Origin of the sequence: Cupriavidus basilensis (assembly GCF_029335485.1) — a bacterium.
GTDB classification, from domain to species: Bacteria; Pseudomonadota; Gammaproteobacteria; order Burkholderiales; family Burkholderiaceae; genus Cupriavidus; species Cupriavidus basilensis_E.
In genome coordinates this window covers 1-54,053 of record NZ_JARJLM010000315.1, presented here as the reverse complement: position 1 = coordinate 54,053, position 54,053 = coordinate 1, and the positions used below count along the sequence as shown (strand labels likewise).

At 64.3% G+C, this 54,053-nt stretch carries 43 protein-coding genes; 24 read left to right on the top strand and 19 right to left on the bottom strand.

Annotation, left to right across the window (positions count from 1 at the left end):
- From P3W85_RS18545 to P3W85_RS18535, 3 genes are all read left to right on the top strand, one after another.
- Window positions 1–4,190 (top strand): filamentous haemagglutinin family protein (locus tag P3W85_RS18545; protein WP_276265869.1); only part of this gene is annotated, 4,190 nt, incomplete at its 5' end.
- A 92-nt stretch (window positions 4,191–4,282) separates the two neighbouring features.
- Complete coding sequence (locus P3W85_RS18540) at window positions 4,283–4,933, top strand: RNA polymerase sigma factor (protein WP_276265868.1); 651 nt, start codon at window positions 4,283–4,285, stop codon at window positions 4,931–4,933.
- 85 nt (window positions 4,934–5,018) lie between these two features.
- Window positions 5,019–5,570, top strand: a complete 552-nt coding sequence (locus P3W85_RS18535; RefSeq protein WP_276265867.1) for a hypothetical protein — start codon at window positions 5,019–5,021, stop codon at window positions 5,568–5,570.
- A gap of 219 nt (window positions 5,571–5,789) precedes the next feature.
- On the opposite strand, the gene P3W85_RS18530 is transcribed toward P3W85_RS18535, so the two are convergent.
- The 4 genes from P3W85_RS18530 to P3W85_RS18515 form a co-directional block, all read right to left on the bottom strand.
- Window positions 5,790–6,779: a tripartite tricarboxylate transporter substrate binding protein gene (locus P3W85_RS18530; RefSeq protein WP_430869566.1), complete on the bottom strand. Its 990-nt coding sequence runs from the start codon at window positions 6,777–6,779 to the stop codon at window positions 5,790–5,792.
- A gap of 66 nt (window positions 6,780–6,845) precedes the next feature.
- Window positions 6,846–7,976 carry an acyl-CoA dehydrogenase family protein gene (locus P3W85_RS18525; RefSeq protein WP_276265866.1) on the bottom strand — a complete coding sequence of 377 codons (1,131 nt, stop codon included), beginning with the start codon at window positions 7,974–7,976 and terminating at the stop codon, window positions 6,846–6,848.
- A 10-nt stretch (window positions 7,977–7,986) separates the two neighbouring features.
- On the bottom strand, window positions 7,987–9,183 hold the full coding sequence (locus P3W85_RS18520) for an acyl-CoA dehydrogenase family protein (RefSeq protein ID WP_276265865.1): 1,197 nt from the start codon (window positions 9,181–9,183) through the stop codon (window positions 7,987–7,989).
- A gap of 125 nt (window positions 9,184–9,308) precedes the next feature.
- Window positions 9,309–10,037, bottom strand: a complete 729-nt coding sequence (locus tag P3W85_RS18515; RefSeq protein ID WP_276265864.1) for an SDR family oxidoreductase — start codon at window positions 10,035–10,037, stop codon at window positions 9,309–9,311.
- A gap of 196 nt (window positions 10,038–10,233) precedes the next feature.
- Here P3W85_RS18515 and P3W85_RS18510 point away from each other — a divergent pair, with 196 nt between their 5' ends.
- The 8 genes from P3W85_RS18510 (at window position 10,234) to P3W85_RS18475 (ending at window position 21,162) form a co-directional block, all read left to right on the top strand.
- Window positions 10,234–11,799, top strand: coding sequence for a class I adenylate-forming enzyme family protein (locus P3W85_RS18510; RefSeq protein ID WP_276265863.1), 1,566 nt, complete (start codon window positions 10,234–10,236; stop codon window positions 11,797–11,799).
- A 168-nt stretch (window positions 11,800–11,967) separates the two neighbouring features.
- Window positions 11,968–12,855 carry an IclR family transcriptional regulator gene (locus P3W85_RS18505; RefSeq protein WP_346430272.1) on the top strand — a complete coding sequence of 296 codons (888 nt, stop codon included), beginning with the start codon at window positions 11,968–11,970 and terminating at the stop codon, window positions 12,853–12,855.
- Window positions 12,856–13,552: 697 nt separating this feature from the next.
- Entirely contained in the window at window positions 13,553–15,115 is a 1,563-nt protein-coding gene (locus P3W85_RS18500) for a class I adenylate-forming enzyme family protein (RefSeq protein ID WP_276265871.1), read from the top strand.
- A gap of 22 nt (window positions 15,116–15,137) precedes the next feature.
- Window positions 15,138–17,135 carry an AMP-binding protein gene (locus P3W85_RS18495; protein WP_276265862.1) on the top strand — a complete coding sequence of 666 codons (1,998 nt, stop codon included), beginning with the start codon at window positions 15,138–15,140 and terminating at the stop codon, window positions 17,133–17,135.
- A gap of 83 nt (window positions 17,136–17,218) precedes the next feature.
- On the top strand, window positions 17,219–17,860 hold the full coding sequence (locus P3W85_RS18490) for a 2-hydroxychromene-2-carboxylate isomerase (protein WP_276265861.1): 642 nt from the start codon (window positions 17,219–17,221) through the stop codon (window positions 17,858–17,860).
- 191 nt (window positions 17,861–18,051) lie between these two features.
- On the top strand, window positions 18,052–19,032 hold the full coding sequence (locus P3W85_RS18485) for an NAD(P)H-dependent flavin oxidoreductase (protein WP_276265860.1): 981 nt from the start codon (window positions 18,052–18,054) through the stop codon (window positions 19,030–19,032).
- A 573-nt stretch (window positions 19,033–19,605) separates the two neighbouring features.
- Window positions 19,606–20,286 (top strand): SMI1/KNR4 family protein, encoded by a 681-nt coding sequence (locus P3W85_RS18480; RefSeq protein ID WP_276265859.1) that lies wholly within the window; start codon window positions 19,606–19,608, stop codon window positions 20,284–20,286.
- 171 nt (window positions 20,287–20,457) lie between these two features.
- Window positions 20,458–21,162, top strand: a complete 705-nt coding sequence (locus tag P3W85_RS18475) for an alpha/beta fold hydrolase (protein ID WP_276265858.1) — start codon at window positions 20,458–20,460, stop codon at window positions 21,160–21,162.
- Window positions 21,163–21,324: 162 nt separating this feature from the next.
- Here P3W85_RS18475 and P3W85_RS18470 read toward each other — a convergent pair whose 3' ends face one another.
- Both P3W85_RS18470 and P3W85_RS18465 read right to left on the bottom strand, forming a co-directional pair.
- Window positions 21,325–22,380 carry a porin gene (locus P3W85_RS18470; protein ID WP_276265857.1) on the bottom strand — a complete coding sequence of 352 codons (1,056 nt, stop codon included), beginning with the start codon at window positions 22,378–22,380 and terminating at the stop codon, window positions 21,325–21,327.
- 651 nt (window positions 22,381–23,031) lie between these two features.
- Window positions 23,032–25,821, bottom strand: a complete 2,790-nt coding sequence (locus tag P3W85_RS18465) for an ATP-binding protein (protein ID WP_276265856.1) — start codon at window positions 25,819–25,821, stop codon at window positions 23,032–23,034.
- A gap of 498 nt (window positions 25,822–26,319) precedes the next feature.
- Here P3W85_RS18465 and P3W85_RS18460 point away from each other — a divergent pair, with 498 nt between their 5' ends.
- Together P3W85_RS18460 and P3W85_RS18455 are read left to right on the top strand one after the other, a co-directional pair.
- Entirely contained in the window at window positions 26,320–27,270 is a 951-nt protein-coding gene (locus tag P3W85_RS18460; RefSeq protein WP_276265855.1) for an AraC family transcriptional regulator, read from the top strand.
- Window positions 27,271–27,273: 3 nt separating this feature from the next.
- Entirely contained in the window at window positions 27,274–27,633 is a 360-nt protein-coding gene (locus tag P3W85_RS18455; protein WP_276265854.1) for a VOC family protein, read from the top strand.
- A gap of 338 nt (window positions 27,634–27,971) precedes the next feature.
- On the opposite strand, the gene P3W85_RS18450 is transcribed toward P3W85_RS18455, so the two are convergent.
- The 9 genes from P3W85_RS18450 to P3W85_RS18410 all read right to left on the bottom strand — a co-directional run bounded on the left by P3W85_RS18450 (window position 27,972) and on the right by P3W85_RS18410 (window position 36,693).
- Window positions 27,972–29,513 carry a mannitol dehydrogenase family protein gene (locus P3W85_RS18450; RefSeq protein ID WP_276265853.1) on the bottom strand — a complete coding sequence of 514 codons (1,542 nt, stop codon included), beginning with the start codon at window positions 29,511–29,513 and terminating at the stop codon, window positions 27,972–27,974.
- Window positions 29,501–30,712, bottom strand: a complete 1,212-nt coding sequence (manD, locus tag P3W85_RS18445; protein WP_276265852.1) for a D-mannonate dehydratase ManD — start codon at window positions 30,710–30,712, stop codon at window positions 29,501–29,503. The genes P3W85_RS18450 and manD overlap by 13 nt, the downstream gene beginning before the upstream one ends.
- Before the next feature lie 78 nt (window positions 30,713–30,790).
- The gene (locus tag P3W85_RS18440) at window positions 30,791–31,567 is read right to left on the bottom strand and encodes an amino acid ABC transporter ATP-binding protein (protein WP_430869567.1); all 777 of its coding nucleotides are present in this window, start codon (window positions 31,565–31,567) and stop codon (window positions 30,791–30,793) included.
- Window positions 31,568–31,602: 35 nt separating this feature from the next.
- Window positions 31,603–32,262 (bottom strand): amino acid ABC transporter permease, encoded by a 660-nt coding sequence (locus P3W85_RS18435; RefSeq protein WP_276265850.1) that lies wholly within the window; start codon window positions 32,260–32,262, stop codon window positions 31,603–31,605.
- Entirely contained in the window at window positions 32,259–32,924 is a 666-nt protein-coding gene (locus P3W85_RS18430) for an amino acid ABC transporter permease (RefSeq protein WP_017227600.1), read from the bottom strand. The genes P3W85_RS18435 and P3W85_RS18430 overlap by 4 nt, the downstream gene beginning before the upstream one ends.
- A 31-nt stretch (window positions 32,925–32,955) precedes the next feature.
- A complete protein-coding gene (locus P3W85_RS18425) occupies window positions 32,956–33,993 on the bottom strand; it encodes an L-idonate 5-dehydrogenase (protein WP_276265849.1) in 1,038 nt (345 codons plus the stop codon).
- 10 nt (window positions 33,994–34,003) lie between these two features.
- Complete coding sequence (locus tag P3W85_RS18420) at window positions 34,004–34,864, bottom strand: transporter substrate-binding domain-containing protein (protein WP_430869565.1); 861 nt, start codon at window positions 34,862–34,864, stop codon at window positions 34,004–34,006.
- A gap of 157 nt (window positions 34,865–35,021) precedes the next feature.
- The gene (locus tag P3W85_RS18415) at window positions 35,022–35,876 is read right to left on the bottom strand and encodes a substrate-binding periplasmic protein (protein ID WP_017227598.1); all 855 of its coding nucleotides are present in this window, start codon (window positions 35,874–35,876) and stop codon (window positions 35,022–35,024) included.
- An 88-nt stretch (window positions 35,877–35,964) separates the two neighbouring features.
- Window positions 35,965–36,693 carry a FadR/GntR family transcriptional regulator gene (locus P3W85_RS18410; RefSeq protein ID WP_035812628.1) on the bottom strand — a complete coding sequence of 243 codons (729 nt, stop codon included), beginning with the start codon at window positions 36,691–36,693 and terminating at the stop codon, window positions 35,965–35,967.
- A gap of 95 nt (window positions 36,694–36,788) precedes the next feature.
- Here P3W85_RS18410 and P3W85_RS18405 point away from each other — a divergent pair, with 95 nt between their 5' ends.
- Entirely contained in the window at window positions 36,789–37,226 is a 438-nt protein-coding gene (locus P3W85_RS18405; RefSeq protein ID WP_276265848.1) for a hypothetical protein, read from the top strand.
- A 31-nt stretch (window positions 37,227–37,257) separates the two neighbouring features.
- Here P3W85_RS18405 and P3W85_RS18400 read toward each other — a convergent pair whose 3' ends face one another.
- Window positions 37,258–37,755, bottom strand: a complete 498-nt coding sequence (locus P3W85_RS18400) for a hypothetical protein (protein ID WP_276265847.1) — start codon at window positions 37,753–37,755, stop codon at window positions 37,258–37,260.
- A 593-nt stretch (window positions 37,756–38,348) separates the two neighbouring features.
- On the opposite strand from P3W85_RS18400, the gene P3W85_RS18395 reads away from it, so the two are divergent.
- The 7 genes from P3W85_RS18395 to P3W85_RS18365 all read left to right on the top strand — a co-directional run bounded on the left by P3W85_RS18395 (window position 38,349) and on the right by P3W85_RS18365 (window position 44,406).
- Window positions 38,349–39,188 (top strand): tetratricopeptide repeat protein, encoded by an 840-nt coding sequence (locus P3W85_RS18395; RefSeq protein WP_017227595.1) that lies wholly within the window; start codon window positions 38,349–38,351, stop codon window positions 39,186–39,188.
- 48 nt (window positions 39,189–39,236) lie between these two features.
- Window positions 39,237–39,458: a hypothetical protein gene (locus tag P3W85_RS18390; RefSeq protein WP_276265846.1), complete on the top strand. Its 222-nt coding sequence runs from the start codon at window positions 39,237–39,239 to the stop codon at window positions 39,456–39,458.
- Window positions 39,459–39,571: 113 nt separating this feature from the next.
- The gene (locus P3W85_RS18385) at window positions 39,572–40,225 is read left to right on the top strand and encodes a hypothetical protein (protein WP_276265845.1); all 654 of its coding nucleotides are present in this window, start codon (window positions 39,572–39,574) and stop codon (window positions 40,223–40,225) included.
- A 143-nt stretch (window positions 40,226–40,368) separates the two neighbouring features.
- Window positions 40,369–41,106: a hypothetical protein gene (locus P3W85_RS18380; RefSeq protein ID WP_276265844.1), complete on the top strand. Its 738-nt coding sequence runs from the start codon at window positions 40,369–40,371 to the stop codon at window positions 41,104–41,106.
- 4 nt (window positions 41,107–41,110) lie between these two features.
- A complete protein-coding gene (locus tag P3W85_RS18375) occupies window positions 41,111–42,025 on the top strand; it encodes an acyl-CoA desaturase (RefSeq protein ID WP_276265843.1) in 915 nt (304 codons plus the stop codon).
- Window positions 42,026–42,267: 242 nt separating this feature from the next.
- The gene (locus P3W85_RS18370; protein ID WP_276265842.1) at window positions 42,268–42,819 is read left to right on the top strand and encodes a hypothetical protein; all 552 of its coding nucleotides are present in this window, start codon (window positions 42,268–42,270) and stop codon (window positions 42,817–42,819) included.
- A 486-nt stretch (window positions 42,820–43,305) separates the two neighbouring features.
- Window positions 43,306–44,406 carry an NAD(P)-dependent alcohol dehydrogenase gene (locus P3W85_RS18365; protein WP_276265841.1) on the top strand — a complete coding sequence of 367 codons (1,101 nt, stop codon included), beginning with the start codon at window positions 43,306–43,308 and terminating at the stop codon, window positions 44,404–44,406.
- Between the two features lie 353 nt (window positions 44,407–44,759).
- On the opposite strand, the gene P3W85_RS18360 is transcribed toward P3W85_RS18365, so the two are convergent.
- Entirely contained in the window at window positions 44,760–45,596 is an 837-nt protein-coding gene (locus P3W85_RS18360; RefSeq protein WP_017227586.1) for an AraC family transcriptional regulator, read from the bottom strand.
- A gap of 268 nt (window positions 45,597–45,864) precedes the next feature.
- Between P3W85_RS18360 and P3W85_RS18355 the strand changes: the two genes are divergently transcribed.
- Window positions 45,865–46,482, top strand: coding sequence for a YiiX family permuted papain-like enzyme (locus P3W85_RS18355; RefSeq protein WP_276265840.1), 618 nt, complete (start codon window positions 45,865–45,867; stop codon window positions 46,480–46,482).
- A gap of 282 nt (window positions 46,483–46,764) precedes the next feature.
- Here P3W85_RS18355 and P3W85_RS18350 read toward each other — a convergent pair whose 3' ends face one another.
- Entirely contained in the window at window positions 46,765–48,462 is a 1,698-nt protein-coding gene (locus P3W85_RS18350; RefSeq protein WP_276265839.1) for a DKNYY domain-containing protein, read from the bottom strand.
- 532 nt (window positions 48,463–48,994) lie between these two features.
- The gene (locus P3W85_RS18345; protein WP_276265838.1) at window positions 48,995–49,303 is read right to left on the bottom strand and encodes a hypothetical protein; all 309 of its coding nucleotides are present in this window, start codon (window positions 49,301–49,303) and stop codon (window positions 48,995–48,997) included.
- Here P3W85_RS18345 and P3W85_RS18340 point away from each other — a divergent pair.
- Window positions 49,292–52,177, top strand: coding sequence for a hypothetical protein (locus P3W85_RS18340; RefSeq protein ID WP_276265837.1), 2,886 nt, complete (start codon window positions 49,292–49,294; stop codon window positions 52,175–52,177). The genes P3W85_RS18345 and P3W85_RS18340 overlap by 12 nt on opposite strands.
- A 10-nt stretch (window positions 52,178–52,187) precedes the next feature.
- Complete coding sequence (locus P3W85_RS18335; protein WP_276265836.1) at window positions 52,188–53,903, top strand: SWIM zinc finger family protein; 1,716 nt, start codon at window positions 52,188–52,190, stop codon at window positions 53,901–53,903.
- The last annotated feature ends 150 nt before the right edge of the window (window positions 53,904–54,053 follow it).

The window sequence follows — 54,053 nt, the reverse complement described above, 5'->3', positions numbered from 1 at the left end:
CCCAGCGCCTCGGCGAGAACGCGGCCACGCTGAGCGGCGATTTCGCTGCGCTCAACACGATACTGACGACGGAGGGGTTCAGCGACAGCCGCGCCTTCGCGCTCAAGCAGGGCAACCTGGTCATCGGCGACGAACTCAAGGCGCACCATGTCGCGGTGTCCGTCGACGGTGGCAGCCTGACCGTCAGTGGCACGGTGGACGCCAGCGGCGGCAGTGCCGGCAGCATCCGCCTGGCCGCGCGCGCCGGCCTGACGGTCAACGGCAGGCTCGATGCCCACGGCGCGGTGCTGCGCACGGATAGCGACGGCGTCGCCATTGCCGCGGCCAACACGCCCGAAGTGGAACTGAGCGTTACCGAAGGTCGGCTCACGCTGGCGCCGGGCGCGGTCATCAATCTGCGCTCGGCCGACGCCACCGCGCGCGGCACGCTGACGCTGAACGCCCCGCGCCTGGGGACGACCGTCGCCAGCGCCACCGGCGCGGGCGCGCCGGCCAATGCCACCGGCGGCGACATCGCCATCGACGCTGGCGGAGCGCTGGACATTCGCGGCGCGAAGCGCATTGTACTGAACGGCTTCGCCGATTACGCCAATGCGCCTTACCAGGGCGGCAGCGCCGACACGCAGGTCGTCACCCAGGCTTTCCTCGACCTGATCGACCAGGACAGCCAGGCCTTCGTCAATGGAGCGCTCGCCAATGCCGGCCTGCAGACCCGGCTGGCCGGGTTGACGGCGCATGGCGGCGCCTTTCACCTGCGCCCCGGGGTTGCCATCGTCAGCGCCACGCCGGACGGCAACCTGACCGTCTCGGGCGACCTGGATCTGGCGGGTTACCGCTACGGCCCGCGCGCCGACCGCGATACCGCGTCGAGCAGTTACGGCGCGGGCGAGCCGATGGCGTTCGATCTGCGCGCCGGCGGCAACCTCACCGTCAATGGCAGCATTTCGGATGGTCACGGGCCAGGTCTGCCTGCCGTGCCTGTGTCCTATACCGGTGTCATATCCGAGGGAACGGATCCAGCAACTATCCCATCGCTCTATTTTGATACATGGGCCAACACTTACAATAACAGTTCGCCCATCTATCTGATGACGGATTGGACGGTTCCCGACACTTCCTTTTACCAAGCCTGGGGATGGTTGTTTGGCCTTACGCCTGGCGACACATTCCCCGCCGGCACAATGTTCGCGCGGGATGGATTCCTCTTTGAACCTGGGAATACATTGCCGGGCTTCGCTACGGGTAAGCAGGGAGGTACGCAAGCTGTTCCCGCGACGGCACCGACTATTCCGCAACTGGCACCCGGTTCGCTGTCCGCGTCGATCCGCCTGGCCGCCGGTGCCGACCTCGCCGCAGCCAATGCCAGGGCATTGCAGGCCCGCAGCGCCCTGGGCGGCGCGGGCAACATCCTGCTGAGCGACTACCACAGCTACGGCGTCGCGGATTGGTCGGGTGTGAAGCAGGTGCCCATCGCCAGCAGCATCCGCACCGGCACGGGCGACCTGGACCTGCTGGCCGGCGGCAACCTGTCGCAAGGCTCGATATACAACATTTCCACTCGCGGATGGGGCGATGCCGCGCCGGCCAGCCTGTTCGTCGATGTCCAGGGCACGCTCACCGGCTGGAGCTATGGCGGTAGCAGCAATTCGCCCGACAATTGGGTGAACCGCGGTACGCCCTCCTATGACGACGGCTTCACCGGCTTCGGCGCGCTGGGCGGCGGCAATGTCACCTTGCGCGTCGGCGGCGACGCGGGCAACCTGGCGCCGCGCAAGGACCTCTACCCGCTGTACCAGAACACGGCCCTGGTGGTGGGCGCCGCAGGCGGCGGCGACGTGCGCCTGAGTATCGGCGGGCGCCTGAACCCCAACACGGTCAGCGGGCCGGGGTATCCGGACGACGCCGACAACGGCGTGTTCACCAACTTGCGCGGAGACCTGCGCATCGATGCCGGCGCCATCGGTTCGGTGCCGCTGCGCTACGGCACGAAGGAACTCAACGACCCGCGCGCGCCCGATCCCACGCGGGCAGCCGGTTTCGGCGGCCCGGGCCAGCCGTTCGGCGGTGTCATCGTGGTCCCGGGCGATGGCGGCATCAGCCTGCGCACGCGCGCGGACCTCGTGCTCGGCGGCGTCGGCAAGGCCAAGGCGAGCGGCGCCTGGCGGTCCGATACCGCATTGGCGCTGTTCTCGGCCGGCGGCAACCTGGTGCCCTACAACGCGCTGGACACCACCTCGATGAAGACTGTGCCGGAAGACCGCGTCGTCAGCGGCTACGGCCTGCCCGCGCGCTTCTCGGCCACCGCAGCCAACGGCAGCATCTACTATTCCGGGACGCAGAACGAGAGCGTCGCGCTGTGGCTCGCGCCCTCGCCGCAGGGGCATCTGGAACTGCTCGCGCGGGATTCGATCTATGCGGCGGCGGGATACAACGCTGGGATCAGCTATATGCCGGCGCGCTTCATCGTCTCCGGCGCCGACGCCGACCCGGCCCTGTTCCCCGATCCGGCCCGGCTGCACGAGGGCGATGCCAATCCCATCCGTATCCATGCTGTCGACGGCGATCTGGTGAATGTGGCGCTGGGCCAGATCCTTGCCTACCAGCCTGTTTACCAGGGACCGATCACCAATGTGTATTTCGCGGCGAAGGCCGCCAACATCCGCGCCGGTCGCGACATCGTCAACTTCGGGCGGCTCGGGAGAAGCAGCAACTCGACGACGGTTGAGCCCAGCCTGATCCTCAACACCAACGATACGGACGTGTCGATCATTCAGGCCGGCCGCGACATGTATTTCACCAACGTCCAGATCGCTGGCCCTGGCACGCTGGAAGTGAGCGCAGGCCGCAACCTGTACCAGGGCGACAAGGGCAATATCACCAGCATCGGTCCGCTCGCGTCGGGCGACGAGCGGCCGGGCGCGTCGATCGTGACCTTGGCCGGCGTCGGCGCTAACGGCCCCGATTATGAGGCGCTCAAGCACTACCTGGACCCGTCCAACCTGCTGCCAGCGGGCACCCCGTTGGACGGCTCGGGCAAGGTCGCCCAGACCTACCAGGCCGAGTTGGCGGGCTGGCTGAAGGATCGCTACGGCTTTGTCGGCACGCCAGCCGAGGCGCTGGCGTACTTCAACGCGCTGGCGCCCGAGCAGCAAAACATCTTCCTGCGCCGGGTCTACTTCGCTGAACTCAAGGCGGGCGGGCGCGAATACAACGACCCGGCCAGCCGCCGCTACGGCAGCTACCTGCGCGGGCGCAACGCCATCGCCGCGCTGTTCCCGGAGAAGGATGGCCAGGGCAACGAGATCGTCCGCTCCGGCGACATCACGATGCTCGGCGGCTCCGGCGTGCGCACGCTGTTCGGCGGTGGCATCCAGATGCTGACGCCCGGCGGCAAGCAGGTGATCGGTGTTGAAGGGCAGGTGCCTCCGGCTTCGTCGGGTCTCGTGACGCAAGGCTCGGGCGACATCCAGTTGTACAGCCAAGGCAGCATCCTGCTGGGCCTGTCGCGCATCATGACCACCTTCGGCGGCGGCATCCTGGGCTGGTCGGCCGCAGGCGACATCAACGCCGGGCGAGGCGCCAAGACCACGGTGGTGTACACGCCGCCCAAGCGCGTGTACGACGCGTGGGGCAACGTCAAGCTGTCGTCGCAGGTGCCGGCCACCGGCGCGGGCATCGCCACGCTGAATCCGATTCCCGAAGTCGCGCCCGGCGACATCGACCTGATCGCGCCGCTGGGCACGATCGACGCTGGCGAGGCGGGCATCCGGGTGTCGGGCAACGTCAACCTGGCTGCCTTGCAGGTGGTGAACGCGGCCAACGTGCAGGTGCAGGGCAAGTCGACGGGTCTGCCGGTGGTTGCGGGCGTGAACGTCGGGGCGCTGACCAATGCCAGCGCGGCGGCGTCGCAGGCCGCGACGGCCGCGCAGGAGGCGATCTCGCGCGATCGGGCGGCGCAACGACAGAGCCTGCCTTCGATCTTCTCGGTGCGGGTGCTGGGCTTCGGCAACGAGCCGGTGGACGGCGGTGAAACGACACCATCGCCGTCTTCGCCAGGGCTTCACTCCAAAGGACGCCCCTATGACGCCGAGAGCCTGGTGCAGCTTGTCGGCGTAGGCAAGGAGCTCGACGCCAAGTACGTGGCGCGCATGAGCGCCGAACAACGGCGCCAACTGCTGCAGGCACAGTAGGTCGCCATGCCAGACGGCGTCTATTTCCTTCTCTCCGCAAGCGCGGGGAAAGGATGGGGGCCGCTTTGCCCTCAATCCAAGAGGAATCCGAAATGAACATGAGTGCCTATGGTCATCTCGAAGCCGTTGACGTGGCCGATACCCTGTCCGATGACAGCGTTCATCCCGTGCGGCTGCGAGAGTGCCTCGTCACCAACTACGAGAGTCTGCATCGCCTGTTGCGGCGCCACCTGGGCTGCCCCGAACAGGCCAGCGATAGCCTGCACGACGCCTGGCTGCGGCTAGGCGACACGGCCGTGTCAACGGCGATCCAGAACCCGGAAGCCTATATCTACCGGGTGGCCTGCAACCTCGCCACGGACCAACTGCGGCACCTTCGCCCGTGGCAGCACGCGAGCGACGCCGCACTCGACTACTTCGCCGACGACTCGCCCAGCCCGGATCGCATTGCCGAAGCGCGCTCCGACCTGGCGGCGGTGGATCGCGCCCTGGCGGGCCTACCCTGGCGCCACCATGCCGTGCTGATGAATCTGCGCCTGGAGGAGTTGACTCGCCAGGAAGTCGCGAGTCGCCACGGCATCTCGCTGCGGCACGTGGACACGCTGCTGCGCCAGGCGCTGGACTACTGCGCCGAGCAGACCAGGCAGCCGGTGATCGGCGGCGTGAGTACGCCCCGGCGCCGCTTGCGGCAGAAGTGGCGGACCAAGGCGACGGCGGCCTCTGCCACCAGGCATGCGGCTTGAGATAGGTGCATCACCATGCGTATGGAGCTGACTTGCACCGTAAGCATGATTTGAACCACAACCAGTTGCGAGATGGCGTCGCGAGGTGCTGCGTGAACTCAGCAGTTTCGAATTGCAGACGTTCTTCACATACAGCCACGCCGAACACGAATTGACCGGACGACGGCGCGGCCCAACGACGAAGCTGGGCCTGGCGCTGCACATCGGCTTAGCGGCGCAACTGGGCGCTGCCTGGATCGCTCATTCTTTCCGGGGGCAGACGACGGCTGCCGAGGGGATCGCCGCAGTGCTGCGCGACAGCGCCCGACGGCTCTCGGAAGACAACTACGAAGCGGGGTGTCCCGTCGCTATCGTCACGCTCGAGCGTGGATCACATTCACCGGATCTCACCAACGCCTGCGCAGCGGCGTTCGCGAGCTGGCGGCGGCAGCTTGCGCAGGCATTGGAGGAACGCGGGTTTGCGCCCGAACGCGCCAGCGGGATTGCTTTGACCGCGCTGGTCGTGCTGGAAGGTTGCCTCGTGGTCGGGCGTGCAACTGGGTCGACGGAAGCGTTCGAGCTTGGTCTGGCCACGCTGCTTGGACAACTCGGTGAAGAGGGGGAGGCTCGCCCCTTGTCCTCTGGACAGACCTCCTGAGTCGGCCCCAGCTGTCGACGTCGGTGGTCGACTATCGGATTTTCTGTCGTGCCTGCCGATCTCGGCTGTGCCAGCAGAGGCAATGAAGGCGTAGCCGGTGCGCACCTGACTTTGCCCAGCCTGGCCTCCTGGTAGGCCGTCCTCGCTGTGTCGACTGGCGCCCGATTTCTTGCCGTTGAGGAAACCCACCCGCCGCTCAAGGGAGGGCGGCGGTGGCGCTCAGCCGCTGTTCTTCTTGTACTGGATCAGGTCGAGGATCACCTTCTCGCGCGACATCGCGGCCGTTGCGTAGCGGCGATACTGATCCGGGCTCATGTACATTGGCTCCATATCGTATGGCTTCAGCACCTCTTTGAAGTTAGGCTCTTCCATCGCCTGCTTGAAGGCGGAATGCAGCTTCGAAAGGATTGCCGCCGGCGTACCTTTGGGCGCTGCAAGTCCCCAAGGGGAAGACTGGGCGAGATTGATGCCCGACTCCTTCAGCGTCGGCACATTGGGGAAACGCGGCATGCGATGTTCTCCCCAGACGGCCAGAAGCCGAAGCTTGCCACTCTCGACATATGGCTGCCATCCCGATGTTTCGGCCGCGGACTGGACATGCCCGCCCAGAAGTGCCTGAAGCGACTCGCTCGTGCCCTTATATGGCACATGATTCAATCGCACGTTGGCGACGCGCGAAATCTGCTCCATCGTCAGATGGTTGGTCGTCAGGGCGCCTGGCGTGCTGTACGTTAGCTCGCCAGGATGGGCTTTTGCGTAGGCAATATACTCGCCCATCGTTTTGATCGGGGATGATGCCGGTACCACGATGCCGAATACGTAGCCAGTCAGACCGATGATGTAGGCGAGTTCCGCGGGATTCCAGTTGATATCGGTGGTGTATGGCAGGCGAAATACGCCCTGGGGGATGACCGCGATCGTATAGCCGTCCGGCTTGGCCGACTGCAGCATCTGCGCAGGCAGAACGCCTGCCGCACCCGGCTTGTTCTCGATGACGATGGGCTGCCCCAGCGTCTTTGAGGCATTGGCCGCCAGCACTCGCATGGGGCCGTCGGTGGATCCGCCTGGCGGAAAGCCCAGTAGAATGCGGATCGGCCGGTCGGGATACTTTGCATCGCCCGCCTGGGCAAGCGCTGCGCCACAGACGCTACCGAGGGCTCCGCTCGCGAGCCCCATCGCGCCAACATGCAAGAATTGACGTCTCTTCACTGCAGTCTCCTTTTGTATTCTGATGTTTTGAACCAGTTGAACCAGTTGAACCTGTCGGTTCAGAGCTCAGCTTCGCGCCGCTAGCGATATGCCATAGGCCAGGCGCCGCAAATGTACCGCTGTGTTGCCCAGCGTTTGCTCGATGGCGGTAAGCCGCTTGAAATAGTGCGAGATCTTCATCTCTTCGGACATGCCCATCCCGCCATGGATCTGCACCGCCTGCTGGCCGACGAAGCGGGCGCTCATGCCGATCATCGCTTTTGTGGCGGCGCATTCCGACGTGCGCTGCGCGTCATTGGAAAGAAAAGCCAACGCTCGCCACAGCGAAGACTTCGCCTGTTCGGTATGTACAAGCATGTCCACCATCTTGTGCTGAAGGGCTTGAAAGCTACCGATGGCAACGCCGAACTGCCGTCTCGTGCGGGCATACTCGGCTGTGTCTCGCACGACTGATTCCATGATTCCGACCGCTTCTGCGCAGAGCGCAATGCGTGCCAGATCAAGTGCATACGCGACGTGAGCGAGCGTCAGGCTGCCATCGCCCAGCACGTCGGTCGCCGGTATGTGGACGTCGTCCAGGCCGTACTCCGATACCGCTGACCCGTCAATCGCTGGGTAGGAAATATGGGTTATGCCGACGGCGTCAACGGGGACAAGGAACAGCTTGTAGTTTTCCTCCGCGGTCGAACCCCGCTCTTTTCGGGCCAGAACAATCAGCACGTCGGCGAATCCCGCCAGGACACCTTTCTTCCTTCCCTGGAGGACGTAACCATCCTCATCCGAACGATAGGTCATTTCGATTCGCGACAGGTCGGAGGCGGTCTGCGCTTCTTCGAACGCCAGAGCAATGCGTTTGCTTCCGACTGCCAGTTGGGGAATCCACTGCGCCTTTTGTTCAGGGCTGCCAGCCCGTTCGAGCACAGCTCCCGCAAGCACAACCGTGGCGAGATAGGGCTCAGTGACGAGCGCTTTGCCAAATTCCTGCATGACAAGCGCCAAGTCCACGACACTACCGCCGCCGCCGCCGTACCGCGCGTCAAAAGGCAGGCCGAGCAAGCCTAGTTCTGCCAAACCTTGCCAGCGTTGGCCCTGCTCGGGACTACGCTGCGGGTGATCTTCAAACCGGTACTCGCGCTCAAGATAGCGAGCAACGGCGTCGACAAGAAGCCGCTGGTCTTCGGATAGATTGAAATCCATGTGGGCCGTCCTACAGATTGAGTTCCGCCTTCGCGAGGATGTTCTTCTGCACTTCCTCGGAGCCGCCGTAAATGGTGAGCTTGCGCAGATTGAGATAGTTGGCGACTTGTGGCGGTGCATCGTCGGGAAGCAGGCCGCCACTGGTCCATCCGATCTGTCGCGCTTCGGCCGGGTAAGCCAGTGCATCGACACCCAGGGCATCCAGGTGCAACTCCGACACTTGCTGGGCAAGCTGGCAACTACGGATCTTGAAAAGGGAGGCCTTCGTTCCGACGTCCCCACCTCTGTCCGCTTCAGACAGCGCGCGCAGCAACGTGTACTCGAGCGCGTCTACCTCGATACCAATCCGCGCCACCTTTTCACAGAATGAAATATCCTCGCTCAGAGGACCGCTTGGCCCAGGGCGTGAGGCGGCAGAATCGATCAGCAACTTTAGATTGCGCCTGATATAACCGATCATCCCTGTGCTGAAGCGCTCATGGCGCAGCAGATATTTGGCGCAGTCCCAGCCCTGATGCAGGCCGCCGACAAGATTCGATGCCGGCACGCGGACCGAATCAAGAAACACCTCGTTCACCTCATGCTTGCCGTCCAGCGTGATGATCGGACGTACAGTGATGCCTGGCGATTTCATGTCCATCAACAGGAACGAAATGCCGCGCTGTTTCCTGGCCTGCGGATCGGTTCTCACCAGGCAGAACATCATGTCGGCGTGCTGCGCGTAGGTAGTCCAGATCTTTTGACCGTTGACCACGAACTCATCACCATCACGCGTGGCGCTGGTAGACAGGCTGGCAAGGTCAGAACCGGCGCCGGGCTCGGAGTAGCCTTGGCACCACCAGTCGTCGCCGCTGAGGATGCGCGGCAGATAGCGGGCCTTCTGTTCGTCGGTGCCGAACGCAAGCAATACGGGCGCTACCATGCGAACGCCGAAGGCAATCGGCTCTGGTGCCCCGGCCAAGGCGGCCTCTTCCGTAAAAATGTAGCTCTGGACGGGAGTCCATCCGGTGCCTCCGTGCTCCACCGGCCAGTTCGGTGCACTCCATCCTTGCTCGGCAAGGCGCTTCGTCCAGCGAACGATTTCACTTTTCCCGAGCGGTCGGTTTTGGAGGGCTTTCCGTCGAATGTCTTCGGGAAGCGTTGCACGAATGAAGGCGCGTACTTCCTCGCGGAACGCCTGTTCCGCGGCACTGTAGGTCAGTTGCATGCTTGATTCCGAATGGCGGCCGCATGCCCTCGCAGCCGGGGAGAATCGGGCAAGCGGGGACAATGCAGGTAAGACGGAGCGGCGGCACAGTCGCCTCGCCGCGATGTCAGTTCACTGCGGTGCGATCACCATGCCTCGAGCCAGGGGCGCAGATCGAGCTCATGCGTCCACGCATCCTTGGGCTGTTGATGCAGCATCCAGTAGGCGTCGGCGATGTGGTCGGGGTTGAGAATGCCGTCTTGCTCTTTCAGCGCGTAACGCTCTGGGAAGGTCTCGCGAATGAACTCCGTGTCGATGGCGCCGTCGATGATGAGCTGAGCGACGTGAATGCCCTTGGGGCCGAGTTCCCTGGCCATCGATTGCGCGAGTGCGCGCAGCCCGTGCTTGGCACCCGCGAACGCTGCATAGCCTGCGCGACCGCGAATGCTCGCCGTCGCCCCGGTAAAGAAGATCGATCCGCGCTCCCGGGGCAACATCACCCTGGCAGCCTCTCGGCCCATCAGGAAACCGCCGAAGCAGGCCATCTCCCAGACCTTGTAATAGACGCGCGCGGTCGTTTCCAGGATATCGAAACGGACATTCGCACCGATGTTGAACACGGCAACTTCGATCGGTGCGATTTTCGATTCGATCTCCTGGAAGAGCGCAGTCACGTCTTCCTCTTTCCGTGCGTCGGAGGCGAATGCATGCGCCTCGCCACCCTCGGCTTCGATCTGCGCCACCAATGGCGCAAGTTTGTCCGCGTTACGTCGTGTCATGCAGGCGATATAGCCCTCGCGCGCAAATCGGCGCGCAATCGCGCTGCCGGTGGCGTCCCCAGCTCCGATGACGAGCACGGCCTTCTTCTTGGTCATAGTAGTCTCCTTCCCATGTTTTTTTGCGGAACATAAAACTGCACTGCGATCCAGTATGGGTTGCGTTTCGATGCAAGTCAACGCCAACTCCCGGTTTTCTGGTCAAATAGGCATCGCGATGCTGGAATTTTAGACTGCTAAACAGTATTATGGACTGCATTGCAGTCTAAATAATCTGTGGCAGGAGACGCTAGACATGAATGAGAAGCATGAGACGCTCAACTTTGCGTTCCGACGGATCCACGAAGTGATCGACCCGTGGGTCGAAGGCAATCCAACTGCGATAGCCCTGCGGGACAAGCGCTATCGGCTGACGTATGGGGAACTCGCCACGGCGACGCGGGATGCGGCAAACCAACTCCGCCAGCTTGGCGTGCGTCCCGGTGATCGAGTCATGCTGGTCGCGGAAAACTGTGCCGCGCTGGCCGTCCTGGTGCTGGCGGCGAGCGTATGCGATGCCTGGGCAGTCGTGGTCAATGCGCGCCTGTCACCCCGAGAAATTGACAATTTCATCGACCATTCTGGAGCGAGGCGCGTACTCTATGCCGCAGATGTCTCCCAGGATGCGCAAGCCCATGCGCAACGCGCGGGCGCCGTGGCATCTGCCTGGCCATATGTGGGTGAGTTAGCGGTGGGGCCGTTGAACGACGCTGCCGTGCCGGAGCCCGTCAGCCACAGTTCAAGAGATCAAGTGGCCGCGATGATCTACACGTCGGGTACTTCGGGTAGCCCGAAGGGAGTCATGCTGACGCACGCCAATCTGCTGCATATGGCCACGCTGTCCCGCCAGTTGCGCCAACTGAGCCCACTTGACACGGTCTACGGCATCCTGCCAATGGCACATGTGGTTGGCCTGTCTTCGCAACTGCTTGGTTCGCTCGCTTGCGGCTGCGTTCTGAGGCTCGAGGAGCGGTTCTCGCCGGAGGCACTGGTCTCAGCATTGCGCGAGGGCGGTCTGACCCTGCTCCTCGGCGTACCCGCCATGTACGCCAGGCTGCTCGACTGGTGTACACATACCGGCACGTCGCTCGCAGGACACGGCCTGCGCGTGATCGCTACGGCGGGCTCGCCTTTGACACCGGAACTAAAGCAGGCGGTCGAGTCTGCTTTTGATATGCCCCTGCAAAACGGCTATGGCCTGACTGAGATGTCGCCGACAGTCGCGCAGACTCCACTGGGCGTTTGGCGCAAGGATTGTTCCGTGGGACTGCCGGTGCCGAACGTGGAAATTCGCATTGCAGATGCTGCCGGCAATGATGTCGCTCAGGGGAGCGCTGGCGAATTGTGGGTGCGCGGGCCTAACATGATGAAAGGCTACTACCGCGACGAAAAGCTTACCCGTACGGTCATCAATGCGGAAGGGTGGCTCAATACGGGCGATATGGCGCGACAGGACAGCGACGGCGCCTTGTTCATCGTCGGCCGCACCAAGGAGCTCATCATCCGCTCCGGATTCAATGTGTACCCGGTCGAGGTTGAGCAGGTCTTGAACAGCCATCCGGCCATCGTGCAGTCGGCCGTCGTGGGGCGAGCCGTTGGCGGCAATGAGGAGGTGATCGCGTTTGTGGAGCTGGCGGCCGGCGTAGCGGTTGATCGTGATGAGCTTATCTCCTATTTGCGCAACCGCCTATCGCCCTACAAAGTGCCTGCGGAGATCCGAGCCATGGCACGACTGCCCGCCGCTCCTACCGGGAAACTCCTCAAGAGTGAGATTAAACAGCTCGCGGCAAAGGAAAAAGACGAGCGGCAAGCACTGCTGTGAGCACTTGCAGCCGGCTCGTGGGCGGGCCGCGGGGCAGCACCTTGGGATGTGTTACCTTGCTCGGTTGGATAGGGCGGTGCCGGCAGGCTGCTTCGAACGCGCAGGGGGAAGCGGTGCGGGTCGCCCTCAGCAAGTGTTTCGGTATTTCGTGGAAGGATAACCACCAGCATGACAAGGGCAAAGGAAGCGACTATCAACAAAACAATGCCTGCCAGCGAAAAGGAGATCGATGAGGAACTGCCAGTGGAGGAGGGGCAGGACAGGCATTTCGTCACCGCGCTTGCACGGGGGCTGGAGGTGCTGAGCTGTTTCCGGACGGGGGACAATTTTCTGGCCAACCACGAGATTGCCGAGCGCTGCGGACTGCCGAAATCCACTATCACGCGGCTGACCTATACGTTGACGAAGCTTGGTTACCTGCATCTGGTGCCTGAGAGCGGCAAGTACCGGCTTGGCACGGCGACTGGCGCACTAGGAAGTTCCATGCTGGCGAATTTGGATATTCGCCAGGTGGTTCGGCCGTATATGCAGTTGCTTGCCGCCGAAACCGGAGCCGTGGTTGCGCTCACCACGCGCGACCGGCTGTCCATGCTCTACCTCGAATGTTGTCGCAGCACGTCGATCGTAACGCTCAGTCTCGATGTCGGTTCTCGTATTCCGTTGAGTAGCAGCGCGGCGGGACGGGCACTACTCGCGGCGCTGCCGGCACGCGAGCGGTCAGAGCTGATGGAGCGTATCTGCGAGCTCGACGAGGGTACGTGGCCCATTCTTGAAAAAGGCATTATCGAGGCTGTCGAAGAGTACCGGGCAACGGGATGCGTGACCTCCGCCGGTAGCTGGGTCAAGGAGGTTCACGGCATTGCCGCGCCGTTCCTGCCGGGCCGTGGTTTGCCCATGATGGTCATCAGTGTGGCTGGCGCGGCCGGCTACTTCCCGGTCGCGAGGCTGCACGATGAGATTCGGCCCCGACTTCTCGAAACGGTCCGGGAAATCGAGCGCAGCCTCGGTCAAGGATTCGGAGAACCTGCGCTGCAGAGGTCGCCGGTCAGGGCATAGGTTTCGCAGTGGCAACGGAAGGGGGCCGTGCCCCTTCCGTTGCCTGCTGATTCCCCAGGCCGGAGCCAGGACATAGCCAAAGCCGGGCATCCACGTTGCTGCGGTGAAACCTCAAGCAGGAGCCGGCGCAGCCATCACCATGATGGCCTCCCGCCATCAGAACGGGCCGTGTCCCCGGTTCTGTAGTGGGCCCGCGCTCTCATTTCCCTGAACCTGGAACAAACCTCCGCGCCACTGTTGACGTTGGCGACCACGGTGGAGCTCCGTCGCGTCTTCGTCCCTGCGCGAATCGAAATTATAGACGTCGGCGCCGCAGCCCTTTCCCCTGGATTTGTGCCACGAGTTTCCCAGCCTTTGGCATTTCCGCACGTGAGGCGATCGCTGTGTCGCTCGCAGGCAAACCAGGCAGGAGTCGTGATCTCGATCGCAGCGCGGTGTCCGCATGTACGTAGCCCTACCTCTCTTCCCATATCACCGAATTGATCCGCATAGTGGAACATTGGCCCGCTATTGTCCGCGCTGAAAGCGACACTCATCCCGAATTTCACGCAAATTTCTCGGGTCATTGAGAAATTTGCGAGATCTCTACTTTGCGAGTAGAACCGTAGTGCAGTATATTAAACCGCATTACGGTTCTGGTTCGGCGGCAAAGCAAACGCGGCCTGGGATAGTCCACAAAAATAGAGGCGGGAGACATATGGAAACAGGTAGAACATCGATTGCGTCCTACAGGCGCATCCACCAAGTTATTGAGCCTTGGGTGTGCCGGCAGCCGGAGGCGTTGGCGCTGCAGGACAAGCGGGGCCGAGTGAGCTATGGGGAGTTGGCGGTGGCCATCGAGGACGGGGCGCAACGGCTGCGCCAGCTCGGTGTTCGTCCGGGCGACCGGGTCTTGATGGTCGCGGAGAACTGTGTGGCACTGGGTGTGCTGGTGCTGGCCGCCAGCGCGATGGATGCCTGGGCGGTGGTCGTCAACGCGCGCCTGTCACCGCGCGAGATCGACAACTTTATCGAGCACTCCGGCGCGCGCCGCGTCTTCTACACCAGCGAGATTTCCGCGGATGCGCTGATGCACGCCGGCCGCAATAGGAGCGTTGAGCAGTGCTGGCCCGCCCTCGGCAAGCTGGCCGTCGGGCCCCTGAACGAAGGCGCTCACGCGGAGCCAGCGAGCGAAGACCCGAAGGCGCAGGTGGCGGCCATGATCTATACCTCCGGAACGTCCGGCCACCCGAAGGGCGTCATGCTGACGCATGCCAACCTGCTCCATGTGGCAGAACTGGTCTGGGCGCTACGCCGTCTCGGTCCTCAGAACAAGGCCTATGGCGTGCTGCCGATGGCGCATGTGGTGGGACTCTCATCGCAGTTGGTGGGCTCGCTTGCATGTGGCTGCGCCCTGGTGCTCGAAGATCGTTATTCGGCGCCTGCGCTGGCCAAGGCCATGCGCGAGGAAGGCATCACCGTACTGATGGGCGTGCCGGCCATGTACGCCAAGTTGCTCGACTGGATGCGCAGCGCAGGCGGTAGCATCGGCCCACACGTCCTGCGCCTGGCGGGTGTTGCGGGGTCGCCGTTGACCCAGCAATTGAAACAGGACGTGGAAGCGGCGCTAGGCCTCACGCTGCATAACAACTACGGACTGACCGAGATGTCGCCAACGGTGTCGCAGACCTTGCTCCATGCGCCGCGCACGGACTGCTCTGTCGGCATGCCCGTGCCGGGGGTGGAGATTCGCATTGTCGATTCCGAGGGACAGCCGGTCGAGCCGGGCGCCGTGGGCGAGTTGCGAGTGCGGGGTCCCAATGTCATGAAGGGTTATTACTGCAATGAAGCACTGACCCGCGAGGCTGTCGACGCCGAGGGCTGGTTCAATACCTGCGACCTCGCCAGGCAGGAGCCAGACGGTGCCCTTTTCATCATGGGCCGCACCAAAGAGTTAATCATCCGCTCTGGCTTTAATGTCTACCCGGTGGAGGTCGAGCAGGTCCTGAACAGCCATCCGGACATTGTGCAGTCTGCCGTCGTGGGGCGGCAGGCGGACGGCAACGAAGAGGTCATCGCCTTCGTGGAAGCAGCCGCGAATGCCACGATCAGCCAGGATGCGCTGGAGCGATTTCTGCGGGAGCGGCTGTCTCCCTACAAGCTGCCAGCCGAAATCCATTTCCTGACCCAACTGCCGGTCGCGCCGACTGGAAAAGTCCTCAAGAACGCACTGAAGGAGAAGGCCGCCGTGCTGGGGGCAGGGCGCAGGGATCCGTCCTGAGCCAGCACGGCAGGAGAGCACAATGACACATCCTTCGATTCACGCCCGGAGCCGGCCCGACCGCACGGCTGCCGTGTTCATTCCAAGCCAGCGAACCCTGAGCTATGGGGAGCTGGAGTCGGGCGCCAATCAGGCCGCGCACTTGCTGCAGCAATGCGGCGTCACGTCCGGCGACGCTATCGTCTTCTGCATCGAGAATGCTCCGGCTTTCCTCTTCCTGGGCTGGGCCTGCCAGAGAATCGGCGTGAGGTACGTGCCGGCTTCGACAAAGCTGTCGGCGGACGACTTGGCATATATCGTGCGGGATGCCGGAGCCGCTGTCGTGGTGTTGTCGGCAACGGCCGAGAGTGCCGGCGCAGCGTCGGAGGTCGACTTTGCCGGCGCTTGCCTGTTTAGCCTCGGCAGCCGTATTGCCGGCTTCGATCCCTGGGAGGAACGGGTGGCGGCTTGCCCCAGCACGCTGCCGGAAAGCACGGCGCCTGGCAGGGAGATGATGTACTCCTCGGGCACGACAGGCCGGCCAAAGGGGGTGCGCAAGCCCATGCCGACAGGGCCTTTTGATGGGCCGGATTCGCGCAACTCATCCTGGCCCGGCCGGCCGGGGGTGGGGCGGGACATGGTGAGCCTGTGTACGGCGCCGCTCTACCACGCCGCGCCTCATCGCAATGTGGCCGCCACCTTAGCGATGGGCGGGACCTGCATCGTCATGGAGCGCTTCGATGCAGCGCTGGCACTAGATGCCATTTCGCGGTTCAAGGTGACACATAGCCAGTGGGTGCCAACCATGTTCCACCGCCTGCTGCGCCTGCCGGCCGGCGTGCGCCAGGCCCATGACCTGTCCAGCCACCAGGCGGCGCATCACGGCGCAGCGCCATGTCCCGTGCACGTGAAAGAGGCAATGATCGCATGGTGGGGTCCCATACTGTTCGAGTACTACGCGGGTACAGAAGGCATCGGCGCTTGCGCCATCAGCTCGGAGGAGTGGCTGAGCCACAAGGGCTCGGTGGGCCGCGCCACGGATGGGATCATCCATATCCTCGACGAGAATGAGCAGGAGCTGCCTTCCGGGCGAACAGGAACTGTCTTCTTTGAAGGCACGAGCACGTTCGCCTATTGGAAGGACGAGGACAAGACCGCCCGCTCACGAAGCCGGCAGGGCTGGTGGACCTACGGCGACATCGGACATGTCGACGAGGAGGGTTATCTTTATCTCAGCGACCGCCGCGACTTTGTTGTAATCTCGGGCGGCGTGAATATCTATCCGCAGGAGATCGAGGCCTTCCTGCTGCGCGACGAGAATGTACTGGACGCCGCAGTCTTCGGCATACCCGATGAAGAACTTGGCGAAGCGGTGCAGGCCATTGTGCAGGTGCGGGATTCCTCGTTGGTCACGGCGGCGGTGAGCGAAGCCCTACGCCAACAATGTCGCTTGCGGCTTGGCCCCATCAAGACGCCCAAGTCCATCCGGCTGGTGACGGACTTTCCCCGGCTGCCCACCGGCAAGCTGCAGAAGATGGCCTTGCGCGAGCAGTTCCTGAATGCACTGGCGCGGGAGCGTGCCGACCGTGATCGGGAGACGGCTTTCACGAGCGATGCCGTGGATGATCATTCAGCGCAATGGACAAGCGATTTCGGCGCCTTCGCCGCGACTTCCCCACTAGCGCAAGCATGCCTGTTGTCCGGCATGCGGCTGGCACCGGGACATGTCGCGCTGCGCGCCAAGTGGACAGAAGACGTCGAGCAGACCCTTGGCTTTGGTACTGGCTTGTTGTCCTTCCTGACCGAAGCTGCTATGCAATGGGCCGCCTTCTCCGCCTATGCGTCGAGCCATCTACTCGAATTGACGATGAGGCGGCTAGGGCCGCCTCGGGAAGGGTGGCTGATGGTGGAGGCACTCCTGGCCCCAAGCGCCGTGCCCGGTCGCGCGACGATGCTGGTCACCGTCACGCAGGAGGCAGATCGCCGCCCGCTGGCCACCGCATCGGGGGTCGTGCAGCATCCGAGCCCGCAACCCTGCTGAGCTTCCGTGCCGCCGCTCTATCCATCCGTTCTTCGCCGGACCCGTTTCACGAGATTCCATCAACAGACGTATCAGGAGACATCATGCGCGACACAAACGCAATCGCCCCCATCAAGGTCCAGTTCCAGTTCGACTTCGGCAGCCCGAATTCGTACTTCAGCCATAAAGTCATTCCAGGTATCGAAGCACGCCAGGGCGTCAGGTTCGAGTATGTGCCCGTATTGCTCGGAGGCCTTTTCCGGCTGACCGGGAACCGGTCCCCAGCGGAAGCATTTGCGGGTATCAAGAACAAGCCGGAGTTCGGCCGGCTGGAGATGCATCGCTTTGTCGCCAGGCACGCATTGCACGCTTACAGGCACAACCCGTTCTGGCCTGTCAACACGCTGCAGATCATGCGTGGGGCCGTCGCCGCCCAGAAGAACGGCACCTTTGTCGCTTACGTGGATGCGGTATTCGCACATATGTGGGAGCAGGGACTGAAGATGGACGACCCGCAGGTCATCGCTACCGCATTGGATGCGGCGGGCTTGGACGGCGTCGGCTTCCAGGCCCGCATTGAGGATCCCGAGGTCAAGCAGCAACTCATGGCGAACACTCAGGCGGCGTTCGAGCGCGGTGCGTTCGGCTCGCCCACGTTCTTTGTCGGCGACGAGATGTATTTCGGCAAGGACCAGTTGCGCGATGTGGAAGAGGAGATCCAGCGCAGCAAAGCGGAACGTCCCTGAGCGCAGGTTCGCGATATGCGCAGACGTGCCCGCGCAAGCGGAACGAAGCCCTGGCTACAAGCCCGGCGCATAGGGCATGCGCGTGGTGCTGCACGGGCCGCACTAGCGGCCGCTTCACCCGCGTTGCCCGCCCAGCGAGTTCGACTGCCCGGCTTGACTCCTGCCGGCGGATTTCACAAGAGGAACCATCAATGAAGACACGCATCACTGCACTGTTCGGCATCCAGCACCCCATCATCCAGGGCGGCATGCATTATGTCGGCCTGGCCGAGCTGGCGGCTGCGGTTTCCAATGCCGGCGGCCTTGGCATCATCACGGCCCTCACGCAGAAGACGCCGGCATTGCTGGCCCGGGAGATCGCGCGTTGCCGCGAACTGACCGACAAGCCATTCGGCGTGAACCTGACCTTCCTGCCGTCCTTGTCCGTGCCGCCCTATGCCGAGTACATCGCGGCGATCAAGGAGGGAGGGGTCCGGATCGTTGAGACCGCAGGGCGCAATCCCGACAAGTACATGCCGATCCTCAAAGCGGCGGGGATCAAGGTGATTCACAAGTGCACCTCGGTACGTCATGCATTGAAGGCCGAACAGATCGGCTGCGATGCTGTCAGCGTGGATGGATTCGAATGCGGCGGACACCCCGGCGAGGACGACCTCCCCAACATGATTCTGCTTCCGCGCGCGGCCGAGGAACTGAAGATCCCTTTCGTGGCTTCAGGAGGTATGGCGGATGCGCGCAGCCTCGTGGCTGCATTGGCGCTTGGGGCGGAGGGCATAAATATGGGCACTCGCTTCGTCGCGACCAAGGAAGCGCCAGTCCACGAAAATGTCAAGCAAGCGATCGTTGCCGCGTCTGAACTGGACACGCGGCTGGTGATGCGTGCCCTGCGCAATACCGAGCGTGTCTTGAACAATGCCGGCGTGGAACGGTTGATCGAGATCGAGCGGGAGAAAGGCCAGGACCTGCAGTTTGCCGATATCCAGGAACAAGTCGCGGGGGTCTACCCAAAGGTGATGGTCGAGGGAAAGCTGGACGCCGGTGCCTGGAGCTGCGGCATGGTGGCCGGCCTGATCAATGACATCCCGACTGTCAAGGAACTGATCGACCGAATCATGGCCGATGCCGAGGCGCTGATCGGCGGCCGGCTGACTGGCTACCTTGGGGAGGCTTAGCCAGCGTGAGCCGGCCTTGGAGACCGCGCCAGATCGGGGGCATGGCGCTGGGTTCATCTGCGTTGTTTCTTCGCAGTAGCCGAAGAACCGCACTTCGCCCGTGCCGCCGCCGAGCGCTTGCACGTAGAACGGTCGCCATCGCCGTGCGCTTTCCCGCCCGCTCGCATGCTTGCCATCGCGCTCGTTGGCCGAGCCGTTCGTGGGTGGGTTGAAGGTTTGGCCGTTGCTGGCCGGTACCCGCTCCATGCATCGTGGTCGTCGCGGCTTTGTGCCCGGGTTTTCTTTGCCGAGCCTATGGATACGGAACCTCGCAGTGGGATCAAGGGCGCGCCGTGCCAGCACAGGCGGTGCCCATCCATACAGCAGCGCCGCCATCCGCCGCGCTTCCCTCGTGGTGACATAACAGGTACCCTTCCTCGTCGAACACTGCCTGCGCCGGCGCTTCGTCGCGCCGCCGGTAGCTGCGCGCCGCAGGCGGCCCCCGGATGCGGGTTTCCTACCGCGCTCTCGGTTGCATCCGGGCGCATCCAAACGTCTGGCATTGGCCGGCAGCATCCCACGGAGAGAACACGGATGAACACTTTTTCAGCACTGGCGGACGCCGGCGGCATCGCCTTGCCGGCCACGCTGCGGCAACTGATCGATGCAGGCTGGACTGGCTACGGCGCCGACATCGAGGCCTGGCGCGCCGACTGGAAAGCCCGTACGCTGGCTGCGCAGCCGGTGCTTTCCTGCGTCTATGACCTCGAGTGGATCGACGCGAAGCAGGCCGGCGAGTTTATCGGCGAATGGCTCAATCCGGCCTTTCAGCACGGCCGGCGCTTCCTGCCGTTCGCGCAGACCGGGGCCGGCGATGCCTACTGCTTGACGCCGCTGGCCAACGGCGGCACCGGCGTGGCGCTGGTCTGGCACGACCGCGGCAGCAGCCGGATCGAAGCCGCCTCGTTTGATGCCTTCGTCTATGAAGCCCTGGTGCGCAGCGCGGCGGACTTCTCGCATCTGATCGATGACGATTTCAGCCCGGCCGAGGCGGTACAGTGCGTGGCGGCGAATATCGCGGCCCTGAAGGGGTATCTGCCCGAGGCGATGAAGGCCGGACTGGAATGCATGCTCGCCGATGCCTTGCCGGAACCCAACGAGAAAGAGGCGGTGATGATCGGCGAGGAGACGGCGCAGGCAGCGCTGGCCTTGCTGCCGGAGGTGGAAGACGCCGCGTTTGCGGTGGTGGCGCGGTGGGAGTGCGGGGAGCGGTGAGCGGTGAGGTGGTTGCACCGCGTTCACGCCTGGTTCCACACCTGGCACCTGGCCGAAGGCCGCCGCATCGGCCGGCGGCAATTCCAGCGCATGGGGCTGGCCTATGCGTAAATTGGGAGCGCCGCGCGCGCCATGTCAGAATGTGGGCATCTCCAGCATCCGAATGCAAGCATGACCGCACTGGTACTTCTTCCCGGCATGGACGGCACGGGCGATCTGTTTGCGCCCTTGCTGCTGGCGCTGCCGACCGACATCACGCCGCTGGTCATCCGCTATCCGCGTGATCGCGCGCTGGATTACGCCGCCCTCGAAATACTTGTGCGGCAGGCGCTGCCTGCCGGGGCACCCTTCGTACTGCTGGCCGAATCCTTCTCCGGCCCGCTGGGGGCCGCCATCGCTGCCCGCCCGCCCGAGGGCATGCGGGGCTTGATCCTGTGCGGCTCGTTCGTGCGCCCGCCACGCCCGCGTCTGGCTTTTACCCGTGCGCTGGCCGGCTGGCTGCCACCGGCGTTGCTTCCCCGCCCTTTGCTAAACCACGTTTTGCTGGGCGGGCACGCCACGCCGGCGCTACGCGCTGCATTGGGCGCAGCCGTGTCCAGCGTATCCGCTGCCGCCATGCAGGCCAGGCTCAAGGCCGTAATGGAGACGGACATGTCGGCGCGCTTTGCCGGCGTCCGGTTGCCGGTGCTGTACCTGCGCGGCCGCGACGACCGGGTCGTTCCGCGCAGTGCGTCGGAGACCGTCGCCGCGCTGGCGCCGAACACGCAGATCGTGGAGTTGCCCGCCCCGCATTGCATCCTGCAGGCCGTGCCGCGGGACGCGGCGCAGGCCATCGCGGCCTTTATGAAAGCGCTGGAGCCTGCCGCGCAGGCCTGAAGCCAGCGCGCACGTGCATCACAGCAATGTGTATCACACTCAAATCAGCGCCGCAGGCCATGCCGACGGGCGGATTCAGTCCCTCGTGAACGGCCGTCGCCGCGCTGCGAGGACGCTCGACGCTGTGGGCGGATTGGAATCACCGCCGCCGCGTCGCGGTGATCAGAAAATGTGTTTGATGCCCGCTACGACCCCGGTCTGTCCCAGGCCTGGCGCGGTTTTCAGGGAGCTTGCCACACCGAGGCTCGAGCGTCCCTTGTTGTCCATATAGGACGCATTGAGGTAGACATCCGTGCGCTTCGACAGGCTGTACACCGCCTGCAGCGTGTAGCTCATCGCATCGTCGTCCGATGCCCGTCGATCCGTGCGATAGATGCCGGCGTGTAGTGTCAGGGCGGGCTGGATCGCGTAGGCGCCGCCCAGCCAGTAGAGATTGGATCGGAATCCGGGACTGGTGAGCCCTCCCTGCAGGTGGCGATAGCCGGCGACGGCGGTGAACGGCCCGCTGGTGTAGATGAGGCCAGCGGCATAGCGGCGTTCAAGGTTTCCCGCGGTAGCTACCGATGTGCCCCGGCGCTGGTCATAGACCAAGGCCATGCCGAAATCGCCGGTGGTGTAATAGGCGCCGGCCCCCATCTCCTGGCCCACGCGCGGTGCGCCAGGGACTTCGCTGCCGGCGGCGATGGTCGCGTCGTAGCCGGTGCTGTACAGACCGCTTACCGTCAGGCCGCCGAACTTGCCGGTGTACTTGATGGCGTTGTCCGCCCTGCCGGCGAAGTGCGCATCGTGGGCAAGCAGGGAGTAGGGCTTATAGCGGCTCGGGTCCAGGGGAACGAAGAAGTCGAACAGGGTGTTGTTCTGGCGCCCGAGCGTGACCTGGCCCCAAGGTCCTGCAATACCGATGAACGCCTGCCGGCCAAACAGGCGCCCGCCCAGCGTGGTCGTGCCGGTGTCGACATGGAGGCCGCTCTCGAGCACGAAGATGCCGCGCAGCCCCCCGCCGAGATCCTCCGTGCCGCGCAGTCCCCAACGGGAACCCGCACTGTTTCCAGACGAGACGCGGTACATCGAACCGGCACCGTCCGAACCGGCATGGCTGACATACTCGACACCAGCATCGACCACCCCGTACAGCGTCACGTTGGTCTGCGCTTGCGCCCCAAAGCCCAGCAGACCGCCGACCCCCGCCGCGAACAAGCGCTTTGCCTTCCTTTTCATGATTTCCTCCATTCTCATTGTGTAAGGACTCCTACGCACCCAAGGAGCCATTCCTGATTGCAGGCCGGAACCGCTGGTGCACCGGCATGTGGGTTGTTCCCCTGTGGACTTGGCTCGGCTGCACGCCGCGCATCGGCGCGGCGCTCCTGGCGTGCGAGCCGCACGGCAGGAACTGGTCGTCCGCCGCGCGCTCTTCGTCGCTCAGGACGACGTCGCGATGGTGTGCAGGCGACATACCAGGCATTTTTCAGGAGCGTGACTATCCCCTCCCGGCGCCCGAGGCGTCTGGATTCAGTTGAGTTGTGTTGCGAATGAAGGTGGTGGTGAGCCGGGTTCGCTCAGGCCGGCTCGCGCGCCGGCTCAGGCTGCCATCGGGCACCTGCGACATCGCCTGCCGGTTCCGCGGGCGATTTAGTATTTATTCAATGAATTTCAGATTTAGGGCGTTAGTGGATACGGACTGTATTCACGAGCCTCAATGCAGGCAATCCAATAGCACGCAAAAACAGGGTAAACGTCTATAAAAATACGTATTTTTCAGTAATTTCCCAATCAATGCGGAAATTTCCGAATCAGGCCCGCCGCGTTATATTCAGGATGTGTTTTTTTGCGCCGCGCGCTCAGGTGGAGGGCAACGCAGGCGGTTCCACTTCAACGCAACGCCAGGGCGCGCAGTATCGCCTGTTTGAGATCGCCGACGGAAGCGGGCTTGCTCAGGAAGACATCGATGCCTGCGGCGCGGCTCTGGTTCTCCTCTTCCGTCAACGTCGAGGCGGAAATGGCGATGATCGCCATATGCTTCCCGTTCTCCGTGGCACGCACCCTCCTGGCGAGGGCGAAGCCGTCCAGCCGGGGCATGTAGAGATCGGTGACCAGCAGGGTGGCCGGTTCGGCCTGCAGTGCCTCCCATGCGGCTTCGCCATCCTCGCAGATGACGACATTGTCGTAGCCGAGGTCTCGCAGTTGGATCTTCAGGAGCATTTGAATCACGCGATGATCCTCGGCCACGACGACGCGAGTGGTCCGCGCGGCCAGTGGGGCCAGCCCGGCGGATTGTGCTGGCGGTGTTCGGCCGCCACTGTCGTCATGGCTGCGCAGCATGGCGTGCTGGCACGCGGCGACGAATGCGCGCCACGCGATGGGGTTGTTGTACAGGATGACGGGGCCGGCGACGTCCGCCGTGCCGGCGTTGTCCCCTTCGCTTTTCCGGCTTGCCAGCAGGATGTCACCGGGGCGAAGCGCATTGGCAACGGTAGCCGGCAGGACACGCAGTGGCGGTGCATGTTCGATGTCTTTGCTGGCCGGCGCGACCGGGTGCAAGCCGGCGGCCCTGGCGTAGTGCTCGAGCGCCAGCGTTGCAGCGGGCTCGTCGATAGCGATCTCCATCGTCCGCCCGGCCAGTTGGGGAAAGGCGTAGTGCTCGATGTCGATCTTCAGGGCGAGCCGCAAGGTCACCGAGGTGCCGCTGCCCTCAGTGCTGACGATCCCGATCTCGCCGCCCATCAGCCCAGCCAGCTGTCGGCAGATGGTCAGGCCAAGGCCAGTGCCGCCGAAGCGTCGGGTCATATGTCCGTCCACCTGCGCAAAGGGTTCGAACAGGATGCGCAGCGCATCGGATGGAATGCCGATGCCGGTGTCGCTGACGACGACCTCGATGGTCTCGCTGCCTTGCCGGCGCATCAGTTGCCGCGCGGTCACGGCGATGTTTCCTTGCGTCGTGAACTTGATGGCGTTGGAGATCAGGTTGAACAATATCTGGCGCAGGCGGATCGCGTCGGCAAGATGGCGCGCCGCGATGCCCGACTCGACGCAGATGCTCAGGCCCAGGTTCTTCTCGTGCGCGTTGCCCGATAGCAGCAGGACCGTGTCCTCTATCAGTTCGCGCAGATCGGCACCGGTTTCGATGAGTTTCATCTTCCCGGCGCCAATCTTGCTATAGTCCAGGATATCGTTGAGGATCTGCAGCAGCGTCTCGCCGGAGCTGTTGGCCACCTGGGCCAGGTGGCGCTGATGGCTGTCCAGGTCGCTATGGAGCAGCATCTCCAGCAGCCCCAGCATGCCGTGCATCGGCGTGCGGATCTCATGGCTCATCATCGCCAGGAAGCGATCCTTGGCCAGGAGCGCGGCCTCGGCGGCATCGCGCGCCTGCATGAGCGCCTCGCCCTGCGCGCGTTCTTGCGCAGCGGCTTCCTGTAGCTGCGTGATCAGCAGGCTGCGGTCTGCCTCGAGTTCTCCCTTTGCGATGGCGGCATGCCGCAGTACCTGCACGGAATGCAGCAGGGCACCTATCTGCGTTGCGCGTCGGGCGGACGGCAACGAAACCGCATGGTCACCCTTGGCGATGCGGCGGATGGCGTCGGTGGCCAGCGACAGTGGCCGGATCACGCGGATGGCGAACAGGACGATGATCAAGGTAAGTGCCAGCAGCGCGACACCAACCACAACGCATATGACGCTCAGCCGCTGGCGCGCGGAGATTTCCTGTGTTTGGATGAGCTGGCTTGCAGTGGAGACCTCCGCGTCGCGCACGCGGAGGATTGCGCGCATGGTTGGGACATAGCGCTCGGCAAAGTCCGAAGTTGAAGGGTGGCGTCCGTCACGCTGCGGCATGGATGCGATGGTCTCGAGATAGGCGATGCCCTCGGTAAAGTAGCTCGATGCCATCTCCCGGGTGGCCGGCAACGATTCGCTGTGCGGGGTATCGTCGCGGCTGGTGCGGCCGTGGATCAGCTGCCCCAGGGCGTGGATCCTGCCAATCACGATCCAGAGTTCACGGTGTTCGTCGGCGGAGAGCGCGCGATGCGCGGTCAGTGCCGGGGTGAGCACCGAGCCTGCCCGGCCGGCCTGCTCGCGCAACTCGGCGCTCAGCCGGGCGGTGCCGACGTGTTCCGCGGTCAGCGGCTGGGCGCGGATCAGGTCGAACATGATGGCGTCGGAGACTTGCGTGATGTCGGCGACCACCGCGAACATCGTGTTGAGCGCTGCGCGCAGTGCATGACTGGCACGATCGCCACGCGGGGATCGCGCCAGGGCATCGATAATTGCACGGGCCTCGCGCAGTTTATCGCGGGCGGCAAGCAGCTGCGCGAGCGCATCGTCCAGGCGCTGGGGGCTGGCCGCGCAATGCGCTTCGGCACAAACGGTGAGCTGGGCAATGGCGGCATGCATTGCGCTGTCGGTGTCCGTCCGGGCGCTGTCAAGTGATTCCCGCCTGCCGGCGGGAATCGGTACATCGCTACCCAGCACGGCGTTCGATGGTCCGCGCTCGGCCGAGGCTTTTTCGGCTGCCACCAGCACATCGCGGAACAGGTCGAGCACCGGCGCGGACTGGCGCGCCTCTGCGTACGTTTGCCATTCCAGCCGCAGCAAATAGCATGCGAGGCCCACCGTGGTGGCGAGGATGAAAGCGGCGACAAGGCGGAAACGTCGATCAATGCGCATTGCGTGGTCTATCTTGCGGTGGTGAGCCCGCCTTGGCGGGGGGGGCCATTGCGGCTACTGGCGGCGCATCGTCACTGTGGGAGGAGAGGCGCCTTGATCTGTCCGAGGGGCAATGCGCACGTTGATCCGCCAGGGAAGCATGCAGACATACCGATGGATCTGCGCATTGTCTTTGGGATGACGGTCCGCCGTCAAACGGGTTGGCACCGGGATGCCGGGTGCCGCGGTGCCCGGTGCGGAGAAGGCGGGGTACCGTAAAGGCGACGGCTTTGGACTCTATCTGGAAGACTCCCGCTGATCATTGGGAATTTTCTCAAAACATGCGGGAAAAATGCTTACGGAACAGGGGGGGGCGCCGATATCGGTGCCGGTCTGCTGCCGCAGGGCGGCGAGAGGGCGGTCTTTGCCGAGAGTCACGTTCGCTGAGAGGGGGAGTTACGGCCCATGATCCGGTCTATGCAATGATGACGCCTTGGCTAATCCGTCCGCCGGAAACACATGCTCGATAGATCCGAGGCCCATTGGCGCTATTTTCCTGGCCCCCGTTCGCTCGGGCAGGCGGGTGGGAGTTATGCCCTCTGCGGTTTTGAAGAAGCGCTGCCGCGCCCCATTCAACGTTTGGAGCCCGCATCACCAAGCATCAAGCTGATCATCGGTTTCGGTGCCGCGTACCGGGTGACACCGTTGCCCGAGGCTTCGCAGTCTCACCGTTCATTCGTCGTCGGCATGGGCGGCGGCCCAGTGGTGTCCGAACAGGCGCCGACGCATTCGTGCATCGAAGTCGAGTTGCCGCCTTGGGCGGCCTTCCGCCTGTTCGACGGTGCGTCCGATGTGCTTTCATCCAGGCTGGTGGGGCTTGGCGATATCTGGGGTAGTCAGGCCGCCTTGCTGTCCGAGCAACTGCATCATGCCCCGGGCTGGGCGGCGCGTTTCCGGCTTATCGAGCAGGTATTGAAGGGACGTCTGCAGAGCGCCCGGCGAGAGGCGGGCGCGGAGATTCGATGGGCTTGGGGTGAATTGGCGCGCCATCATGGAAATATGCCCATTTCCGGTTTGCGGAAGATGATTGGATGGAGCGAACGGCATCTTTCCTCCCGATTCCAGTGCCAGCTTGGCATGACGCCAAAGCTGGCGGCGCGCCGTCTGAGGTTTAGCCAGATGCGCGGCATGCTGGACGCAGATGCGCAAGAAGGACTCACGGACCTTGCCTTGGCGTGCGGCTATGCGGATCAGAGCCACATGACCCGGGAATTCCGCGCTTTTGCAGGCTGCTCGCCGGCAGCCTACCGCCGGGAACATATTCCCGACGCGTTGGGCAAACCGGCATCGCTGCTCGGCGGTCCATGGAGCTACGACGCGGCTGTCGCCGCGGGGTGGTCACATTTCTTCAAGACAGGCGCATCCTTGGCGCCTGAAACTCGGAACCTCAATGACAAGCAGAAGGGGTAGGCCATGAGCGGTCGAGTTTCATACCTGGAGATCGGCGCGGGAAAAGCGCAGGCATCGCGGCAGTTTTTCGGAGATCTGTTCGGCTGGGCGTTCCAGTCAACGCAACAGCCAGGCGAAGGCTGGTTCGGCAACCACGAGATGAGGATCGGTTTGCATGGCGGTGACCCGACGCCCGGCATCCTCGTGTTTTTTGAGGTGTCCGATATGGCCACTGCCAGAGCGCGCGTGGTTGAGCTCGGGGGAACCGCAGATATGCCAAGCCCTGACGAACCGGGCTTTGGCATATTCTGCCTATGTACCGGGCCAGAAGGCATTCGCTTTGGCTTGCACCAATCGTCAACGGAACGCGGTGATCGATCCTGACGTGACGCGCGAAAGGAGGCGAGTAGGGTGATCCGGCTTTGTCTTTGGTCTTGGTAATCATCGGCAGAGCGGATCGGGCCGGCACTTGGCCCTTTGGCCCTTTCATCGGAGTCATATCCGGCGCGCCGGGATCAGGGCGGGTCCAACGCTGAAGACGTGATCGCTGAATCCGGCAGGGTGGACCGGATTGACGGGGCGCGGGCTACGAACTGTCGGCATGAAGGCCGTTGTGTATAGGCGTGTGCCCTACGCCGGGTCCACCCAGCGGCCTTGCTCCTCGCGTATCTCTTCGGCCGCCATGGCTATCTCGCTGCGCAGCCAGGCATGCGAATCAGGCCTCAGCCGGCGGCAGCCAGCGCCCCCGCCACGCCCAGGCTGCGCAGCGATTGCATGGCCCCGGCCACGGCCTGCACAAATCGCGGATCCTGGCCCAGATCGCCAAACACCGGCCGCAGGCCGGTCAGCGCGGCAACCCAAGCGCGCGTCCCCTCCAGCCCCTGGCCGACGCGCCGCGCCGCCTGTTCCGCCTGGGCATACCGGCACGCCAGGGTCTCGGCCATCGGGTCCTGGATGTCGTAGCGGCGTCCGGCCTCATTCTTGCCGCGAAGGAAATGCAGCCAGCCGGCAACCGCCAGCGCCAGCCCGGGGATCGGCTGCCCCGCAGCCAGCCGCGCGCGCACCGTGTCCAGCAGGCGCTGCGGCATTTTTTGGGAACCATCCATCGCGATCTGCTGCGTCTGATGCTTGAGCGCGGGATTGGCATAGCGCCGCAACAGGCGCCGCTGGTACTGCGCCAGATCCAGGCCTGGCAACGGCGGCAGGGTCGGCACGATTTCGACGCGCATCAACCTGTCGAGGTAGGCGAGCAGGGCGGGTTGCGCAACCGCCTGGTCCACGGTGGACCAGCCCGCCATGACCGACAGATAGGCCAGGGCCGAATGCGTCCCGTTGACCATGCGCAGCTTCAGGGTTTCGAAGGGTGCGGCCTCGGCCACAAAGCGGGCGCCGCCGGCGCTCCAGTCCGGACGCCCGGCGGCGAATCGGTCTTCAACCACCCATTCCAGATAGGGCTCGCCCAGCACCGGCCATGCGTCGTGGGCGCCAAGGGCCTGCGCAAGCGCGCGCCGATCCTCGTCGGTGGTGCGCGGCACGATGCGATCCACCATCGACGACGGAAAGGCGCAGGTGGCGGCGATCCACTGCGCCAGTGCCGGATCGACACGCTCGGCGAAGTCCAGCACCATGCCCTGCAGCAGATGGCCGTTGCTGGGCAGGTTATCCAGCGACATCAGGGTCAGCGGCCTCAGCCCGTCCGCGTGCCGGCGTTGCAGGCCGCGCACCAGGAAGCCGATGGTGCTGCGTGGCGCGCAGGGCTGCGCGAGGTCATGCTCGATATCGGGGTGCTCGATATTGAGCCGGCCGCTGGCCGGGTCGTGGCAATAGCCCTTCTCGGTCACGGTGACGCTGATGATCCGCGTGTCCGCGCCGGCAATGCGCGCCAGCACCGCCTGCGGGTCCTCCGGTGCCACCAGGGATTCCAGGAGGCTGCCGATCACCGCGGCCTGTTGTACGAGGCCTCCCTGCGCGTCGGCGCCGCGTAGCGCCAGGGTATAAAGGCCATCCTGCGGCACCAGGGCGTTGCGGGTATCGGCCTGTCGCAGCGAAACGCCACAGATGCCCCAGCGCAGGTCGCCGCTGGCATGCAACGCTGCCTCGTTGACGGCCGCCAGATGGGCCCGCGCAAACGCGCCCAGGCCCAGGTGCACGATGCCGACGCGCAGCGCGGCGCGGTCATAGGCCGGACGCGCCACGCCCGCGGGCAGACTGTCCAGCACGGCGGGACGCAGGCGCCGCGCCGCGGGTGGCGTTACCAGTTCCATAGCGTGCCGTCCTGCTGCAGGCGGTTCACGGGCAGATAGGCCCGCTTGTAGGGGTACCTGGCCGCCAGCTTCTCATCAATGTCGACCCCGTGGCCGGGCACGTCGCCGGGGTACAGCATGCCCTGGTTGAAGGTATAGGCATGCGGGAAGACCGCGTCTGTTTCTTCGGTATGGCGCATATACTCCTGGATGCCGAAATTGGGCACCCACAGGTCAAAATGCAACGCCGCGCCCATGCAGACCGGCGACAGATCGGTGGCCCCGTGGCAGCCCGTGCGCACCTGGTAGAGCGACGCCAGATCGGCGATGCGGCGCAAGTGCGTAATGCCGCCGGCATGCACCACGGTCGCCCGGATGTAGTCGATCAATTGGTTCTCGATCAGCGCCTTGGCGTCCCAGATCGAATTGAAGATCTCGCCCACGGCCAGCGGCGTGGTGGTGTGCTGGCGGATCATCCGGAACGCATCCTGGTTCTCGGCCGGTGTGGCATCCTCCATCCAGAACAGGTTGTAGGGTTCCAGGGACTTGCCGAGCCGGCCTGCCTCGATGGGCGTCAGGCGGTGGTGCACGTCGTGCAGCAGGTGATGCTCGAAGCCGAGCTTCTCGCGGATGCGCTCGAATAGCTTGGGCGCGTGACGCAGGTACTTCTCGGTGGACCAGTCGTGTTCGCTGGGCAGGTCGCTGTCGGCCGGCTCATAGAACAGGTTGCCGCGGCCCACGCCATAGACCTTGTCCAGGCCCGGCACGCCGCTTTGCGCGCGTATGGCGCGATAGCCCATCTCGGCATAACGCAGCACCTCGTCCACCGTGTGCTCGATATCGGAGCCATTGGCATGGCCGTAGACCATCACGCCGCTGCGGCTCTTGCCGCCCAGCAATTGGTAGAGCGGCATGCCGGCCGCCTTGGCCTTCAGGTCCCACAGCGCCGTATCCACGGCGGCGATGGCGGTCATCGTGACCGGGCCGCGGCGCCAGTACGCACCCTTATACAGGTATTGCCAGATGTCTTCGATCTGGTGCGCGTCGCGCCCGATCAAGCACGGAATCACATGCTCGGTCAGGTAGGCGGCCACCGCCAGTTCGCGCCCGTTGAGGGTCGCGTCACCGATGCCCGTCAGGCCCTGGTCGGTTTCGATTTTCAGGGTCACGAAGTTGCGGCCCGGCGAACAAACAATGACGCGCGCGTTTGTAATTTTCATGAGGGGATTCCGAGTAAGGTATTGAGCAGGCCCGCCTGCACCGGCGGGCGGTTTCGGTTGGCCCAGGGTCCGCTCGCACTAGCCCGCCCAGCCCAGGTGGCTGAGGAAATCGCCAGTGCGGGCGACCTGCGGGTGATCGAAGATCTGGGACGGCGGGCCCTGCTCCAGGATGGCGCCGTTCTCGAACACCACCACCCAATTGGCCACCCGCCGCGCGAAACTCATTTCGTGCGTCACGACGATCATTGTCATGCCCTCCTGCGCCAGCTTCTTCATCACGTTGAGCACCTCGCCCACGGTTTCCGGGTCCAGTGCCGACGTCGGTTCGTCAAACAACATCACCTCGGGCTCCATCGCCAGCGCCCGTGCGATCGCTACCCGTTGTTGCTGCCCGCCGGAAAGATTGGCGGGGAAGTTGCCGGCCTTGTTGGCCAGCCCGACCTTCTCCAGCAAGGCCATGGCGCGGGCGCGCGCCGCCTCCGGCGCCATGCCCAGCACCGTGACCGGCCCCATCGCCACGTTGTCCAGGGCAGACTTGTGCGGGAACAGCTCGAAACTCTGGAACACCATGCCCATGCGCTGGCGTACCTTTCGGGCTTCGGCTTCGGATTCCGGCAGCGCCACGCTGTCCAGCAGCACGCGGCCGCCATCGAGTTTCTCCAGTGCGTTGGTGCAGCGCAAGAGCGTGGATTTGCCGGAGCCCGACGGGCCGATCAGGCACATCACCTCTCCCTTGTTGACCTGCAGCGACACATTGTTGAGCGCCACAAAGTCGCCGTACGTCTTGCGCACGTGCTCATACACCAGCACTGGCGGCAGGGCGGCACCCTTGCGCGCGGCCGCGGCGGTCTGCATGGCGGTGGCCCGCTCCGGGTCCAAGATCATGTCGTTCATTCCTTCACTCCGTATTTCCGGTGGATCCAGTCGACCAGCTTGGCCTGGGGATAGCCCATCAGCCAATAGATCACCGCCATCGCGGTCAGCATCTCCAGCACGCGGAAGCTCTGGGCGCGTACCTGCATCGAGGCATAGGCCAATTCACTCACGGCGATGACCGACACCAGCGACGTATCCTTGAACAGCGAGATCCAGGTGCTGGCCAGCACCGGCAGGATCCTCCGTCCCGCCTGCGGGATCAGCACCTTGAACATGGCCTGCCTGCGCGACATGCCGATGGCCAGCGCGGCCTCCATCTGGCCCTTGCGGATCGAATTGATGCCCGCGCGGAAGGTCTCGGAGTTATACGCCGACACGTTCAGCACAAGCGCCACCAGCGCGGTCGTCAGCGCCGAGAATTGCACGTCGAGCGCCATGGGCATCACGTAGAACGCCCAGTAGATCACCAGGATCAGCGGCAGGTTGCGGAAGAACTCCACGACGGCCACCGCGATGCCATTGAGCACCCGGCTCGACGACAGGCGCATCAGCGCCAGCATGATGCCGCCCGGCACCGCCAGCGCCATGGTCACCACCGTCAGCATGATGGTCATGGCAGCGCCTTCCATCAGGACCTGGCGCGAGTTCCATATGATTCCCCAGTCCAGGTTCATGAGCGCCCCAGATGTGCATAGCGTTGGTACAGCCGGTCTACGCCGCGCGTGACCGGAAACAGGATCGCGAAGTAAGCCACGATGACAGCCGTGTACACCTCGATGGGCCGGTAGCTCTGGCCTGCGATGGTCTCTGCCTTGTGCATCAGTTCGGGCACTGCGATCACGGTGGCGATCGCCGTGTCCTTGATGGCAACGGTCAACACCGACCCAAAGGCGGGCAACATGCGGATGGTGGCTTGCGGCAGGATGATCTTGCGCAGCGCCTGGGCCCGCGACATGCCCAGCGCCAGGCCCGCGCGCATCTGGCCAGGCCGCACCGACTCGATGCCGGCGCGGATCACCTCGGCGGAATAGGCGGCGATGTGCAGCGTCAGTGCTACCAGCGCCGCCCAGAACGGTGCGAAGGTCACGCCCGCCAGTAGCGGGAAGGCGAAGTAGATCCACACCAGGACCACCAGCACGGGAATGGCGCGCATGCTGTCGATGTAGAACACCAGCAGCACGCGCAGCCAGCGCGGCCCGTACAGGCGCAGGAGCGCAATCGCCAGCCCAAGCAGAATGCTGGCGAGGGCGGTCACGGCGCTGAGCGCCACCGTGACGCCCAGGCCGCCGGCAAAGAATCGCCAATTCTCGACAATGGGGGAGAAATCAAAATCCATGGGGTCTCCGTGGTATCAAGGCCGCGCCCGCTCAGAACATCACCATCACTTTCATGGCCTGGCTGCGGTCCGCGGCCAGCGCGAAGGCGTCGTGCACCTGGCGCACCGGCACGGCCGCCGTCAGCAGTGGTGACACGTCGACCAGCCCACGGCTCAGGTAGTCCACCGCCCAGGCGTACTCATCGACAAAGCGGAAGCTGCCGATGCATGACAGGCTCTTCACCATGATCTGGTTGAAGGGGCATTGCTCGCTGCTGCCGCTCAGGGTGCCGACCGTGACGATGGTGCCGCGCGGACGCGCCGCGCGGATGCAGCTGGCCAGACCGGCGTAGTTGCCGGAAACCTCGAAGCACACGTCGACGATACCCTTGCCCGCGGCCAGCTCGTCCAGTGCCGCGGGGTCGGTGGCGGCATTGATGGTGCGCGTCGCGCCCAACCGGGCGCAGGTGGCCAGGGTCTGGTCAACGATATCCACCACGACTACGTGGCTGGCGCCCGCCAGCCGTGCCGCCATCAGGATCAGCGCGCCGATCGGCCCCGCGCCCACCACCATGGCGGTCTTGCCCAGCAATGCCCCCGCGCTGCGCACGGCGTGCAGGGCAACCGCCAGCGGCTCGCCAAAGGCGGCCAGCTCGAATGACAGGCTGTCCGGTACGGGCAGGCATTGGCGTTCCTGCACCACCACCTGCTCGCGCATCGCGCCCTGCATATGCGGATAGCGGCTGGCGCTGCCGAAGAAGTGCACTGCCTCGCAGTGGTTGGACGCCCCCTGGCGGCAGTAGCGGCACACCCCGCACGTGCGCGCGGGATCCAGCGCCACGCGGTCGCCGGGCTTGACGGCGGTGACCGCCGCGCCCACCTCGAGCACCTGGCCGGATGCCTCGTGTCCCGGCGTCAGTGGTTCGCGGATGACGAAGTCGCCCACCTTGCCGTGACGGTAGTAATGCAGGTCGGACCCGCAGATGCCCACGGCCTTGATGCCAACTCGGACCTGCGTGGGGCCCAGCGGCTCGGGCGCCTGTTCGACCAGGCGCAGGTCCTGGGCCCCATGAATTGCGCAATTCAGCATGGCGGTCGGCTCACTTCAGGGTATGGGTCATGCGGCGCTCTTCGGCCGCCAGTTCGGGGTGCATGCGCGCCTCCACCTTGCGCAGCCATTCCAGGTAGACGGGCTGCGCCTTGGCCACGCCCATGCCCGAGTCGATGGCGAAGATCTTGCTGTTCTGGCAATCGTTCTCCTTGGGGAACACGGCCAGGCCCTTGACCTTCTTGCTGATGTTGGGCCACAGCATGCGGTTCAGCGGCGCCACGTCCGAACGGCCCGCGAGCACTTCCTCGATGGGCGCGACCGAGCCGGAATTGGCGACGCCGCGCAGCTTGGCGTTGGGAAACTGCTGCAGCACCAGCGGCTCTTCCCCGGCGCCGGAAAAGTAGGCCATCGTGATGTCGGGCCGGTTGAAGTCTTCGACCTTGGTCGCACTGGTGAACTTGGGATTGGAAGCCAGCCCGAACATGCAGACGCTGGTGTTGGAGAACGTGACGAAATCAATGATCTTGGCGCGCTCGGCGTTCTGGTTCAGCGGCCCGATCATGATGTCCATCTGGTTGGCAATCAGCGCCGGCACCTTGGTCTCGTGGCTGACCTGCACCGGCACGATCTTCACGCCCAGCAGCCGCGCGAATTCCTTGCCCAGCATCCACGACGACCCCATCCACGGATCGCCCGAACCGCTGGTGTTCTGCACCAGCCACGGCGGGTTGTTGACCACCCCCACGCGCAGCACGCCGGCCTTGCGGATGGCGTCGATCCGCGGGCTTGCTCCCGGCTCTGGCGGCGTCTGAGCCTGGGCCGCGGTGGTGGTGGCCAGCAGCGTGGCGGCCGCCATGAGGCCAGCGGCGGCGTGGGCGGCGCTGCGGCGCAAGGGGGTATGGTGTTTCATGCTGTGTCTCCTTGGAATGACGGCGCCCGGCTTGCCTGCGGCCAGCGGTGGCACGCCGGGTAGGGGCGTGCCGGGCCATCGGCGCACGCCGGCCTGGACACGTCTTGTGCGTGAACGGGATAAAACGTTGGAAGACGGTGGGAAGCGACCGGGCGGCCTATTTGGTCTTTTGGATGATCCGCATCTCGTCGGCATCCAGCCTGGGCTTCATTGCCAGCGCCACCTGTCGCAGCCAGGCCAGGAATTCGGGTTGATTCTTGTCGATGGCGAGCCCCACGGGCGACGCCTTTTCCGTGCTCTGCTGGCAGTTCGCCTCGGCGGGAAACACGACCAGACCGCGCACCTTGTGGTTCAGCGCTACCCAAGGCACGCGGTTGATCGGCGCCACGTCGGCTCGCCTGGCCATGATCTCTTCGACCGGCGCGGTGGCGCCCGAGTTGGCGACGGCGCGCAGCGTGGCGTTGGGAAAGCGCTGCTTGACCCAGGCAGCTTCGGCCCCGCCGGTGAAATACGCCACCGTGATGCCTGGCCGGTTCAGCGCATCGACGGAGCCGATCTTGGCGAGCTTCTCGTTACCGGCGCGGCCGAACATGCAGACGCTGGTGGTCGAGTACAGCACGAAGTCCACCACCTTCAGGCGCTCGGGCGTCTCGGCCAGGGGGCTGATGGTCATGTCGACCTGGTTAGCCGCCAGTACGGGCACCTTGGTTTCGTGTGAGACCGGAACGGCCGTGAGCTTGACGCCCAGCAGGCCCGCATATTCCTTGGCCAGGAACCAGGCCGGGCCGCTCCAGGCTTCGCCCTTGCCGGACAGATCCTGGATCAGCCAGGGCGCGTTCTGCAGCACCCCGACGCGCAGTTCGCCTGTCTTGCGGATAGCGTCCACCCGCGGGCTTTGCCCCGGGGCGGGCGGCGCAGGCGCATCCTGCGCGCTGGCCAGCATCGATACCGCCAGCATTGCCGCCGCCGTCCAGCGGACCACTGTGCCGCCGCCCTCATTCTGGTTCCGCATTGTCTGTCTCCTCAATTCGAAATCCCTGATTCCGGGGCGCGGTATCTTCCGCGTTCGGCCGGGTGGGGGCTGCCTGCGGTACTGCGGATCAGCGCCAGCCTTGCGCGAATTCGCCGATCACACGTTCAAGGTGGCCGCGCATGGCTTGCTTTGCCGCGTCCGCATCGCCAGCGACCAGCGCGCTGAAAATGCGCTGATGGTCTTCCTGCGAAGCCTGGCGCAATTCCTGGGTATGGAAATGCTGCTCGATCTTCTCCCAGATCGGACCCCGGGCCTGGTCCCACAATGAGACCACGGTGGCCAGCAGCACGCTGTTTCCCGTGGACTGGGCAATGTCGAGATGGAAGCGGCGGTCTGCCTCTTCGTTGGCGGCCTTGTCCATCATCTGCTCGCGCATCGTCGTCAGCGCCTCGAAGATACGGTCGAGGTCCGCATCTTTGCGGGTAACGGCCGCCAGCGCCGCGATCTCAGACTCGATCAGGCAGCGCGCCCGCAACAGCTCGAACGGCCCTGTGCCGGCTTCCTGCGCCGGCGGCAGGCGGATGACGCCAGGCTTGGACTCGCATACGTAGATGCCCGAACCACCGCGCACTTCCACCACCCCCTGCAACTCCAGTGCGATGATGGCTTCGCGCAGCGAGGTCCGGCTGACATCGAAACGCTCAGCCAGCGCCCGCTCAGCGGGCAAGCGCTGGCCCGCCGTGAACTCGCCCTGTGCCACCAGGGCCTGGATCTGTGCTGCCAGCCGGACGTAGGCGCGATCAGCCGCGGGTTTGCTGGCAGGTTCTGCGAGTTTAGGTATCACGTGTAAATTCATGGCTGCCAAATTGGTTAGACCAAATTGTATTGGACTTACCAAATTTCTATATTGTGGTTTACCACCATGAGAATTGGTAAACCATTGATGTCCCTTTGCTGAACGGCGCTCGGCGCGTCTTGCCGATCCGGTTCGCCATCTCGATGAGGCTGATCGCGATGCGTTTGCCGAGGGCCGTGACGCCAGCAAAGGCAGCAGGCGGCCTGACCGGGCTCGCCGGCGGCGCAGACGTGCTCGACGTGCTGCTGGATAGCGTGAGCGGCGACGCCGCGCGGCACGCAGACGCCTTCGAGGACTACCTCTGCAAGATGATCGAGACCGGCGTCGTCAGGGATGCGGCGCTGGCAGTCCCGGAAGCAGACGCATTGGCGTTTTGGGCGATCCGCGATGCGCCGGCCGATATCGGAAGTTCATTCCGCATCATGCGGCCTATCCAGTTGGGCGCGAAGTTCCGTGGCAATCCTGTCTTCGCCAGGTCTTCCGCAAATGGGATATTTCCGAAGTTGCGCAAGAAAACGCCTGCGAGCGCTTGATGGACGTGAAGCGCGCGCGGATCGATGCCGATCAGCTTACATAATCATGATCGTTGCGCGACCCGCGCCAGCGTGGCACTGCCAGCCAAGCCCCAACTGCCGCCGCTAGCAACAGAGCCGGCACGACAAGGCGGGCATTCGGCAGTACGAAAGACGAAAAACGCTCATATAGGTTCCACGTCAGTCCGTAGTAGTCCGCGTAGAACATCAGGTTGACGCACAAGGCCAGCGCCGTGGCCAGCAATAGGTGAACCGCGCTGCAGGCGACCGACGGCGAATCACCGCGAAACCGGCGCAAGGCGAGCGCCGGCAATCCGGCCCCTGCACTCACCAGCAGCCAGGCCAAGCTGGCCATCAGGCAAAGATCGCCGAGAAAGCCCTTCCACCCATCCCCGGTGAATGCGTCCCGGACACCGGCTTCAAGGACCACACGGCCATGCACGGCGTACGGCACGGCTATGCCGATGGCTACTACAAAGAGATAACTGGCGGCGGCCCGCCACATCGGTCGCATAGCACGGTGCATCATGATTCGTTGATTTTACCGGAGAAGCCTCCGATGCCAAGCTGCGCCAGGGGTATCGGGCCATGCCCGAGGCAACACCGACCGTGTCGAGGCGCGCCCAGGGCCAGGTGGATGACGCGAATACAGTCAGGTATCACTTGCGCCTGCTCAATTATGTCGATGGTGGGCATGCGAGTTCGGTGGCGCTGTCGCCTGGCAATGGAAATAAGCAGCAGCGCATGCTGGCGACCAGTCCGCGTAAGTTCGGCAAAGTCAATACGCGGCTTCTACAGAATCCGGAAGGGAGTGCTTCGTTGCGAGGTGGCTCATGGCGTGTTACTGCGGCGCGGCGCCGGGCACCCTGCGATGCTGGACCAGGAAACGGGCAGCTGAATCTGCCTGATTCTCCTGCATCGTGAAAGTCCGGGGTTGGAACGACCCGCATCGCCCACAAGGCTTTTTGCCGGGGGGCGCTCATGCAGCGTAGAAGACGATTACCCGGGTGAGCGAATCGGACCCGTCGCCGCACGCGTCGAACGATCGGAGCGAGGGTGCGGTATCATATGTGATCGATACTGCCTGTCGTCCTACCGTCCGCTACGGGGACGGCCAACGACATGAATTCCAACGTCACACGCCGCGTCCTGACGCTCGGCCTCGCCACCATTTCCCTGGCCTCCGGCAGCGCCTGGGCCCACGAGGCCGACGACCTGTACGCGGCCATGGAAGGCGGCAAGTGCGAGCCCGCCGCCACCACGCTGCAGGCGCGCGCCAAGTCCGGCGTGGCCATGGCCCAGCGGCGGCTGGGCATGGCCTACTTCAATGGCGTTTGCGTCAAGGCGAACGAGAAGGCCGGTGCCGCCTGGATGCGCAAGGCCGCCGAACAGGGCGACATGGATGCGCGCAACGAGGTCGGCAGCCTCTATCTGGAAGGCAATGGCGTATCCAAGGATCCGAAGGAGGCGATGCGCTGGTTCCGGCTGGCCGCCGAGCAGGGCGATGCGCACGCGCAGTACAGCCTGGCGCAGATGTACTACTTCGCCGAAGGCGTGCCGAAGGACGATCGCGAGGCGGTCAAATGGGTGCGCAAAGCGGCGGTGCAGGGCCATGCGGGAGCGCAGGCCAGCCTGGGCGCCGCGCTGATCCACGGCGAAGGCATGGTGCTGCGCGACCGGCGCGAAGGCGCGGAGTGGCTGCGCAAGGCCGCCATGCAAGGCAACACCACCGGCCAGAACAACCTGGCGGGAGCCTACGAGAACGGCTGGGGTGTGCCGCGCAACATGGTGCTGGCCTACGCCTGGGTGCTGCTGTCGACCAGCGAGGCAAAGCCCGGGTCCGAGGGCATGACCCTGCGTGTCGAGATGGGAAACCTGCTCAACGGCAAGCAGCGCGCGGAATCCGAGCGCCTGGCGCGTGGCTGGAAGGTGGGACAGGATCTCACTACGGCGATGAAGTGAGTGTGGGGTGGGGTGGGCCGATATCGAGGATCTGGGCACGAGGCGATCGTGTCCATTTATTCGATCATGGGCGTGATCAACCGACTGGTCACGGCGATCTTTACGACCTTTAGCAAGCCCGCCAGGCGCCAGCGTTATGCCTTGCAGTTCAAGCAGGGGATCGTGGCGCTTATCCTGGCTCTCCGCATAGAAGATGAAAGCGGCAACGTGATCTCGCCGTACGGCGAGTTCGAATCAGAGGAGTGCAGGCAGTGCCACGCTTCCGCTTGACGCATACACGAGATCTCCCCCCAAAATCTATGAGGCCATTTCAACGTCTTCCGCTGCTCGCCGGCATTCTGTGGCTGGCTGCCTGCAGCCAGCCGCCTGCCCCCACCCCAAGCATGGCCGCGAGCGAACGACCTGGCCCGGGGAGAGCGCAGGGCGAAGCCAAGCGGTCGAACACGCGCAAGGTGGACTTCGAGCGCGCCAGCGCCGACACGCCCAGCGGCGTGGCCACCGTGTATTACCGCAACAACAGCGGCGGCCTGAGCTTAGGGTTCACGCGCCTGAGCCCGGCCGAGGGCGTGCAGATGACCATCCTCAGCGACCGTGGCGATGAGCTACCTGTGGATCCGGACTGCAACGACCGCTGGGAAATCTTCGGCAAGGCCGGTGAGCGCTACCAGATCGTGTTGCGCAATACGGGCCGCAGTGCCTACGAGGTGGTGTCCACCGTGGACGGCCGCGACGTGATCTCCGGTCGCCCGGGGAGCTATGCCAACCACGGCTATCTGATCTACCCGGGCGATACGCTGGTGATCAACGGTTTCCGCAAGAACGAGCGAGAAGTCACAGAATTTCGTTTTGCTTCGGTGGCCGACAGCTGCGCCGCCAGCTCCCGCCATGGCGATACTGCTAACGTTGGCGTGATCGGCGTGGCGCTGTTTGTCGAACGAGATGCGCTGGAGGCGGAGCGTCGCCGGAATGCCAATCCGTTGCCGACATCCAGGCAGCCACCTCCTACGGCAATCATTTCCACGTCCAGATGCTGCTAGTTGCCCGACGGCGCGCCACCACAGCCGGAGCGGGATGCTCAGGCAGCATGATGGCAGTTGTACCTGGAGATATGCTGCTGCAAGTATGTTTGGATGAACGCCATGAGTGAATTCATCAAGGCAACCGACGCCAAGGACTATCAATGAGTCCGGCCTGCCGCTCCTTGGCCGCATGGCTCCTTGCTTGCCTGCCCTTGCTTGCGCAGGCTACCCCGGTTCAATTCACTGACTATCGCGATTTTTATCAGTCGTTGGGCGGCAACTTGTTCATGGGTCCCGGGGCCGAACTGGCGATGCCCTGCGCGGAGTCGCCTCGGCATTGCATCTGGGTGACCTCCATGCGCCAGGCGTTGCGGCGCTATGACCAATCGCTGTGGACCTTGCCGGGTGGGTTGGCCATGAAGCCGCCGAAGGGGGTACCCGATATTGCCTTCGACGGCCACGCACTGACCGTCGGCAAGCAGCGTTGGCCGTTGCGCAGTGTGACCAATCTTGCCCCACCCGAATGGCGCGGCGGTGAGCCCATCGACCCGGAAAATCTGAGCCAGGTCACGGCATGGCGACAGGGCTCGTCGGTGTGTCTCGAAATGCGTTACAAAGGCAACGGCAAGAGCGGCCGCTACGCGGAAGTACTGGTATTGCACCGGCAGCGCCTCTACGCCTTGCCAGGGTTGTTTGCATCCTGTGCCGCCATTCGCAAGGTGCCGCAGAACCAGTTCAGCTATCCGGACAATGCCTACCTGGGTGCCGCGCTGGAAGACAATCCGACCGGGCTTCGGATGGATTACCTGTTGTCCGACGGCAAGACGCGGGTTGCCCGCTACCTGTTGCGCTTTCCGAACCCGGGCAATCCCTACGTATTCGAGTCCGAGCGCCGATAATGCAATGATTACCACGCCAGAAAGCCTGAAATCGCACCGAATCAAACTGGCCACACTCGAAAGTGTGATGCAAGGCAGGGTTCGCTACTCACCTGCCAAGTCTGCCTGGCTGATCGCCATGAGCCTGGGAGCAGTTGTTGGCGGTATCGCAACGTTCAGTTGGGTGTCATTCGGCATCTTTCTGGTTTCCACGGCTACCGTCCTATTGCTTGGGCATTCGCTAGGCAGTCATAGAAAGCTGATCCACGACAGCTATCAATGCCCAGAATGGCTGGAGTACATACTGGTTTACCTTGGGGTGCAGGTTGGACTGGCTGGTCCTCTCGGGCTACTCCGGCAGCATGACCTGCGCGACTATGCTCAACGTCTTCCCGAGTGCCATCCCTACCTCCGGCATGGACGCTCGTTCTGGGCGGATGGCTGGTGGCAGCTGCACTGCGAGTTGCTACTCGAACACCCGCCGGCGGTGAACGTCGAGGCTCGCATTGCTCAGAATCGCTTCTACCAATTCCTGGAGCGTACCTGGATGCTTCAGCAGTTGCCCCCTGCGCTGGTTCTGTATGTGCTGGGAGGGTGGGGATTCGTTTTCTGGGGCGTGTGCGCCCGTGTCACGGCTGGCGTAGTCGGCCATTGGCTGATCGGATACTTCGCCCACAATCGCGGCGCTATGCGCTACCGCGTGGTTGGGGCGGCCGTGCAAGGGCGCAACATCCGCTTTACTTCGCTGCTGACGATGGGAGAGTCGTGGCACAACAACCACCATGCGTTTCCCGGTTCTGCCCGGTTAGGTCTATATTCCGGCGAGTGGGATCCCGGTTGGTGGGTATTGGTAATGATGAAAAAGCTAGGCCTGGTTTGGCGTATTCGGCTGCCCAGCGACTTATGTGAGCGACCTGAACTTGAAGTGGTGGAGCACTGAGCGTGGTGTTTTCCAATAACCGGAAGCGCTCTTGGCGCATACCCGAAACCCAACCACCAGGAGGCGCCGCTGACGTGGCGGATGATGGGTCTATCTCGCCGCCGTTAGCGTCTGTGCGGGGGGGCTGGTGTCTCGCAGGGTTTGCGTTGAATACCGGATCTTACGCTCTCGGGAGGGGCAAGACGGCTGCGCATTGGACACCGAGCCGGACCTTGCGATACCGCAAACGTAGCCCTGTCGAAATGAAAACTATTGCTCTCACCCTCGCATTGGCTGCGATGGCAACCGTTGGCACGGCGGCACGCGCCGGTGACACCGGCAAGCTGCGCCCGGTATTTTCGTGCGTCCTTGAAGACGGAAGTCGTGCAACACTGAAAGCCGAATCGCATGGCCTGGAAGGGGATGCGTTGTTCGTGCAAGTGGGGAGTAAGACCGAACGCGCATTCCTCGACATGCCAAAAAGCGATTTTGTCGGCCGCATTGCATTGTCGAGATGCGTTGGCAAGACGCTCGTCTTTGCCCTGGAGTACGGGACGCCTTACCTGAAGGGCGTCGCCATCCGGCAGAACCCGCAGACTCATGCTGAGGAACGCCTTTATTTCGCGGAAAAGGCCTTGCCTCGCTGGCTGTACGTTGGGCGCAAGGAGATGCTTGTGATCATCCCCAATATCGGTTACGAGACAGACAAGAAGTATCTCGTCTACCGCTACGTGGCGGGCAAGGGGGCGCCGGAGGATGCCATGCCTGCAGACTGGCTGCCGGTGCCGAAACGGGACCTGATCCGCATGAATTGACCGGTGCGCGCCGGCTCCCGGAGGAGCACCGACCCAGACCCGTTGAGGGCGTCATCTCGATATCTGTGCTGGCCAGGCAGTCACATGATTTCGACATCGCAGCTGTCGACAATCAGCGATTTGCCCAGGCCAAGCGCCTCCCAGCCTGATTGCTGGTTCCACGGACCTCGCTTGATCCATGTCAACGTGGACCGTCACCGGGGTGCGTAGTCTTCTATTGCCACCCGCTCCAAAGGACACATAGTGGCCTTCATGTGCAGGCTCAACCGTATGGCGCCGCCGAGATTCCATCACCCTGGCCCAGGCGCCGCCGCGACGCGGCTCAACAGTGCGTCAACACGGCGCGCACAAGGCGTTGAGGAAGCGGGCCGGTAACGCGGATGACGGCGAATATGCCGCACTTCGCCGCGCCCGAAGACGCAAGAGCAGGTTGGTTGGGATGCCTGCATCCGAATTCGTACCTACCACGACCAGAAGGAGAGACCGATGACTGCCATGATGAAAGCCGCCGTGTTCGTCGAACCCGGACGCATTGAGCTGGCCGATAAGCCGATTCCCGATGTGGGACCCAATGACGCGCTGGTTCGCATTACCACCACCACGATATGCGGCACCGACGTACACATCCTGAAGGGCGAATATCCGGTCGCCAGGGGCCTGACCATAGGCCACGAACCCGTGGGCGTGATCGAAAAGCTGGGTAGCGCGGTGGTTGGCTACCAGGAAGGGCAGCGGGTGATCGCCGGCGCAATCTGTCCCAACTTCAACTCGTATGCCGCCCAGGATGGCTGCGCTTCGCAAGACGGCAGCTATATGATCCCCATGGGCTTGTGCGGCTGCCACGGCTATAAGGCGACCGCGGGATGGCGCTTCGGCAACATCATCGACGGCACGCAGGCCGAGTACGTGCTGGTGCCTGACGCGCAGGCCAACCTCGCGCCGATTCCCGATGGCTTGACGGACGAGCAAGTGCTGATGTGTCCCGACATCATGTCCACAGGCTTCAAGGGAGCGGAAAACGCCAATATCCGCATCGGCGACACCGTGGCCGTGTTCGCGCAGGGGCCGATTGGCCTGTGCGCCACGGCCGGCGCGCGCCTGCTGGGCGCCAGCACCATCATCGCAGTCGATGGCAACGATCACCGCCTGGGCATTGCCAGGCGGATGGGCGCGGACGTGACACTCAACTTCAGGCACTGCGATGTGATCGACGAGATCCTGAAACTCACCGGCGGGCGCGGCGTGGATTCGTCGATCGAAGCGCTGGGTACGCAAGCCACATTCGAATCGGCGCTGCGCATCCTCAAGCCAGGTGGCACGTTATCGAGCCTGGGCGTATATGCATCCGACCTGATGATTCCGCTCGGGGCCTTTGCCGCGGGTCTTGGCGACCACAAGATCAACACGGCGCTGTGTCCCGGCGGCAAGGAACGCATGCGGCGCCTGTTGAACGTAGTCGAATCGGGCCGCGTCGACCTGGGCGCGCTGGTCACGCATCATTACAAGCTCGATGACATCGTGAGCGCATACGACCTCTTTGCCAACCAGCGCGACGGGGTGCTCAAGGTGGCGATCAAACCGCGTTGAGCATGGTGTCCGGCGGCTGTGCCCGCGCGCTTGCATGGCGGAACCTGCGCCGCGCTGTCACAGCCATGGCGTCACATATTTCCTGATGCTCACGGTATTCAAAGCCATATACTTTTCGAGGCCCCCGGTTTCTGGCAAGCGAGAGTGAGCGGCCGCCCTTGACAATAGCTTCCCAACGCCATGCAGGCTTCTGCTTTGCGTTCGGACCCCGGAACGCATCAGCCGCTTCTCTCGTCTTCGGGGCCCTTGCGCAACCAGTGTGCTCACTGCGACCGTCGCGACTGCCGGCCGATGAGCGCGCAGCGGCCTGTTCGCCGGTGCGAACGAAGGCCGTGCGCCGCAGAGAGCCCGAGTCAATCCTTGATCGGCAGGAAGATGCGCGTCTGCAACTGCGCCGGCAACGTGGTCCTGGGGTCGTTGAGGTACTGCTCGAACATCGGGATGTTGGCCGGCTCCATGCCGCTGGCGGGCAGCCACTCGGAGAACATCCAGTTGTAGGCCTTGCCCATCTCGTTGTAGGGCCCGGTGTAGGTCAGCACGGCGCAACGTCCTGCCGGGATCTCGAAGCGCTCCAGGCTATCGCCCAGGGGCGTGTCCGCTGGCACGGGCACGCCGGCCAGCGAGCGCAGCGCGTCGACCGGCACCTGCTCGGGGTCGTCGAAGTACACGCCATAGCCGCTGGCGTCGCGGCCCACCAGGCCGCGGCTGCCGGCCAGCATGTAGAGGCGGTCGAAAACCGGGCCGATGTCCTGATAGCTGCCTCGGTGGGGCAGCGCGGCCAGAATGACGCCGGGAAAGGGTTCGAGGGTGAGGGGATACATAGTGGGCTCCTGAGGGTCGAAGGGGCTGGAGCGGGCCGCGCGATACCGCCCGGGCGAAATGCCGAAGGCTGCGCCGAATGCTCGGTTGAACGCGGCGTCCGACGCGTAGCCGGCGTGCAGCGCTACCTCACGCAAGGAACCCCTGCCCGCCGCCAGCGCAACCGCTGCGCGGTGCATGCGCATGCGCTGCACCGTGGCGCTCACCGTCTCCCCCATCATCGCGCGGTAGACGCGGTGGAAGTGGTAGGGGGACAGGCAAGCCAGATCGGCCAGGTGATGCAGCTCCGGGTCCGCGTCCGGGTGGCTCGCCAGCCAGAGCAGCACCGGCTCCAGCCGCCGGGCGTAGTGGGCACGGGTTTGAGGTTTCATGCGTTCTCCAGTAGGTGCACTGTATCGGTAGTGGATTTGCAGATTTTGCGGTTTTCGGGGCCGCCTGTCCTGGCTCCGCGGGCGGGCATTCCTCGCCTGGCGGAGCGCTCGGCAGCCTCTCTGGCCCGCCTATGGCGACGACCGGGGGGGCGTGTAATATGTCGGAGGCATCGAGTCCTTCATGCCCACACACAACGACAATGACGATCGCACTTTCAACTCGTACGACAGGATCAACACGTCCAGGCCCGGCCGTGCAGCCGCAATCATGACGCAAAAGACCTGGATGCGCCGCGCCGCCGCGGGTGTGCTGGCCACGCTGTCGATGGCCGCCGCCGCGGCGCCCGATGTGCGGACCGGCGACCTGGTCTTCCAGCGATCGCGGTCGGCGCAAAGCCTGGCCGTGCAGCAAGCCACGCATTCCCCATACAGCCATATGGGCATGATCGTGCAGCGTCAGGGGCGCCCTTATGTGCTGGAGGCTGCGGCCAGGGTATCGTACACGCCGCTGGACCAATGGGCCGCGCAGGGCGAGCGGGGACATTACGTGGTCAAGCGGCTGCGCAACGAATCGCTGCTGACGGACAAGGCGCGGCAGCGCCTTGCAACGGTGGGCGAGGGCTTTCTGGGCCGGCCCTATGACCCGGTGTTCGCGTGGTCGGATGACAGGATCTACTGCTCCGAACTGGTCTGGAAGACCTATCGGCGCGCGCTCGGCCTGGAAATCGGCGCGCCGCAGCCCCTGAAGGATTTCGACCTGAGCACGCCCGCCGTGCGCGCCAGGATGCGGGAACGCTACGGCAAGCATATTCCCTGGGAAGAGCCGATCATCTCGCCCGCTGCCATGTTCGAATCGGCGCTGTTGAAGACCGTGGGCGGATCCTAGCAGCGTCGGAGGCGTCGCCCGGGGGAGTCATTGTCTTTCCAAAAGCAGCCGGCGTGGGCAGCAGGATGGGCAAGTCGGTTGCAGGATTGGCACCGGTGCAAGTCGTCCTCCGCGGCAAGGCCAGGTCGTCGGATGCAAGACAGTGCCGATGGCTCAAACGCCGTCAGACAGTCGAACCAGCCGTCGACGCCGTCCTCGCCACATGACAAAGTGACCTTTTGAAAGGCTGCTTCCTATATCAACCAGCGATTTGCACCAGGACCCGCGGCCCATCCATGGCATCTAATTGTCCTCCGGAACGCCGTACCGATAATGCCGATAGGCATCGCGTGCGTAGCCGAAGTCGATCACTTCGAAGCTGTCGGCATCCGCGCCGCTGACCCGTTTCTTCCCACAGTACACGTCGCCGCCGTGGCGTGCATATGCCGACCTTGGATAGACCTTGAATCGCTGCGGGTCAACACCCTTGAGCACCTGCGCGCCGGCGTAGACCCGGCGGGCGTCTTTCCAGAATTGCGAGGTGCCGATGTCCTCGCAGGGGCTGACCGTGGCACCGTCCGCCCCGACGACGCGATTGCCGTCGTACCAGACATAGCGGCCGTCATAGGACAGTTTTGGATCGAACGGCGCGCGCGCATAGTGGTCACGGTCGGCGCCTTCCAGGATGATGGAATTCCAGTGCATATGAGACAGATAGCAGAGCTGGGTAGCATCTGCGTAGGTGGAGCCGCCTTGGTGACGCTCGCCTCCCAGGTAACGCAACGTGCTGCAGTCGAGTCGGGCATCGAGCCGGGTTGACCACAACAGTGCATGATGTTTCCCGCATAGCACTTCGCCCACACGGCGGAATGTGTCCGGCGCCTCTCCTTCCAGAATCGAGATACCGTTGTCGCCGTCGATCCAGTAGACGCGCTGGAGGTCCCCGAAAACATAGTCCTCAACGTGAGCAAAGGTGGCGCCATCGACCTGTGTCGGTTGCAGCCACATCATGTCGTACACGGCTTCGCTGGTGACGATGCCACCGCGTGCCTGGATTGCAGCACGGTTCTGCTCGCAGTGCGCTTTGCTCTTGTGCCTGTCAGGGTAATCGAGTCGAGCCTCGCACCAGAGCGTGTTGCCGCACAACAGCAATGGCCGGCCGTCAGCCCCGCCCGGACGGAAGCCGCGCACGGCCGTGTCCGGGTCACGTGTCTGCACCCGTACCATCGGGCCGATGCCCTTGTACCAAAGGGTATGGCGATCACCGTAGAACGCCTCATTGTCGCTTCCCGCAGTCAGCCGGCGAAAGCTCGACGGTTCTGCCCCGGATAGCACCTGGCCGTTGTGGGAGTAGACCTGCTTGCCATCGGTGTAGAACAACAGGTCATAACGGTAGGGACGTTCTGGCGTGGCCTGGGCAGCGCCCACGTTGACGACGGCTTTCAGCGCGCGCAGCAAGGTGGGCGCGACGGCGGCACCCAGGTCCGTTTCCGGATCGAACTCCGACAGGCTGCCTACCCAGGCGTCGAACCACCCCGGCGTGCAGGCGGACATGGTTTCCCGCGTTGCGCTATGCCGCTTTTCCAGTGCGATGGAAACCTGGGTGCGGTGATCGCCGCTGTCGAACACGTGGATGAAGGCCGTTGTCCCGGCGGTGTAGCAGACCGCCACGCCGCGTAGCATCGCGCAGAGGCCGAGCACCTCCGTACGTGTTTCCTGCGAGTCACCGTAGCGGAAGCATGCCGCCACCTGCAACTCAGCCAGAGCCTCGTCGTGCCGGCACAACAGAAAACCATCGCCATCGACCAGACTGCTGGCGAGTTGGCTGACCAGCGCGTCCTTCACTGTCGCATGCCCGCACGGTAGCGACGGCGGCAGATCGTCGAATGCAATGGGCCAATCGGAAAAATCGCCGGCCGATAGCGGCACGGACTTGAGCCAGCGTTGGAAGCCCCCTTTGGAAAGGGGAATGCTGGCGCAGAGAAACAGGGGTTCGGACATTGTAACGAGATAAAGTCAGAATCAGGCGCGAGGCCCGGCGTGGTGTCGTTGCATGATCGACGGTGCAGAAGAAAGTGATCATTCATTCTGAAGGTCATGCGAAAAGCGATCGCAGACCGACGAAATGCCGCAACTTTCAGACTCCCAGAGGGAGGGTTTCCGATTTATGAAACAACGCGACGGAAGCCTGCACCCATCGGGAATGCAAGTGGGGTCAATGCACATCTCAATGATTGACAAAGACGAAGCTTAGACCGATCCCATTCCCTTCGCCACCCAAACACCGCCAATCAATAAGATGAATCGATTTGCTGGCATGTACAGGCCGCGCTACTCTCAGTTCATGGGGAAATTTCTTCAACAATCGATCAGATTTTTCTGATATTTGATACAGAAAAGTCTGAATATAGACCGCTGCCCGCCTGGGCGCCGGCCGTACCTTTCCCTTCTATGCATTGATGTATGCGGTATTCGGGTTCGGATGGGTGAATCGCGGCATTCGATCTCGGCTTCATGACGAATAAGAGAACTGCTACACTGCCGCGCAACGTGGAGAATGGGGGGGTAGTGGATGCGGCGATTCGCCCGAGCCATGCTCGAACAGGGGCGCGAACGGACGTGCACCGTCGTTGTCGAGCTGATTGAGCTGGACCTGCAGGATGACAATGATCAGTCGCGCTTTGTAGTCGCATGCCGCCGGCAGCGTTGGAGCGGGGACAGGGTGATCTCCGAAACTGAGAGTACGCTCACAGCCGTACCCTGTACGCTGGCCGTGGCCCATCGCCGCGCCGTCGGTTACCTGCTGCGCAGGCTGGCTGTCGGCGATGTCTTGCGCGAACATGCTGGTTTTCCTGAACTGCAAGCCGTGACGGCCGCAACGGCGGCGGCCCCGGCCGCATTTGCCGATCCGCTTTCCGCATCTGTACCGGCGCCGGATGTGGCGGCGCTGGTGCAGCGCTTCTCCCTCTCCGCCTGGCGGTTGCTGCCGCCTGCACGGCAAGCGCGCAGTGTCTGGCGCGTGGCCGAGCGCAGCGATGCCGCCACGACCGACCTGGCGAGCCAGCAGGCGCTGCGTGCCCTGGCGCCGCGTTTGGTGAGCCTGCTCGGCAGCAGCGACGACTTGCTCGACTACTGCCTGGCGGTGGCCCTGGGCCGCCTGGACGACACGGGAGCGCGTGCCGCGATGGGTGAACTGGCCGAGCGCGGACGTTCGCCCGCCACGCGGCGCATGGCGCGCCAGGCCTGGCTGCTGCTGGCCGGCGACGACGCCGGGCGCAAGGCCGCGCTGCAGCCCTTGGCCGCGCGGTGGCAGGCCAGGGGCGCCAAACCGGAAACGGCCGCGGCCAGCGTTGGCGAATATCCGCAATGGCTGCTCGACGGTTACGACCTGGCGCTCATCGACTCCACTGCCAGGCAGGCTGTGCACGAGCATCTGCGCACGGCACCGCTCGAAGCAGGGTGCTTCGCGGCAGTGCGTGCGATCTACAAGACTGCCGAACTGCGGCGCGACGCCGGCACGCTGGCGCTGCTGCATGCGCGTTTCGAATCCACGCCTGCGCAAGGCCGTGCGGCCGGCGCCTATGCCGGCCCTACGCGTGCCTACCTGCGTGCCCGTGGCCTGCGCACCCTGCGCCGCTTGCAGCGGATCGGCCACAGCGCCGCGCCGGAGCTGGCGGTTGCACTGCTGCTCCAGCTGGATGACGAGCTGCATGCCCGGCGCCGCAAAGAGAACCGCTGGCAGTACGTCGATGGCCGCTATGCCACGCTGTGCCGCCATTACGACGGCGCAGCCGGCTGGCTGCTCGTCTCGCAGCTGTTGTTGCCGCACTGGCCGGCGCTCCAGGCAAGCCGGCGCAGCGGCCGCTGGTGGACCTTGGACCCGCTGGATCTTGCGCGGCCGCCAGCGCAGCGCGTGGAGGGCGGGCGCGAGATGTGGGACGCGAATCCGCAGGCCCTGGTGGCACTGGCGCTGCACAGCCACTCCTCGCTTGTGCAGTGGGTGGCAGCGCGAGCGCTGCAGGACCACGTGCCCTATCTGGCCGACGCGCCGGCCACCTCGCTCGGCATGCTGTTGGCCAGCCGCTACCCGCATACCGCGGCCGTTGCGCTGGCGGCCGTGCGGCACAAGCTCGCCGGCCTGCACGCGCTGGATAAGCGCCTGCCTCTGCTGATCGCACTCACGCGCAGCAGCGACGCCGACGCTGTCGCGCTGCTTGCCGGCGAGCTGGCACGCGCGCCCGCCGGACTGGCCGGCCGCGCCGATTTCGTGGCTGCGTTGCTGCTGTCGCCGCAGGCCACGATACGCGTTCAAGGCCAGGCGCTGGCGTTGCTGGCCCCGCCCGCGGTACTGCTCGGCGAGTTGTTGGAAGCCTTGCTGCCGCTGGATGACGACGCGCCCGCGCTACCCGAAATCGCACAGCAGTTGCAGGACTTGCTGGCCGGCGCACTGGCGGCGCACGCCGCCTCCGTGCCGCCGTCCGCGCTGCACTCCTTGCTTTTGCACCCCGCGCTGGCGGTGACCGAGGTCGCCACCGTCTGGCTTGTGCATCATCGCGCCGGCCTTGCGAGCCTGCCGCCGGCCACCCTGCACGCATTGCTGGCTTCCGACGAGGCCAGGCGCTGCGCCTGCGGCGTGCGCCTGCTGGCGGCGCTGCCCGATACCGTGCTGCAAAGCCAATCCGCGTTGCTGGCCGAATTCGCACTGCATGCGGATGCCGGCGTGCGTGCCGCCGTCGCCGTGGCCATTGAACGGCTGGCGCTCGCCCCGGACGCGAGCCGTGGCCTGGCCGAGCACCTGCATGCGGCCCTGTTTCGCAGCGAAGCCGCGCATGGCCTGCACGATGATCTGCTGCGCTGGCTTACGGGCCCGCTGGCTGCAGCGGCTCCGGCGCGGGACGCCCGGGGCTGCTGGCGTTCCTTGCAGGCGCGCACGGCGGGCGCTCAGCGCTATGGCGCCTGGACGCTGGCGCAGCTGGCCGATGCCGAATTCAGCCTGCGCCAATGGGCCACGCTGCTTCGCCACGCGGATGTGGCGGTGCGCCAGCGCGCCATGCGCAGCCTCGACGCGCAACTGGGTGAGCCGCTACGCGTCACGCCCGAGCAGGCCGCGCAGCTGCTGCCAGTGGCCAACAGCACCTTCGAGGACACGCAACGGTATGCCCGCCAGTTGCTGGGCGAGCGGCTGCCCGAAGCATCGCTGACGCCCGAACTGCTCATCGCATGGGTCGATCACCCGCAGGCCTGGGTGCAGGCGCTTGGACGCGCAAGGCTAACGCGGCGCATGCGGGCGCCCGAGGCCAGTCTATGCCTGCTCCGACTGGCGCAACACCCGGGCAATTCGGTTCAGCTCTTCGTGACGCAATGGCTGCTTGAATTGCCTGCCGAGGCGGACGAGCCGCGCGCCGAACGCCTGCGGCAACTGCAGCCGTACTTCCTGACGGTGCTGAGCCAGGTGCATCGCGCCCGGGCGGCCAAATCGCGCATTGTCGACTTCCTGCGCCAGCAGGTAAAAGCGCCGGCCTGCGCAGCGGTGGTAGCAGACATTTTCGCGCGCCAGGTGGTCGGTGCGAGCCTGACCGACCAGCCGCAGTATGTGGCCGGCCTGCGCGATATCGCGGCGCGCCATCCAGGCATCGTGCTGCCGTTTCTCGAATGGGTCGCGCCCGAGGCACGCGGCGCGCACCGCCGTGCCGTTCCCGCAGTAGCGCGCAGCTAACGCCAATACCATGAAATTCCGCTATCAGTACTACGGCGGCACGACCGTCGAGGATTCGCACGCGGCGCAGGCCTTTCAGTTCGCGCCGGACACGCTGCGCCCGCCAACCTGGTTCGATGGGGTGCTCCGCCGCGACGGGCTGACACACCTGTATTTCCGCGAGGCGCTGTCGGCGCTGCACGATGTCGTGGTCAGCGACATGCGCACGCGTGGACGGGACAGGACGGCCTATCGCCAATGGTGCGAAGCCAACGAGCAGACGCTGTTGGCCCGCTTCATGGCGGGAGCCGGCGAGCTGAAGCAACGCGCTGAAGCATTGGGCGCCGAGCTGACCAGCCTGCGCGCGCAGAAGTCCGCTGTGCTCAAGCCTTTCTACGCGGCGCAGCAGAAGTATTTCGATTGGCTGTACAACGCCAATCGCGACGCCTGGTATGTGCTCGACCCGGTGATCACCGTGCATCCCGACCGGCTGCTTTTCGAGGCTTTCAGCCAGGACGAATCCAGCTATTGCGCCGTCAGCGTCTCGCACGATGTCTTCGCCCGTATCGGCGGGATGGCCTGCGGAACGACCAATATCGACTACTCGGCCAGCCTCTACGACGAGTTCCAGAAGATTCGCGACTACAAGGAAACGCGCTTTGGCGTCGACCCCGCGGGCTTCAGCGTGTCGGTAGGCGACGATCCGGCCTTGCGCGAGGAAAAGATCGAGTTGCCGGACAGCTGGCTGCGCGGTTTCATGCAGGTCTCGAGCGCGATGGCACTGCCGGCCACGGTGCTGGACCTCCATCCCATGGACCTGCACAGCATCTGCGCCGTGCTGCGCCAGCACCGCGAACGCGGCGGGCCGCGCTCCATCCGCTTCGAGCTGTCGCCAAACGCGACGCCTCGGCTGGTATTCGAGCCCTGGGACATCGTCCTGCCCACGCGCCGCAGCCAGTTGCTGGGCGCGACGCTGACGCAGCCCCGCACCATCCGCCTTTGGGGCCGCCGCCGCCTGCTCACGCTGGAACGGCTCATCGGGCTCGCCACGCGGGTGCGCGTGCATCTGCTGGAGAGCGGCATGCCCAGCTTCTGGGTGGTGGAGCTGGGGGAGGTCACCGTGACGCTGGGACTGACAGGCTGGTCAGCCAGCGATTGGTCGGCTTCGGCGCGCTTCAACCTCCTCGCGCCGCGACATGCGGTGAGCGATGCGGCCAAGCTGCAGGTTGCGCAGGATCTGCAGCGCCACTGGCAAGCCACGCCAGGGGAGATTGCAGCGAGAACGGGCCTGCCCGAAGCCGATGTGCGGGCCGCGCTTGCGTCGTGGCTGCAAGCCGGCCGCGCCGTGTACGACCTGCCGGCGGCACGCTTTGCCTGGCGCGAACTCAGCCGCGATCCGCTCATGCTGGAACAGCTGCTGCTGGATAGCACGGAGGAAGACGCTGCGCTGAAGCTGGTGCACGCAGGCAGCGTGAAACTGACGGGCATCGAACGGGACGAAAGCAGGCTGCGTATCCGCGGCGAAGTCAGGCAAGGCCGGCAAAGCGCATCGCCGCAGCTCAGCCTCGATGCCGACGAACAGATCACCGATGCGCACTGCACCTGCAACCACTACCGGCAGAACCGGCTGCGCCGCGGTCCCTGCAGCCATATGCTGGCCCTGCGGCTGCTTGCCCAGCCACGGCTGGACGCACTGCGCCTGGCGGCGGCAGCCACGGCTGCCGACAAGGAAGGAATGGAATCATGATCGATCCGAGGAGAAACCCGATGCCGCGGACTGCCGCACACGCCCGTTACCACGCGGCTCATGCTATAGTGCGGCCAGATGCAGCGCGCAGGCTCTTGCAATCCGGGCGGTGTTTCGCCGCCCCTGTGAACTGCCGTTCCATGCGCCACG

Excerpts from the sequence above, each read along its gene's own strand:
- P3W85_RS18435 (WP_276265850.1), bottom strand. The coding sequence starts at position 32,262 with ATGAACCTGGACTGGGGAATCATATGGAACTCGCGCCAGGTCCTGATG.
- P3W85_RS18335 (WP_276265836.1), top strand. The coding sequence starts at position 52,188 with ATGAAATTCCGCTATCAGTACTACGGCGGCACGACCGTCGAGGATTCG.
- P3W85_RS18440 (WP_430869567.1), bottom strand. The coding sequence starts at position 31,567 with ATGCAGACCGCCGCGGCCGCGCGCAAGGGTGCCGCCCTGCCGCCAGTG.
- P3W85_RS18520 (WP_276265865.1), bottom strand. The coding sequence starts at position 9,183 with ATGCAACTGACCTACAGTGCCGCGGAACAGGCGTTCCGCGAGGAAGTA.
- P3W85_RS18450 (WP_276265853.1), bottom strand. The coding sequence starts at position 29,513 with ATGGAACTGGTAACGCCACCCGCGGCGCGGCGCCTGCGTCCCGCCGTG.
- P3W85_RS18470 (WP_276265857.1), bottom strand. The coding sequence starts at position 22,380 with ATGAAAAGGAAGGCAAAGCGCTTGTTCGCGGCGGGGGTCGGCGGTCTG.
- manD (WP_276265852.1), bottom strand. The coding sequence starts at position 30,712 with ATGAAAATTACAAACGCGCGCGTCATTGTTTGTTCGCCGGGCCGCAAC.
- P3W85_RS18490 (WP_276265861.1), top strand. The coding sequence starts at position 17,219 with ATGCGCGACACAAACGCAATCGCCCCCATCAAGGTCCAGTTCCAGTTC.
- P3W85_RS18525 (WP_276265866.1), bottom strand. The coding sequence starts at position 7,976 with ATGGATTTCAATCTATCCGAAGACCAGCGGCTTCTTGTCGACGCCGTT.
- P3W85_RS18400 (WP_276265847.1), bottom strand. The coding sequence starts at position 37,755 with ATGATGCACCGTGCTATGCGACCGATGTGGCGGGCCGCCGCCAGTTAT.
- P3W85_RS18375 (WP_276265843.1), top strand. The coding sequence starts at position 41,111 with ATGATTACCACGCCAGAAAGCCTGAAATCGCACCGAATCAAACTGGCC.
- P3W85_RS18395 (WP_017227595.1), top strand. The coding sequence starts at position 38,349 with ATGAATTCCAACGTCACACGCCGCGTCCTGACGCTCGGCCTCGCCACC.
- P3W85_RS18365 (WP_276265841.1), top strand. The coding sequence starts at position 43,306 with ATGACTGCCATGATGAAAGCCGCCGTGTTCGTCGAACCCGGACGCATT.
- P3W85_RS18345 (WP_276265838.1), bottom strand. The coding sequence starts at position 49,303 with ATGTTCGCGCAAGACATCGCCGACAGCCAGCCTGCGCAGCAGGTAACC.
- P3W85_RS18350 (WP_276265839.1), bottom strand. The coding sequence starts at position 48,462 with ATGTCCGAACCCCTGTTTCTCTGCGCCAGCATTCCCCTTTCCAAAGGG.
- P3W85_RS18505 (WP_346430272.1), top strand. The coding sequence starts at position 11,968 with ATGACAAGGGCAAAGGAAGCGACTATCAACAAAACAATGCCTGCCAGC.
- P3W85_RS18465 (WP_276265856.1), bottom strand. The coding sequence starts at position 25,821 with ATGCGCATTGATCGACGTTTCCGCCTTGTCGCCGCTTTCATCCTCGCC.
- P3W85_RS18425 (WP_276265849.1), bottom strand. The coding sequence starts at position 33,993 with ATGCTGAATTGCGCAATTCATGGGGCCCAGGACCTGCGCCTGGTCGAA.
- P3W85_RS18355 (WP_276265840.1), top strand. The coding sequence starts at position 45,865 with ATGACGCAAAAGACCTGGATGCGCCGCGCCGCCGCGGGTGTGCTGGCC.
- P3W85_RS18460 (WP_276265855.1), top strand. The coding sequence starts at position 26,320 with ATGCTCGATAGATCCGAGGCCCATTGGCGCTATTTTCCTGGCCCCCGT.
- P3W85_RS18360 (WP_017227586.1), bottom strand. The coding sequence starts at position 45,596 with ATGAAACCTCAAACCCGTGCCCACTACGCCCGGCGGCTGGAGCCGGTG.
- P3W85_RS18380 (WP_276265844.1), top strand. The coding sequence starts at position 40,369 with ATGAGTCCGGCCTGCCGCTCCTTGGCCGCATGGCTCCTTGCTTGCCTG.
- P3W85_RS18370 (WP_276265842.1), top strand. The coding sequence starts at position 42,268 with ATGAAAACTATTGCTCTCACCCTCGCATTGGCTGCGATGGCAACCGTT.
- P3W85_RS18515 (WP_276265864.1), bottom strand. The coding sequence starts at position 10,037 with ATGACCAAGAAGAAGGCCGTGCTCGTCATCGGAGCTGGGGACGCCACC.
- P3W85_RS18385 (WP_276265845.1), top strand. The coding sequence starts at position 39,572 with ATGGCCGCGAGCGAACGACCTGGCCCGGGGAGAGCGCAGGGCGAAGCC.
- P3W85_RS18415 (WP_017227598.1), bottom strand. The coding sequence starts at position 35,876 with ATGCGGAACCAGAATGAGGGCGGCGGCACAGTGGTCCGCTGGACGGCG.
- P3W85_RS18410 (WP_035812628.1), bottom strand. The coding sequence starts at position 36,693 with ATGAATTTACACGTGATACCTAAACTCGCAGAACCTGCCAGCAAACCC.
- P3W85_RS18455 (WP_276265854.1), top strand. The coding sequence starts at position 27,274 with ATGAGCGGTCGAGTTTCATACCTGGAGATCGGCGCGGGAAAAGCGCAG.
- P3W85_RS18510 (WP_276265863.1), top strand. The coding sequence starts at position 10,234 with ATGAATGAGAAGCATGAGACGCTCAACTTTGCGTTCCGACGGATCCAC.
- P3W85_RS18495 (WP_276265862.1), top strand. The coding sequence starts at position 15,138 with ATGACACATCCTTCGATTCACGCCCGGAGCCGGCCCGACCGCACGGCT.
- P3W85_RS18500 (WP_276265871.1), top strand. The coding sequence starts at position 13,553 with ATGGAAACAGGTAGAACATCGATTGCGTCCTACAGGCGCATCCACCAA.
- P3W85_RS18485 (WP_276265860.1), top strand. The coding sequence starts at position 18,052 with ATGAAGACACGCATCACTGCACTGTTCGGCATCCAGCACCCCATCATC.
- P3W85_RS18430 (WP_017227600.1), bottom strand. The coding sequence starts at position 32,924 with ATGGATTTTGATTTCTCCCCCATTGTCGAGAATTGGCGATTCTTTGCC.
- P3W85_RS18480 (WP_276265859.1), top strand. The coding sequence starts at position 19,606 with ATGAACACTTTTTCAGCACTGGCGGACGCCGGCGGCATCGCCTTGCCG.
- P3W85_RS18475 (WP_276265858.1), top strand. The coding sequence starts at position 20,458 with ATGACCGCACTGGTACTTCTTCCCGGCATGGACGGCACGGGCGATCTG.
- P3W85_RS18540 (WP_276265868.1), top strand. The coding sequence starts at position 4,283 with ATGAACATGAGTGCCTATGGTCATCTCGAAGCCGTTGACGTGGCCGAT.
- P3W85_RS18420 (WP_430869565.1), bottom strand. The coding sequence starts at position 34,864 with ATGAAACACCATACCCCCTTGCGCCGCAGCGCCGCCCACGCCGCCGCT.